Annotated in this window: 44 protein-coding genes, 4 pseudogenes and 1 riboswitch (2 of these 49 running past the window's edge); of the genes and pseudogenes, 27 read left to right on the top strand and 21 right to left on the bottom strand. The window is 52.2% G+C overall.

Annotated elements, in window-relative coordinates; genetic code table 11:
- Positions 1 to 156: pseudogene (gene thiC, locus IPK30_04435) on the bottom strand (phosphomethylpyrimidine synthase ThiC) (it extends 1,724 nt beyond the left edge of the window).
- Positions 157 to 179: 23 nt separating this feature from the next.
- Positions 180 to 1,019 (bottom strand): bifunctional hydroxymethylpyrimidine kinase/phosphomethylpyrimidine kinase, encoded by an 840-nt coding sequence (gene thiD, locus IPK30_04430; protein ID MBK8102535.1) that lies wholly within the window; start codon positions 1,017 to 1,019, stop codon positions 180 to 182.
- Positions 1,013 to 1,105: riboswitch (TPP riboswitch) on the bottom strand. It overlaps the preceding gene by 7 nt.
- A gap of 138 nt (positions 1,106 to 1,243) precedes the next feature.
- Between thiD and IPK30_04425 the strand changes: the two genes are divergently transcribed.
- Entirely contained in the window at positions 1,244 to 2,665 is a 1,422-nt protein-coding gene (locus tag IPK30_04425; protein ID MBK8102534.1) for a TolC family outer membrane protein, read from the top strand.
- Positions 2,666 to 2,668: 3 nt separating this feature from the next.
- On the opposite strand, the gene ruvX is transcribed toward IPK30_04425, so the two are convergent.
- From ruvX to gshB, 4 genes are read right to left on the bottom strand one after another with little or no spacing between them, the layout of a single operon-like run.
- Positions 2,669 to 3,103 (bottom strand): Holliday junction resolvase RuvX, encoded by a 435-nt coding sequence (gene ruvX, locus IPK30_04420; GenBank protein MBK8102533.1) that lies wholly within the window; start codon positions 3,101 to 3,103, stop codon positions 2,669 to 2,671.
- Positions 3,100 to 4,563, bottom strand: a complete 1,464-nt coding sequence (locus IPK30_04415) for a hypothetical protein (GenBank protein MBK8102532.1) — start codon at positions 4,561 to 4,563, stop codon at positions 3,100 to 3,102. The genes ruvX and IPK30_04415 overlap by 4 nt, the downstream gene beginning before the upstream one ends.
- A gap of 21 nt (positions 4,564 to 4,584) precedes the next feature.
- Positions 4,585 to 5,520, bottom strand: coding sequence for an energy transducer TonB (locus IPK30_04410; protein ID MBK8102531.1), 936 nt, complete (start codon positions 5,518 to 5,520; stop codon positions 4,585 to 4,587).
- Entirely contained in the window at positions 5,520 to 6,491 is a 972-nt protein-coding gene (gene gshB / locus IPK30_04405) for a glutathione synthase (protein MBK8102530.1), read from the bottom strand. Before gshB ends, IPK30_04410 begins: the two co-directional genes overlap by 1 nt.
- Positions 6,492 to 6,692: 201 nt before the next feature.
- Between gshB and pilG the strand changes: the two genes are divergently transcribed.
- The 11 genes and pseudogenes from pilG (at position 6,693) to mutL (ending at position 23,814) form a co-directional block, all read left to right on the top strand.
- On the top strand, positions 6,693 to 7,094 hold the full coding sequence (gene pilG / locus IPK30_04400) for a twitching motility response regulator PilG (GenBank protein ID MBK8102529.1): 402 nt from the start codon (positions 6,693 to 6,695) through the stop codon (positions 7,092 to 7,094).
- A 52-nt stretch (positions 7,095 to 7,146) separates the two neighbouring features.
- A complete protein-coding gene (locus IPK30_04395; GenBank protein ID MBK8102528.1) occupies positions 7,147 to 7,524 on the top strand; it encodes a response regulator in 378 nt (125 codons plus the stop codon).
- A gap of 22 nt (positions 7,525 to 7,546) precedes the next feature.
- Positions 7,547 to 8,098, top strand: a complete 552-nt coding sequence (locus tag IPK30_04390; GenBank protein ID MBK8102527.1) for a chemotaxis protein CheW — start codon at positions 7,547 to 7,549, stop codon at positions 8,096 to 8,098.
- Between the two features lie 92 nt (positions 8,099 to 8,190).
- A pseudogene (locus IPK30_04385) lies at positions 8,191 to 10,248 on the top strand (methyl-accepting chemotaxis protein).
- A 28-nt stretch (positions 10,249 to 10,276) separates the two neighbouring features.
- Positions 10,277 to 11,197, top strand: coding sequence for a protein-glutamate O-methyltransferase CheR (locus IPK30_04380; protein ID MBK8102526.1), 921 nt, complete (start codon positions 10,277 to 10,279; stop codon positions 11,195 to 11,197).
- Positions 11,198 to 11,246: 49 nt separating this feature from the next.
- A complete protein-coding gene (locus tag IPK30_04375) occupies positions 11,247 to 18,413 on the top strand; it encodes an Hpt domain-containing protein (GenBank protein MBK8102525.1) in 7,167 nt (2,388 codons plus the stop codon).
- Positions 18,414 to 18,421: 8 nt separating this feature from the next.
- Complete coding sequence (locus IPK30_04370; protein ID MBK8102524.1) at positions 18,422 to 19,375, top strand: chemotaxis protein CheB; 954 nt, start codon at positions 18,422 to 18,424, stop codon at positions 19,373 to 19,375.
- A gap of 30 nt (positions 19,376 to 19,405) precedes the next feature.
- Entirely contained in the window at positions 19,406 to 19,918 is a 513-nt protein-coding gene (locus IPK30_04365) for a chemotaxis protein CheW (GenBank protein ID MBK8102523.1), read from the top strand.
- A 24-nt stretch (positions 19,919 to 19,942) separates the two neighbouring features.
- Positions 19,943 to 20,416 (top strand): tRNA (adenosine(37)-N6)-threonylcarbamoyltransferase complex ATPase subunit type 1 TsaE, encoded by a 474-nt coding sequence (gene tsaE / locus IPK30_04360; GenBank protein MBK8102522.1) that lies wholly within the window; start codon positions 19,943 to 19,945, stop codon positions 20,414 to 20,416.
- The gene (locus IPK30_04355; protein ID MBK8102521.1) at positions 20,403 to 21,956 is read left to right on the top strand and encodes an N-acetylmuramoyl-L-alanine amidase; all 1,554 of its coding nucleotides are present in this window, start codon (positions 20,403 to 20,405) and stop codon (positions 21,954 to 21,956) included. Before tsaE ends, IPK30_04355 begins: the two co-directional genes overlap by 14 nt.
- 31 nt (positions 21,957 to 21,987) lie before the next feature.
- A complete protein-coding gene (gene mutL / locus IPK30_04350; protein ID MBK8102520.1) occupies positions 21,988 to 23,814 on the top strand; it encodes a DNA mismatch repair endonuclease MutL in 1,827 nt (608 codons plus the stop codon).
- Here the strand turns inward: mutL and IPK30_04345 are convergent.
- Entirely contained in the window at positions 23,808 to 25,088 is a 1,281-nt protein-coding gene (locus IPK30_04345; protein ID MBK8102519.1) for a hypothetical protein, read from the bottom strand. The two genes, mutL and IPK30_04345, sit on opposite strands and share 7 nt — an antisense overlap.
- 36 nt (positions 25,089 to 25,124) lie before the next feature.
- Positions 25,125 to 26,651 carry an MBOAT family protein gene (locus IPK30_04340; GenBank protein ID MBK8102518.1) on the bottom strand — a complete coding sequence of 509 codons (1,527 nt, stop codon included), beginning with the start codon at positions 26,649 to 26,651 and terminating at the stop codon, positions 25,125 to 25,127.
- Positions 26,652 to 26,767: 116 nt separating this feature from the next.
- On the opposite strand from IPK30_04340, the gene IPK30_04335 reads away from it, so the two are divergent.
- Positions 26,768 to 27,049 (top strand): hypothetical protein, encoded by a 282-nt coding sequence (locus IPK30_04335; protein ID MBK8102517.1) that lies wholly within the window; start codon positions 26,768 to 26,770, stop codon positions 27,047 to 27,049.
- 3 nt (positions 27,050 to 27,052) lie between these two features.
- On the opposite strand, the gene IPK30_04330 is transcribed toward IPK30_04335, so the two are convergent.
- The 4 genes from IPK30_04330 to rsmI are packed head-to-tail and all read right to left on the bottom strand — an operon-like array spanning position 27,053 to position 30,321.
- Positions 27,053 to 27,724, bottom strand: a complete 672-nt coding sequence (locus tag IPK30_04330) for a class I SAM-dependent methyltransferase (GenBank protein MBK8102516.1) — start codon at positions 27,722 to 27,724, stop codon at positions 27,053 to 27,055.
- A 1-nt stretch (position 27,725) separates the two neighbouring features.
- The gene (locus IPK30_04325; protein MBK8102515.1) at positions 27,726 to 28,988 is read right to left on the bottom strand and encodes a sulfatase-like hydrolase/transferase; all 1,263 of its coding nucleotides are present in this window, start codon (positions 28,986 to 28,988) and stop codon (positions 27,726 to 27,728) included.
- Positions 28,989 to 29,477 (bottom strand): sulfatase-like hydrolase/transferase, encoded by a 489-nt coding sequence (locus tag IPK30_04320; GenBank protein ID MBK8102514.1) that lies wholly within the window; start codon positions 29,475 to 29,477, stop codon positions 28,989 to 28,991.
- Complete coding sequence (gene rsmI, locus IPK30_04315; protein MBK8102513.1) at positions 29,470 to 30,321, bottom strand: 16S rRNA (cytidine(1402)-2'-O)-methyltransferase; 852 nt, start codon at positions 30,319 to 30,321, stop codon at positions 29,470 to 29,472. Before rsmI ends, IPK30_04320 begins: the two co-directional genes overlap by 8 nt.
- A 21-nt stretch (positions 30,322 to 30,342) precedes the next feature.
- On the opposite strand from rsmI, the gene IPK30_04310 reads away from it, so the two are divergent.
- Genes IPK30_04310 through aroE form a run of 6 tightly spaced genes read left to right on the top strand, consistent with a single transcriptional unit; the run spans position 30,343 to position 34,925 of the window.
- Positions 30,343 to 31,461 carry a penicillin-binding protein activator gene (locus tag IPK30_04310; protein ID MBK8102512.1) on the top strand — a complete coding sequence of 373 codons (1,119 nt, stop codon included), beginning with the start codon at positions 30,343 to 30,345 and terminating at the stop codon, positions 31,459 to 31,461.
- Positions 31,419 to 32,192 carry a penicillin-binding protein activator gene (locus IPK30_04305; protein ID MBK8102511.1) on the top strand — a complete coding sequence of 258 codons (774 nt, stop codon included), beginning with the start codon at positions 31,419 to 31,421 and terminating at the stop codon, positions 32,190 to 32,192. The genes IPK30_04310 and IPK30_04305 overlap by 43 nt, the downstream gene beginning before the upstream one ends.
- Positions 32,192 to 32,569, top strand: a complete 378-nt coding sequence (locus IPK30_04300; GenBank protein MBK8102510.1) for a YraN family protein — start codon at positions 32,192 to 32,194, stop codon at positions 32,567 to 32,569. The genes IPK30_04305 and IPK30_04300 overlap by 1 nt, the downstream gene beginning before the upstream one ends.
- A gap of 13 nt (positions 32,570 to 32,582) precedes the next feature.
- Positions 32,583 to 33,140 (top strand): Sua5/YciO/YrdC/YwlC family protein, encoded by a 558-nt coding sequence (locus tag IPK30_04295; protein ID MBK8102509.1) that lies wholly within the window; start codon positions 32,583 to 32,585, stop codon positions 33,138 to 33,140.
- A gap of 18 nt (positions 33,141 to 33,158) precedes the next feature.
- Positions 33,159 to 34,067: an oxygen-dependent coproporphyrinogen oxidase gene (gene hemF, locus IPK30_04290; GenBank protein ID MBK8102508.1), complete on the top strand. Its 909-nt coding sequence runs from the start codon at positions 33,159 to 33,161 to the stop codon at positions 34,065 to 34,067.
- Positions 34,068 to 34,085: 18 nt separating this feature from the next.
- Positions 34,086 to 34,925: a shikimate dehydrogenase gene (aroE, locus tag IPK30_04285; GenBank protein MBK8102507.1), complete on the top strand. Its 840-nt coding sequence runs from the start codon at positions 34,086 to 34,088 to the stop codon at positions 34,923 to 34,925.
- 7 nt (positions 34,926 to 34,932) lie between these two features.
- Here aroE and IPK30_04280 read toward each other — a convergent pair whose 3' ends face one another.
- The 4 genes and pseudogenes from IPK30_04280 to IPK30_04265 form a co-directional block, all read right to left on the bottom strand.
- Positions 34,933 to 36,108 (bottom strand): acyltransferase, encoded by a 1,176-nt coding sequence (locus tag IPK30_04280; protein ID MBK8102506.1) that lies wholly within the window; start codon positions 36,106 to 36,108, stop codon positions 34,933 to 34,935.
- Between the two features lie 43 nt (positions 36,109 to 36,151).
- Positions 36,152 to 36,804, bottom strand: a pseudogene (locus IPK30_04275) (HAD family hydrolase).
- A 12-nt stretch (positions 36,805 to 36,816) separates the two neighbouring features.
- Complete coding sequence (locus IPK30_04270) at positions 36,817 to 37,410, bottom strand: YggT family protein (GenBank protein MBK8102505.1); 594 nt, start codon at positions 37,408 to 37,410, stop codon at positions 36,817 to 36,819.
- Between the two features lie 21 nt (positions 37,411 to 37,431).
- Positions 37,432 to 38,250, bottom strand: coding sequence for a pyrroline-5-carboxylate reductase (locus tag IPK30_04265; GenBank protein ID MBK8102504.1), 819 nt, complete (start codon positions 38,248 to 38,250; stop codon positions 37,432 to 37,434).
- 208 nt (positions 38,251 to 38,458) lie between these two features.
- Here IPK30_04265 and IPK30_04260 point away from each other — a divergent pair, with 208 nt between their 5' ends.
- The 3 genes from IPK30_04260 to htpX all read left to right on the top strand — a co-directional run bounded on the left by IPK30_04260 (position 38,459) and on the right by htpX (position 41,672).
- Positions 38,459 to 39,493 (top strand): type IV pilus twitching motility protein PilT, encoded by a 1,035-nt coding sequence (locus IPK30_04260; protein MBK8102503.1) that lies wholly within the window; start codon positions 38,459 to 38,461, stop codon positions 39,491 to 39,493.
- A 51-nt stretch (positions 39,494 to 39,544) separates the two neighbouring features.
- On the top strand, positions 39,545 to 40,705 hold the full coding sequence (locus IPK30_04255) for a PilT/PilU family type 4a pilus ATPase (GenBank protein ID MBK8102502.1): 1,161 nt from the start codon (positions 39,545 to 39,547) through the stop codon (positions 40,703 to 40,705).
- 109 nt (positions 40,706 to 40,814) lie between these two features.
- The gene (htpX, locus tag IPK30_04250; protein MBK8102501.1) at positions 40,815 to 41,672 is read left to right on the top strand and encodes a protease HtpX; all 858 of its coding nucleotides are present in this window, start codon (positions 40,815 to 40,817) and stop codon (positions 41,670 to 41,672) included.
- 317 nt (positions 41,673 to 41,989) lie between these two features.
- On the opposite strand, the pseudogene IPK30_04245 reads toward htpX, so the two are convergent.
- Positions 41,990 to 42,854, bottom strand: a pseudogene (locus IPK30_04245) (DMT family transporter).
- A 122-nt stretch (positions 42,855 to 42,976) separates the two neighbouring features.
- On the opposite strand from IPK30_04245, the gene coq7 reads away from it, so the two are divergent.
- Genes coq7 through IPK30_04230 form a run of 3 tightly spaced genes read left to right on the top strand, consistent with a single transcriptional unit; the run spans position 42,977 to position 44,800 of the window.
- Positions 42,977 to 43,633: a 2-polyprenyl-3-methyl-6-methoxy-1,4-benzoquinone monooxygenase gene (gene coq7, locus IPK30_04240; GenBank protein ID MBK8102500.1), complete on the top strand. Its 657-nt coding sequence runs from the start codon at positions 42,977 to 42,979 to the stop codon at positions 43,631 to 43,633.
- A 22-nt stretch (positions 43,634 to 43,655) separates the two neighbouring features.
- Positions 43,656 to 43,850 (top strand): hypothetical protein, encoded by a 195-nt coding sequence (locus IPK30_04235; protein MBK8102499.1) that lies wholly within the window; start codon positions 43,656 to 43,658, stop codon positions 43,848 to 43,850.
- A gap of 14 nt (positions 43,851 to 43,864) precedes the next feature.
- Positions 43,865 to 44,800: a GGDEF domain-containing protein gene (locus tag IPK30_04230; protein MBK8102498.1), complete on the top strand. Its 936-nt coding sequence runs from the start codon at positions 43,865 to 43,867 to the stop codon at positions 44,798 to 44,800.
- Positions 44,801 to 44,816: 16 nt separating this feature from the next.
- Here IPK30_04230 and IPK30_04225 read toward each other — a convergent pair whose 3' ends face one another.
- The 3 genes from IPK30_04225 to IPK30_04215 are packed head-to-tail and all read right to left on the bottom strand — an operon-like array spanning position 44,817 to position 54,455.
- Complete coding sequence (locus tag IPK30_04225; GenBank protein MBK8102497.1) at positions 44,817 to 45,011, bottom strand: DUF465 domain-containing protein; 195 nt, start codon at positions 45,009 to 45,011, stop codon at positions 44,817 to 44,819.
- A 16-nt stretch (positions 45,012 to 45,027) separates the two neighbouring features.
- Positions 45,028 to 51,948: an FG-GAP repeat protein gene (locus tag IPK30_04220; GenBank protein MBK8102496.1), complete on the bottom strand. Its 6,921-nt coding sequence runs from the start codon at positions 51,946 to 51,948 to the stop codon at positions 45,028 to 45,030.
- A 5-nt stretch (positions 51,949 to 51,953) separates the two neighbouring features.
- Positions 51,954 to 54,455 carry a hypothetical protein gene (locus IPK30_04215; GenBank protein MBK8102495.1) on the bottom strand — a complete coding sequence of 834 codons (2,502 nt, stop codon included), beginning with the start codon at positions 54,453 to 54,455 and terminating at the stop codon, positions 51,954 to 51,956.
- 161 nt (positions 54,456 to 54,616) lie between these two features.
- Here IPK30_04215 and IPK30_04210 point away from each other — a divergent pair, with 161 nt between their 5' ends.
- On the top strand, positions 54,617 to 55,570 hold the full coding sequence (locus IPK30_04210; GenBank protein MBK8102494.1) for an NAD(P)-dependent oxidoreductase: 954 nt from the start codon (positions 54,617 to 54,619) through the stop codon (positions 55,568 to 55,570).
- Complete coding sequence (locus IPK30_04205) at positions 55,567 to 57,084, top strand: radical SAM protein (protein ID MBK8102493.1); 1,518 nt, start codon at positions 55,567 to 55,569, stop codon at positions 57,082 to 57,084. Before IPK30_04210 ends, IPK30_04205 begins: the two co-directional genes overlap by 4 nt.
- A 34-nt stretch (positions 57,085 to 57,118) precedes the next feature.
- Here IPK30_04205 and IPK30_04200 read toward each other — a convergent pair whose 3' ends face one another.
- On the bottom strand, positions 57,119 to 57,671 hold the 3' portion of the coding sequence (locus tag IPK30_04200; protein MBK8102492.1) for an NAD(P)H-hydrate dehydratase. It continues 932 nt past the right edge of the window; 553 of the gene's 1,485 nt are visible here — the last part of the coding sequence; the start codon falls outside the window, past its right edge; its stop codon occupies positions 57,119 to 57,121.

Genomic DNA, 57,671 nt, shown 5'->3' with positions numbered 1-57,671 from the left:
ATTTTTTTCTACGCCGTTGGCGAGTTGCGTATCCGTCAGTGAAATTTCGCGCATCGGCACGCGAATATCGGGGCGGCTGCCGGTGAGATAAATTTTGCGCGAGCCGGATAAAGGCGCAACGGATGCGGAATCCACTTGTGCGGTATCCGACAGCATTTTTTCAGCGGCGATAGGTGGTGTCATGGTGCAGTCTCCGAAACGGCGCGTTGGCCGAAAGCAAAAAAGTGATGCAGTGGTCCGTGGCCGGGCCAGCGTTGTGTTGCACTAGCGCGCAACGCCTGTTGCACAAACTGGCGCGCGTATTGCACAGCTTCCACTACTGAAAAACCGTGCGCGATAAAACTCGCCAAGGCTGCACTCAGCGTGCAACCGGTGCCGTGATGATTGGCTGTGTCGATGCGCGGCGCAGTGAGGTGTTCGATAGTGTCCGCCGTAATCAACACATCGGTGCAGAAGCGCGGCTCGTCAGCGATACTCAAACCGCTGTCGCCACCGGTCAGCAACAGCGGCACTCGGTGTTGTCGTACCCAAGTTTGCAGTGTGCGCTCATCGTCATCGCCAAATAATGCGCGCGCTTCTTGACGATTGGGGGTGATGAGCTGGGTGCGCGGCAGCAAGTGGTCGCGCAGCAGTTGTACGCCGGCATCATCCAACAGCGCAGCACCGCTGCTGGCGCGGATCACGGTGTCGGCAATCACGGGGATGTGCGGCTGCGCGGCTAAACAGTCGCACACCACCTGCACCAAGGCGGCGTTGCCGAGCATGCCCAGCTTGATGGCGGCGGGGGTGTAGCGCAGCGCGCAGTCGATCTGCTGGCGCAGTTGTTCTTCGCTGACAGGCCACACGGCTTGCACACCATCAGGATCTTGTGCCGTGATGGCGGTGATGGCGGTGAGTGCGTAAGCACCGCAGGCGCTGATAGTTTTGAGGTCGGCTTGAATGCCCGCGCCGCCGCTGCTGTCTGAACCGGCGATGCTCAGTACGCGGGGCGGGGTGGTTTGTTCAGAGGGCTGCGACATGGTTTCTGCTTTCCTACGCCGGCATTATCCGGATCAGGTGGACGGGTTTCTCTCAGCCGCAAATTGCAGCACCCCGAGCAATGGTGAGGCAGTGTAGCACTGGCTCAAGAGGTGTTCACGAGCGAATGCTCTCACGGTTATCCCTTAAAACAGCCTGCACCTATAGGGAGCGGTCCTTTGCTAGACTGACCGACTCACACCAATGGCTCTCACGAGAAATAGATATGCTGCGTAATGTGCAAAAATTGGGCTGGCAAAAAAAGATTTTACAAGCGAGTGCGCTGGCGCTGTTGTGCGTTTCTATGAGTGGTGCGTTGCACGCCGAAACGCTGGAACAGGTTTTTCAAAGTGCGCGACAAAATGATGCGCGTTTGAAATCGCAGGCAGCACAGGCGGCAGCGGGACGCGAGACGGGCAATATCTATAAAGCGCCGTTATTACCACAAGCAGAACTGGGCGCAACAAAGTCGAAATCCAAAAATCACATTCAGGGCTATCGCTGTTCCGGAGCAAGTACAGGCGTTAGCGATTGTGACAATGTGCGCTCCAACATCACCAGCAGCAATCTTACGGTTACACAAACGCTGTTCAATATGGAGCAGTGGTACGACTTCCAAAAAGGGAAAAAAATAGGTGAACAAGCCGATGCCCAGTATCGCGTCGATGAAATGGAATTTATGGTGCGTGTGGTCGATGTCTACATTGGTGTGCTGCATGCAATCGACACATATCAAACCGCATTGGCGCAAGAAAAAGCGATAGAACGCCAATTGGAGCAAGCAAAACAGCGATTTGATGTTGGCCTAATAGCCATTACCGATGTACAGGAATCGCAAGCAACTTTCGACAGCACACATGTTGAGACCTTGAGCGCGCTCGGTAATATCGGTATAGCGTTTGAAGCAGTTGAACAACTCACCGGTCAACGCGTCGAAAAAATTGCACCTTTGTCAGCAGACCTTCCGGTAAAAATGTTACAGCCAGAAGCGCAAGCTGAATGGGAAAAATTGGCGTTAGAAAACAACCCTAGGTTGAGTGTGGCAACGCTCGCAGTGGATGCTTCGCGTGAAAATGCTAAAGCACGCCGCTCAGCGCATTTGCCGACTTTGTATGGCTCTTTCCAACACAGCAATAGCGATGGCGACATCAATTACGGCAATGGTTTTGGCTCTATGAATGACGACATGAATGGCAACACTGTTGCATTGAATTTGCGCATTCCTTTGTACAGTGGCGGCGGTGTCAGTGCTGCGCGTCGCCAAGCGTATCAACAACAAATTGCCGCGGAAGAACAATTAACGGACAGTCAGCGTTCTGTGGTACAGGGCGCGCGTTCGTACCATTTGGCAGTCACAACAGATATTCAACGCGTGGCTGCGCAGAAGCAGGCCATTGTGTCAGCGCAAAGTGCATTGGATGCCACGCAAGCCGGTTATGAGGTTGGCACACGCAATATTGTTGATTTGCTGGATGCAGAGCAGCGCTTGTATCGCGTGAAGCTTTCTTACTCCACGGCACGCTATCAGTTTATTTTGGACACACTGCGTTTGCTGCAAACTGCCGGTACGCTGACTGATGCCAATGTGCTGACGCTAAATCAGTGGATGGAACCGGAAAAAAGTTACGACCGAAATCATTTTAAATAACCACTACTGTTGTGGCGTAGCCGGAGTGCGGTTGTAGTAATCCTGCAGGATAATACAAGCGGCTTCGGCGTCTACAGTATCTCTACCAAAATCTATACTACTCTGCGTTTCTTTGCGCGTTTGTTTGGCGGCAAAACTGCTTAAGCGTTCGTCGACCAACTCCACCGCAACTTTGTGTTTTTCTTGCAGTTGACGCGAAAACTTGCGCGCACGCAGCGACATCGGACTGTCTGTGCCATCCATGTTCAGTGGCAAACCCACCAGTAACAACTGCGGCTGCCACTCCTTGATCAGTTTTGCGACGGCGTTCCAGTCCGGCACGCCGTCGCGCGCGCGCACAATGCCAGCAGGATTGCTACTGGAGATTAATGTTTGCCCCACTGCAACACCGATATGGCGTAAGCCGTAATCAAATGCAAGGAGAGTCAGCGCGCTCATTGGTCGAGCGGGCTTTGTGCGAGAGTGCGCTGCAAAAAAGCAGACCGCATACAGCGCCATGCCATAAAGGGCAGTAGCCAAACCAGCGCTTCAACATCAACACGGTAGCGGGTATTTTCGGTGTATTCACCCAGTGAAGAGATTGTGGCCACATATACATACCCTAAAAAAGCATAGAGAAAAGCCACTCGCTGATTATTGGTTTTTCCTCTTAAAACACAGTAGACGATAAATAGAAAAACAGGAATACCAATCAGATGGATGCCGAGAATATTGAGCCATTTGTATTTCTCAAAGGCCGCATTAACGCCGAGTATGACGGAGTCAGTATCCAATCCTTTGATATAGCCAATCCGCCAGTAAATATCCCCCCAAAATAGCAGGTATGACTGCCGTAAGATATTAAGTGCAGCTATGGGGTTGTGCAGCAAATAATCGGCATAGAGGGGTTTTACTTTTTGAGATAGTGCATGCTGGTAATAGGTTTCGCCGTACAAAGGTTCTTTACTGGGTAATTTTTCTCTTAGCGCATCATCCAAGTGCTGAACATCAGGCAATTGTTGTTTTAAGCACTTTTCGTCATAGGCCAATAAACACGGAATGCCATACAAGGTAAATGTATCGTTGGGATTTTTTTGTTTACTGTATTCTAAAAAGCCATTGATGTGGCCCGTGTTGAGTACAGCGCTAAAAATATTTTGCCCTACATCGGATGATGTTTCTAAATGAAACTGCCCATAAACAGAATAATTTTTTAATGACCATAGCAACTGAAAAATAATGGCAAGGCAACCAGCCAAAATCCGTGCTTTATTGCCTGGCAGTAAAAAAGAAATGAGGAGTGGTAGTATGAATATCCACGATAAAGTGGAGCGAGACATCGATAGCATCGCGCCAGCCAAACCAAAGAGCCAGATGTTTGACATCCGTGGATTAGAAAAACATCGCAGGCACAGCCATAGCGATAATACAAAAATAAAACTGGGTAATGCCTCGTAGAGAGCGGTAGGGAATGCGTACACTTCTACGCTGAGGTTGGCGGGGTACATGCACCACGCTGCTGCCAGTATAGTAGAAAGCGCGGGCAAAAAATGGTAGCGCACCAGAACGGCATACATCATCCATGCAGTGAGAAGAGTGAGAGCTGACAAGAAAAAGGAATCCACTGGAATTAAAAAGGGCCAACCAAAGCCTTTCATCAATAAACCAAGAATAAATTGTGGTAGTGGCGGTTCGCCACGCAGATACACCATAGAATCTAAAAATCGATGCTGAATAATATCGGTGGGCAGATACCACATGTAGAACGAAGAATAATCTGCGTTATCTTCTAGAAAATAAGGCCAGTTGTAGTAGTACACATAGCTGCGCGCGATTGCCCATACAGAAAAAATGATTAAGAAGGGCAAAAATTTTTCTAATGACCTTTGTTCTTGAGTATCTGGAGAAAGCAGTTTCATGCAAATAGCAACCCGTGTTGATTATTCACTCGTCAATCTGTCGCCTTTTTCAAATTTCCAAGTGCGAATAATTTCCAGTCGGTCGACATCTTTGCGCAACTCGGGAGGGAAAGGTGCAAAAGGTGCAGCCATACGCACGATGCGAATAGCGGCATCGTCCAGTATGCGTTGACCGGATGATTGCAGTATTTCGATATTGTGTATTGAGCCATCTGGCAGCAGTGAAACCACCAGTCGCAACTGGCCGTAAATTTTTTTGCGCCGCGCTTCCTGTGGGTAGTTGAGGTTGCCGATCAGTTCAATTTTTTCTTGCCACAAATTTAAATATTCAGCATCAACGCTGGCGCGCGTTGCTACGGAGGTTAGCGTTTTTACACGCGGGCGTTTGGCGTAGGCTTGGCGTTGTTGTGCCAGCTTGGCTTGCAGGCTGGCAATTTCGCTGTTGGAAAGGGTTTCTTCAGTATCTTCACCTGGATTTTCTACAATAGGCTCGTCTTTTTTCTTTTTCTCATCTTGAGAGATTTTGTTGTTAGTTTCGCGCCGTGTGGTGATGACCTGCGTGTTTTTATTGGGCTGGGTAATGGCTTTTTCTTTGGGTTTTTCTGGCGTAACTTCGCGTATGACGGTGTCAGAAAAGTCGGCGCGTTGATCGGTGGTCAGCTCTGCTTTTTTGTCCAGTGTGCCGCTGGCTTGCTGATTGAATTGTGCTTGGTAATCGGCTTGGTCCGGTGCGGTTCTGTCGATGTGTTGCGCCAGCGTGACTTCAATAGTGGGGCGCGCATGAAAGCGACCATAGGCAGAGAAGCTGATGCCGAGGATTACAACGGCGTGTACCATCAAAGCCACAAATACAGTGAAAACCAATTTGTCGCGTGTGTTAATAGCAGTGCTGCTGCTCGTGTTGGTTTCTAGACTGTTTGTGTCTAGATCGAGTTTGCGTTGGCGATTTTTTTTCATTAGCGCGCGCTGGCTTCGAGTTTTTGTTGCAGGCAATGGATGTAGCGCGTGGCAATTGCTTCGCCGGTAGCAGCTTCTATTTCGCGCAGGCAAGTGGGGCTGGTGACATTGATTTCTGTTAAGTAATCGCCGATGACATCTAAACCGACAAAATGTAGGTGGCGGCGTTTTAATTCTGGAGCAACTTGTGCGGCGATGAAGCGATCTCTGTCGGTGAGTGGACGCACTTCGCCACTGCCGCCTGCCGCTAAGTTGCCGCGATGCTCGCCGCTGCTGGGGATGCGCGCTAAACAATGTGAAATCGGTACGCCGTCTATCATCAAAATGCGTTTATCACCTGCGGCAATTTCAGGCAAAAAGCGTTGCGCCATGATCGGATGCTGGCCGCTATTGGTCAGGGTTTCGATAATTACGCCGAGATTTTGTCCGTCATTTTTGATGTGAAATACGGAGCGACCGCCCATGCCGTCCAACGGTTTTAACACGATGTCGCCGTGCTCTTGTTGAAACGCGCGCAGTGCATCGGCGCGACTGCTGACCAATAGCGGCGGTGTACATTGGGAAAATTCTGTCGCAAACAGTTTTTCGTTACAGTTGCGCAAATCGGCAGGATTGTTGCTAACCAAAACGCCTTCTTTGGCGGCGCGTTCAAGAATATAAGTGGCGTAGATGTAATCCATATCAAATGGAGGATCTTTGCGCATCAAAATAACATCTAGGTCGGCAAGCGGTTTGATGCTGCCCTCCTGTAGTGTGAACCAGCACTGGGGGTCGCGCTGCACAGTGAATGGGCGCATCATGCCGTAGGCATGCGCTCCTTGAAGGAGCAGGTCACCCAACTCCATGTAGTACAGCGCGAAGCCCGCGTCTTGCGCTGCCCACAACATGGCTAAGGTTGTGTCTTTCTTGTAGTGAATAGCATGGATGGGATCCATGACGACAGCCAGTGTGCGGTGTTTTTTTGTTTGCATCGTCAGCGTGCTATGCATGAGTGTGAGAGTGATTAAAAAGATCGGCACACTGTAGCAAACCTATCCGACAGACTGAACCGCTGCCGAGGAGTGGCTATTGTTCAATTAGATAAAAGTAGGTCGCTGATATCGCGGGAGCGTGTGGATTGCCGTGGGAAACTGTGTTAGAAATGCCGAACAATAATGTAAGGGCTAAAAAGCATGGCTGATAAGTTTGAAGATCTCACCATCATGATCATTGATGACAGCAAGACAATTCGGCGCACCGCTGAAACGCTGCTGGAGAAGGCAGGTTGTAAAGTTGTCACTGCGACAGATGGCTTCGATGCACTGGCTAAGATTGCCGATACCCGCCCAGACCTGATTTTTGTGGACATTATGATGCCGCGCCTAGACGGCTATCAGACTTGCGCCCTGATCAAGAATAACAGCGAGTTCAAGTCCACACCGGTCATTATGTTGTCATCCAAGGATGGTTTGTTTGATAAAGCCAAAGGACGGATTGTTGGGTCGGATCAGTACCTCACCAAGCTCTTCAGCAAAAACGAGTTGTTGGCTGCTATCGAGCAGCACACACACCTTAGTGCCCCTGTTGCTGACTAAGTGGTTACCCAAGTTTTGGGTTGTATTGCATTGGAAATAAATGAGGAAGCGCATGGCTAGTGTATTGATTGTCGATGATTCGCCGACCGAAACTTACAAAATGGAAACCGTATTACAAAAAAATGGCTTTGTCGTGTTCAAAGCGGATAACGGCATGGACGGTGTCGCGGCCGCCAAAAAGCATCTGCCCGACTTGGTGTTGATGGATGTGGTTATGCCTGGCCTTAATGGCTTTCAGGCTACCCGTCAGTTGACCCAGGCGCCTGAGACTGCGCATATTCCCGTGATTATCGTCACCACCAAAGACCAACAGACCGACAAACTGTGGGGTAAACGACAGGGAGCCAAGGGCTACCTAGTGAAGCCAGTGGATGAGAAGAAGTTAGTGGATTCCGTGCGCCAAGTTATGGGCGGCGCGATACTTTTCTAGCCATTAGCTGAGAGCCATAGGGATGAGCGGGTCGACACAAGCGTTTAACAAACTACTGGATGTAGCGCTCAACGCGCGGCGCACCGCCAAGGGTTTGCCTTCGCAGTTGGATATCAAGCCGCATTGGAGTGGTATTGGCTTTACTTTGTTTGGGCAGAAGTTTGTCGCGCCCATGAGTGAAGTGACTGAGATGTTGGAATTACCTTCCTATACGGAGCTGCCCGGTGTGCAGAACTGGGTGCGTGGCTTGGCCAATGTGCGTGGTCGTTTGCTGCCACTGACGGATCTCGCAGCGTACTTGGGTGGAAAATTGGAGGCGCCGCGCCGTAACCGTCGCGTGCTGGTAGTTGAAAATGGCGACACCTATTGTGGCTTGATTGTGGACGGCATCCTCGGGATGCAGCATTTTCCTGTCGATAGCTATGTATCTGAAATGGCAGGCATCGATTTCCCTGCCATGGTGCCGTATCTACAGGGTAGTTTTCAGGAGGATGGGGCGCGGGGCTGGGTGGTTTTTAGCCCGTGGCAGATGGTGCAGGACGAGAGATTCTTTCAGGTCGCACAAGCGGGTTGACGAAAGAGAAGTGGTAAATCAGACAAACAAGAAATTAAATTTTTGAATCAGTTAAACAGGGCAATAGTCTTACAAGGGGTTGGAGTCTAACTATGAATAAAAATACCAATATTGTTGCCAACTTGCGGGCGAATCCGATGCTATCGGTGTTGTCCGTTATTTTGGTGTTGTCGCTGGTTGCGTTAGGGTTATCAGCCTTCAAGATTCAAGAAACCAATAAAAATATTCAAGGGTTTCTCAAAACGAGTGACGATCTGCGATCGGCGAACTATCGCTTTGTTGAGGCGCTGCGCTTTGCTGTTGCGGGTGCGGAACTCAGCTTTGATGAAGCCAATGAAACACTGAGCGACATGGCGCAGTTGTGGGGTGAGCTAGAGGGTGCGAAAAACAAAGCCGTGATGGGGGCGATTGCAGATCAAACTGCGCCGGCCCGTGATGCATGGAGTCGCCTCAAACTGGATGGTGAAACGGTATACAAAAACAAAGCCATTCTGTTGCAAGTACACGATATTTCTGAGCGTTTAAAGCAAACTATTCCGCAAATTCAGGAGCAGTATGAGGCTGTAGGTGAGCGCATGTTGCAAAGTGGCGCTTCTGCACAAGAGATAGCAAATGCACAGTCACAGTCGTGGTTGGCAGAGCGCATTGCACGCAATATTGATAAATTAAGTGCAGGCACGGAAGATGCGGAGGTCGCTGCGGATCAATTGGGTGAAGACGCCGCCAAGTTTGGGCAAGTACTGAGTGCTTCCTTGCAAATGGCGCACCAAGCAAGCGTAACGCAATCGTTGAATGAAGTGGCTGCGCTGTTTAAGGTAATTTCAGAATCGTCTAATTCGATTGCGGCGGCAAAACAAGTGTTCTTGGAGAGTAGCCAAGCCTCTGCTAATGCGCTGCAGGCTGACACTGCTGCATTGCTGCAGGAGCTGTCTAACATGAATGATGCGGCAACAAACTTGCCCGATGCCAAGCGCTGGAACGGGATCTTTATATTTTCTGCCGCTTTGTAGTTGATTGTCATGGTGTTGATGGCGGTAATGTTATTGCGTTCGGGTAGTAGCCGTTTGCATGTGCAAGAGTCTGAAAATGAAAGAAACCAAACAGCGATTTTGCGTTTATTGGATGAGCTGGCCGATTTGGCTGATGGTGACTTAACTACCACGGCAACGGTATCGGAAGATTTTACGGGCGCGATTGCCGACTCTATCAACTTCACTATCGACAACCTGCGTGTACTGGTATCGCGAATCAATGACACAGCGGTGCGTGTATCGTCAGCGGCGCAAGAAACACAGGGTACTGCGCTGCACTTGGCAGAAGCGTCTGATCACCAAGCACAAGAAATTGCCGGCGCCTCGGCGGCGGTGAATGAAATGGCAGTAACCATCGACCAAGTATCGGCCAACGCCGCAGAATCAGCGGCGGTAGCGGAGCGGTCGGTATCTATCGCCAACAAAGGCGCAGAAGTGGTACAGAACACCATTCAAGGCATGGACAATATCCGTGATCAGATTCAAGAAACTTCAAAACGGATTAAGCGTCTCGGTGAATCATCACAAGAAATTGGTGATATCGTATCGTTGATTAACGATATTGCCGACCAAACCAACATTCTTGCGTTAAACGCCGCGATTCAAGCGTCGATGGCGGGTGATGCGGGTCGAGGCTTCGCGGTGGTAGCGGATGAGGTACAGCGCCTCGCGGAGCGTTCATCAGCAGCAACCAAACAGATTGAAGCGCTGGTAAAAACCATCCAGACGGATACCAACGAAGCGGTAGCGTCGATGGAACAAACCACAGCAGAAGTAGTGCGTGGTGCACGCCTGGCGCAAGACGCGGGTGTAGCACTGGAGGAAATCGAAAACGTATCGACCACACTCGCGGAATTGATTCAAAACATCTCCAACGCGGCGCGTCAGCAGGCTTCATCTGCGGGTCACATCTCCAACACGATGAATGTTATCCAAGAGATTACTTCGCAAACTTCTGCGGGTACTAACGCAACGGCGCGCGCGATTGGACACTTGGCCGAAATGGCTGTTGATTTGCGCGACTCCGTACAAGGCTTTAAGTTGCCAGACGAGGTGGCGCGTGCGATGGGCGGTGCCACTGGCGCGGGCGCTGAAAGTGGACATCTCTCGTTTGCGTAATGAGGTGCTCGCAGCGCGTTAAAACACCATGACCATCGTGCGCCCACCAGCTTCCGCCACGCCTGTGCGTGCCACACGCAAAAACGGTGCAGGCGCAGGCGGTTGGTCGATGCAGGCGCAGGGTGAGCTGAGCGAAGAGAGTTTCGCCAGTTGGCGTAAATTATTAGAAGAGCGCACGGGCATCCATCTCGTTCCGCAGCAAAAAACTTTTTTGCAATCGCAGCTGACGATTCGTGTGCGCGAGCTGGGCAATATCAGTTTTGAAGAATATTTCCGTAGCTTGCATGAAGGCGTAAGTAGCGTGATGGAGTGGTCAACATTGATTGATCGCTTAGTAGTAAAAGAGACAAGTTTTTTTCGCCATCAACCAACTTTTGACTTTCTGCGCAACTACATCAACCAACGCATTGCTAATGGGCAAGTTAGTGACTCTTTTGATGTGTGGAGCGTAGGCTGCGCCACAGGCGAAGAGCCGTATACCTTGGCAATGATTTTGGACGAGTGTTTTGAGTCTGCGGGCCTGGAGAATTACTGGGGTGTGACGGGGATGGATATTTCCATGCCGGCGCAAACATTTGCCAGACAGGGCATTTATTCCAAACGCAAACTCGATATGGTTCCACCGCCTTTGCGTGAAAAATATTTTTCTGATTACGATCAACTGCGTTGTCGCATTTCAGAAGAGATGCGTGAGCGCGTCTGCTTTACCAATGGCAATGTGATTGAATTGAAAAAGATGCCCATGGTGAAGATGGACATCATTTCGTGCAATAACATGCTGATTTATTTTCGCCGTTGGCGGCGCAGAAAAATTTTGAATAATCTTGCTGAGCGCTTAAAAAAAGGCGGCATTTTGATTATTGGTTTGGGTGAGATTGTGGATTGGGAGCATCCGTTGCTAGAACCCGTGGCGGATGACGGTGTGCAGGCGTATGTCTGCGTAAAATAGTTTTGATAAGCCGGACAGAATAAAAACCGGCAGCGACAGGAGCTAGGCCATGGCCGATAAAAGAAATTTCACCGCACTGGATTGGGTGGCTGGTGAAATCGGCGAAACACTGAATGAGGCGGGAGGCGCACTGGAGGCCTATGTCTCCAATACAGATGATGTTCCTCGTCTGCGCTTTTGTCTTAATCATTTGCACCAAGTGCTTAATATTTTGCAGATGGTGGAATTGCACGGTGGTGCTCTGCTGGCAGAGGAAATGGAGAAACTGACGCAGGCTCTGGTGGACAAGAAAATCGCAAACACCAAAGATGCGCACGAAGTTTTAATGCGCGCCATTTTGCAGTTGCCGGTTTATTTGGAGCGCGTGAAGAATTTTCGATCAGATGATCCGGCATCCTTGATCAGCTTGCTGAACGATTTGCGGGCGATCCGCGGTGAAAATCTATTTACTGAGTCACAGCTATTTGCGCCGGATATGCGCGCTGCACGGCAGGCGAGTGGGCCTCGTGTGCGTTTTGATGACGAGAAATTTCATGATGTGATGAAGAAGTTGCGCCACATGTATGAGGCCGTGATGGTCAATATCATGCGAGATCGCAATTATGACGCGCAGCTGCCTGCGTTGCGTAAGGTGTTTGAGAACTTCCGCAAGGTGTGTCAGGGAACGGTGCGCTCAGCGCTGTGGGATGTCGGCCTTGCTTTGGTGGAAGGTATTGAAAGCGATGTTATTTCTGGCAGTGTGACGCTGAATAGTTTGTTGCGTGACATGGACAAAGAAATTCGTCATATGGCAACGGCAGGCGTGACGACATTGGACGAGCCGGCATCGGAAGAGCTGCTGAAAAACCTGCTGTATTACATTGCGCGCAGCCAAGGAACAACGCCAGAAATTTTGTCGATACGCCAGCGTTACCGTTTAGATAATTCGCTGCCTGGTTTGAGCAGTAGTGATGCGGACGGCGCGTTTGGTGCGATTGATCCTGAAGCCATGCGCTCAGTAGTTTTGGCATTGAACGAAGAATTTCAGCGCGCCAAAGAAATTTTTAACAGCTATGTCAGTGGCGAAGAAAATAGCAACGAGGCATTGGCACCAGCAGTGGTGGTGTTTAAGCAGGCTGGCGACACGCTGGCAATGTTGGGCTTGACAGAACAGCGCAAAAAAGTTGAATCCATCATCCGTGATTTACAAGCGCGCATTGGTAGCGGCACAAAGGCTTCCGCCGATGCATTGTTGGATATGGCGTCACGCTTGGTTGAAGTTGAAATTAATCTCAATGCGCGTTTTAACAGTGGTGCGCAAGCGGCTGTTGATGGCGCGCCATTGAATATGCAGAGCGCAGTTGTGTCTGCGCATGACACTGTGTTGCATGAATGCAGCAACGGCTTGGAGCAAATAAAAGAAGCGATTGTGGATTACATCGGCTCGCAATGGGACGGTGCGCATTTACAGGCGTTACCTGAATTATTGCAGTCCGTGCGTGGCGGCTTGGAAATTGTTGGTCAGCGTCGTGCCGCGCGTATTTTAGGTGCCTGTGATCGCTATATTCGAGAAAAGTTAATTGGAAGCCAGAATAAGCCTGAGTTTTCGGCAATGGATGCGCTAGCGGATGCAATTGCCAGTATTGAGTACTACCTTGAATGTTTGGACGAAGATGTTATTGAAGAACAAGATGAAACTTTGGCTGTAGCCGAGAGCAGTGTCGCGACCTTGGGTTACGCCGTTGCTGTATATCACCGTGCGCCACAAGCGTACTTGGATGAAGCGCCGGTCATCGAGCCATTAGATACAGAGGCTCCTGTAGAAGTGCCAATGTTGGCTGAAACGATTGTCACAGAGGTCGATGCAGCGGAAAGCGAATTAACACAGGAGATGATGGAAGGATCTGTTGAGTCTGCTGTAGAAGCAGATATTCCTATGTTGGAAACCGTGGAGTTGTTGACGGAGGAGCCCGTGCCGGTTGTCGCCGCTCCTGTTGTTACTGCCTCCGCTGCTGCTTCCGTTGCTGCTGCCTCCGTCGCGGCACCAGTTGGTGATGCCAGCGTAAAGCCGGAATCTATCGACGCGCCCTTGGTGATCGAAGATTACGACGAAGAAATTGCAGAAATTTTCATTGAAGAAGCCGGTGAAGTTTTAGAGGCGATACATGAGTACTACCCAAAATGGCGCGAAGACTTTAGTGACAACGCTTCGCTGACAGAATTCCGCCGCGCCTTTCATACTTTGAAGGGCAGTGGTCGTATGGCCAAGGCCATTGAGTTGGGTGAGCTGTCGTGGTCTGTTGAGAACATGTTGAACAGAATCATCGACGGAACGATTCAGCCAAGCAAAGATCTCTGCACAGTTATTGATGCGGTTGTAGAAAAAATTCCTTCCATGATTGAGGCGTTTAGCCAATTAAAAGTGGATCCGCAGCCGGCGTTGTCTGAGCGCTTGAGTAAAGCCGCATCTGCAATTGCTAACGGCCAGCCCTTGCCGTCGCTGGCAGCGCCTGATGTTTCAGACGCTGTGCCAGTATTGGAGTCTGCAGCTGAAGAAATTGTTGTTGATGAAATCGCACCGGCTGAAGAATTCTTTGCGGCAGAAGATGCATTGGTTGTTGATGAATTAACTGCAGAAGAAGTGGAATGGCCCGCTCTACCTGATGTGCAAGAAATACAACAAGCTCCTGTTGCAGCTGCATTTGAAGAAGCTGTTGTCGAAATGTCTGTGCCAGAAGAGATGGCGGACATATCAACAGCCGAGCCAGATATTGGCTTCAAGCCGGTTGTAGAAATGGAAGACATGGATGCTGATTTTGATCCTGTCTTGTGGGAGATTTTTGCCAGCGAAGCGGAAACGCATTTACAAGTCGCCGATGAATGGTTGGCGTATGCGCGTGAACGCGCGCCGTTGCCAGTAGAAACTTCTGATCCACTGCAACGCGCTTTGCACACGCTGAAAGGTAGCGCGCATATGGCGGAAGTTACGCCGATTGCGGAATTGGCTACGCCATTTGAAAAATTGGTGAAAGAACTGCGTGCGTATCAAATCGCGGTGGGTGAAGAATTCAGCTCGCTGTTGTCAGAAGTGGTGGATGAGATTCGCTACGGATTACAGTTAATTGACCAACACAAGAAAGTGGTATTGCCACACTGTGCTAGTTTGTTGGCGCGCACCGATGCCCTGCGCGCTGTATTAACGGGCGGCGGTGAAGTCGAAGCCACTGCGAAATCGGAAGCCCCGATTTCTGCCACAGTAGACCCAACACGCTTTAACAATTTCTTGTTGACGGATATGGACGCGTTGATGGATGTGGCGCCGCGTTTGGCGCAGTGGCGCGCGCAACAAGATCACAGCGGCTTGGATCGCATTTTGTTTGAATTGGCAGAAATGGCCGCGGGTGCTGATGAAGCGGGTCTCGCGCCAATTGCTTCTTTGGCGCGGGCAATTGCGCCGGCTTATGCGCACGCAATACAAAGCAATAGTGCTTTTGCTGCATGGGAAACATTGGCAATTGAAGCGCACAATCATTTGATTGATTTTATGGATCGTCTTGCCGCCAGTGAAGATTTAGCGCAAGACACAGCAATGGAAGACAACATCGCGCAATTCTGCGCAACAGAATTTGTAGACACAGAAGTTGTGGCGGCAGAGTATGTAGAGGCGAGCGTTGAAGATGTTGTAGCAGAAACTTCTGCTGAAGAAGAGCTTGTTGTGGATGCTGCGATTTCTGAGCCTGCGTCTACGGTGACAGATGACGCGGCAGTGTTGGCCGAGTTGGACGCTGACTTGCTCGACATTTTCCTCGAAGAAGCGGATGAAATTCTTGAGCAGTTGGATGAAGAGATTCATCAGTGGAGCGAAGATCCACAAACGAGCATGGCTGATGCGGTGCGCCGTTCGCTGCATACATTCAAAGGCGGCGCACGCATGTGTGGTTTGATGCTGCTCGGTACTTGGGCGCACGATCTAGAAACGCAACTGGAGTTTTTTACTGGCGATGCGGATGCGTCGTTGTTCGCGCTGCTGAATGAGTGCCAAGACCGGTTATTCCGCGGTGTGGCGATGGTGAGAGCGTGGCGCAATGGTGAGACTGCAACGGTTAACTTTGCTGCGTTGGCTGGCGATGCGGAGCCTGCATTCGTTTCTGCGCCCGTTATTGATGAGCATGTTGTTGCAAGCGCTGAAGAAAATATTGAAGAAATTGTTATCGAACCTATTGCTATTGATGAAGTGTTGCCTGTTGAAGAAGCATCGACAATAGAAGCGTCGGTTCCAGAAATATCTGTTGTAGAAGAAGTTGCAATTGATACTAAGGAGCCTGTGGCAATAGCAGGCGCTGATATATTGGAATACAGCGATGATATCGATGAAGAGTTGCTGGGTATTTTCTTGGAAGAGGCCGACGAACTGACGGAAGAGTTGGAGCAGTTAATTGGTGATTGGCAGGCTGCGCCGGAAGACAGCAGTTTTGCCGACGCACTGCGCAGAAATTTGCACACCTTGAAAGGCGGTGCGCGTATGGCGGGGCTGACGGGCCTTGGCTCACTTGCACACGATTTGGAAACACAATTAGAAACATTCAGCGGCGCAGCGGATCACGCTTTGTTTGCGCAAATTCTGCAATGCCAAGACGCAATCCTCACCGGTGTAAAGCAAGGCCGTATGTTAGCGGCTGGTGAGCGACCACAGGCAGCTGTTGTTCCTCTTGTTGCTCCTGTTCCTGCGCCTGTTGTGGAAGAGCCGGTTGTTGCGGCGGTGGTTGAAGAAGAACCTATCGCACAAGAAATTATTGAAGAAGTGGCTGCGTCTGCGATAGAGGTGATGGATCTCGGTATCAGTGAAGATGCAGATCCAGAAATGTTTGCGCTGTTCTTGGAAGAGGCGAGCGAACTGGTCGAAGATTTAGAAACGCAAATTGATGCGTGGCGCAATGCGCCAGAAGATAAATCGTTCTGCGATTCTTTGAAGCGTATTTTGCACACCTTCAAAGGTGGTGCGCGCATGACAGGCATTATGGCGCTCGGTGAATTAGCGCACGATTTAGAAACGCAGCTAGAGCAGTTCTCAGGTGTGGCTGATGATGCTTTGTTTGCTACCATCAACGATTACTACGAAAAAATGTTGAAAGGCGTGGCGCAAGTGAAACGCATCGTGGCCGGTGAGTCGGTAGCGATTGCGCCTGTTGCTCCTGTCGTCGCTGAAAAAACCGCAGTGTCGCCACAGCCTGCTGCCAAAAAACCAACAGACACGCCAGCGCCGCAATCCGCGACGATTATTCCTTTCCGCGGTGGTCAATTGCCGCGCGGTTTGGAAGACGCCATTGCCGGCAGAAAAGCTACACATGCTGCTGTTGATGCAAAAGCCGCGCAAGCACAGCAGGAAATGGTGAAAGTATCCGCCGACTTGTTGGAAAACTTGGTTAACCTCGCAGGTGAAACCTCCATCAGTCGTGCGCGTGTTGAACAGCAGATGATTGATATTGAGCGCACTGCTGAGGAGATGGACGCGACAATAACCCGTTTACAAGATCAGTTGCGTCGTTTGGAAGCAGAGACGGACGCGCAAATTCAATCGCGCATGACAGAAATTCAAGAACGCAGCGATGATTTTGATCCGCTGGAAATGGATCGTTACTCCACTGTGCAACAGTTGACCAGTTCTCTGACGGAATCGGCATCGGATTTGTTGGACATTCGCAGCTCTTTAACCAATAAATTGCGTGACACAGAAACGCTGTTGGTGCAGCAGGCGCGTATTAATACAGGTTTGCAAGAAGGCTTGATGCGTTCGCGCATGGTACCGTTTTCGCGTTTGGAGCCGCGCTTGCGCCGTATCGTGCGCCAAGTAGCGGGCGAGTTGAAAAAAGATATCGCATTTGATTTGGAAAATGTGCAGGGCGAGTTGGATAGAACCATGCTGGAACGCATGGTCGCGCCGTTGGAACACATGTTGCGTAACGCTTGTGACCACGGTGTGGAAACGCCAGAAAAACGCTTGGCAGCAGGTAAATCAAAACAAGGCCGCATTGTTTTGAGTTTGGGGCGCGACGGCGGCGATATTTTGATTTCACTGCGCGATGACGGCGGCGGTATCAATGTGGATGCCGTGCGCAAAAAAGCAATTGAACGCGGTTTGCTGACGCCTGATTCACCGATCACTGACAACGAAGCGCTGCAATTTATTTTGCAAGCCGGTTTTAGTACAGCAGAAAAAGTGACGCAAATTTCCGGTCGTGGTGTCGGCATGGATGTGGTGCACAGCGAAATCAAAGCCATGGGTGGCTCGATGACCATTCAGTCCGCTGTGGGTAAAGGCACAGAGTTTATTGTGCGCTTGCCGTTCACGGTGTCGGTGAACCGCGCTTTGATGGTGCGCGTGGGTGAAGATACTTTTGCGATTCCATTAACATCTATCGAAGGTTTGGTGCGCGTCAGCCCTTACGAATTGGAAAGTTATTACGAAGATCCAACGGCGCGTTTCGAGTACGCGGGTCGTCAATACGAAGTGCGCTATCTCGGTGCCATGTTGCGCACAAAAATGCATGCGAATGTTGAAACTTCGACGCTGCCAGAGCCGGTGATTTTGGTGCGCAGCGCAGAACACACTGTTGCGCTGCATGTGGATCAGTTGATTGGTAGCCGTGAGATTGTTGTAAAAGCTTTGGGGCCGCAGTTTGCCGCTGTGCCGGGTTTGTCGGGCGCAACACTACTCGGTGACGGCAGCGTGGTAGTGATTCTCGATCTGCTCGCTCTCGTGCGTGCCAATTTGGCGCATGAAGGCGCTTCTACTAGCTCTGCACAGAGCGTTGCACCGACGATGGAAGAAAACATCACGGTGATGGTGTGCGACGACTCGGTGACGGTGCGCAAAGTAACTTCGCGTTTACTGGAGCGGGAAGGGTTCAATGTGATGTTGGCAAAAGATGGTGCTGACGCGCTGCTGCAAATGCAGGATCGTCTGCCCGATGTGCTGCTGTTGGATATCGAAATGCCGCGCATGGACGGCTTTGAAGTGGCGAGTACGATGAAAAACAGCCACCGCATGCAAGATATCCCGATCATCATGATCACCTCGCGCACCGGTGAGAAGCACCGTGAACGCGCCGTGGCGATGGGCGTGGAGCGCTACATGGGCAAGCCCTATGTTGAAGAGGAGCTGCTGCTGAACATCAATGATTTGGTGGGAGAACGCTTGGCAAATCGCATGGCGCGTTACGAGCGCGACGGTAGCTGAGATTGCCGATGAATGTCCTGCGTATTGGTGTGATAGTCGATGACCCTGCGCAGGTGCCTACCTTGCGGGCGGCTGTGTCGTCCGCAGGGCAGGAAATCGCTGTAGCGCTGGAGTTTTCACGCAGCGCGGGCCGTGTGGCGGATGCCGGTGTAGACGCGTGGATTATCAATCTGGATGTAGAAGCCTTGGAGGCAGAACATCCAGAGCCGCTGGATGTGTTATTGGACAGTATCCGTGTGCCGATGATTTTGTGCGAAGGCAAAATACCCAATCATGTCAGCCCAGAGTTTGCCAATTGGCAGCGTCGTCTCAATGAAAAATTGAACGGTTTGACAGGGCTGATTAATCGCACGCGACAAGATGCACCGCGCCTGCCGCGCCGTGTGTGGGTGCTGGCGGGTTCCATTGGTGGCCCTGATGCAGTGAAGCAGTTTTTAGATGCCGTGCCACCTGATATCGGCGTAGCATTTATTTATGCCAATCATATTGAGCGTGATTTTCAAGGCTTACTTACGCAAGTGATGGGGCGCAACAGCCATTACGAAGCGTTCGCCGTGCGCCACGGTGATTTACTGCGCGAAAATTCCGTAGCGGTGATTTCTCCTGAGCACACCACCAATGTCACGCGCAACGGCAGTTTCCATGTGCGCAATAACGGCTGGGTGGGGCAGTATCAGCCTAATTTAGATCAGGTGGTTGCTTCCACAGCGATGCATTTTGGGCGCACAGGTGGCGTGATAGTATTCAGTGGCATGTGCGATGACGCGGCGGCAGCCAGTCGATTGATGAAACGCTGCGGCGGTCAAGTGTGGACACAAAGTCGAGACAGTTGTGTGAATTGGGCGATGCCAGAAGCGACAGAACGCGCATTAGGTAAAGCAGATTTTTCTGGAACACCGGCACAGTTAGCCGCGCGCTTAGCCACTTGGGTGCAAACCGACAGAAGACAATTACAAAGATAAAAAACACAAAATAGAAAAACAGGTACTGAAATGATGAATGCGACAGAGACGGAAACGAGCAATACACAAACAGCTAATGCACAGGCCGTGCGCGATATTCCTAGCATGTTGTTGCCTGTGCAGGATAAACAGTTATTGCTGCCCGGTGTGTCGGTGGCAGAAATTGTGAATTTCAGTTATCCCGAGTGTCCAGAAAATGCGCCCGCATGGTTTTTGGGATACATCCAGTGGCGGCAAATGGCTGTGCCTTTACTGTCATTTGAAATGCTCAATCAACAAACGCCAGAGCATTACAGTGGTGTGCGCCGTATCGCGGTGCTGAACAACACGGGGTTGGATGAAAGCATTCCGTTTATCGCGATTGTGTTGCAAGGCATTCCGCGGTTGTTACGCATCTTGCCGCAAGATCTCTCCGAAGTAACCGATATGGAATTGGGTGCTGCTGAAATGGCGGCCATGAATACTTCCATGGGAGAAACGGTGTTGTTGCCTGATATCAGTGTGCTGGAGCAGGCGTACAGTGATTATGTGCGTACGCGTTGAGAGTGCCGGTATCGTTGCCTAATAATGCAGTTGTCTCAAAAAGAAATACAGTGGCATTTGCCCGATGAGCAAGCTACTTTGCATGCAGGTGCAAAGTTAGCTGCTGTGTGCAAGCCGAGTGCAGTGATTTGGTTGCACGGCACATTAGGCGCGGGAAAAACTACACTGTCGCGTGGCTGGCTGCGTGCATTGGGACACCAAGGCGCGGTAAAAAGTCCGACTTACACCTTGGTAGAGCCGTACACTTTAGCGGGCAGTGTGTTGTATCACTTTGACCTCTACCGCGTGAATGATCCGGAAGAATTGGAATTGATGGGCATACGCGAATATTTTTCACCAGTTAGTATTTGCTTGATTGAATGGCCGGAAAAAGCCATCGATTTATTGCCAGCGCCAGATTTGTCCATCACGCTTGTACCAGATAATGAAGCAGGGCGCGTGATGACCATGCAGGCAGTGTCGGTGCGCGCACAGGAATGGTTACATGCGCTGCAATAAAAATATTCTGCTGCTTGTGTTATTGAGTATTTGCTCTGCTTGGGTGAGCGCAGCAAATATAGAAAATGTGCGCGTGTGGCGCGCGCCTGATAACACGCGCTTAGTGTTCGATCTCTCCAGCGCTACCGAGCATAAACTGTTGAACATGCCAGGCGAGCAGGGTAATGCACAGCGAATTGTAGTAATTTTGCCCAAAGCACAATTTTCAGTTGATGAGAAAAAAATTAATTTAAAGAACACGCCTGTCTCTGCATTGCATGCAGAGAAAATGGGAGATGGCATTCAGCTGGTGTTGGACTTGTCTGCCAAAGTAAAGCCTAAAAGTTTTTTGCTGCCTGCAAATAATCAGTATGGCGATCGTTTGGTATTGGATTTGTTTGACGAGACTGCCGTTAGTGAAGTGAAAACAGTAAAGCCTGCCGCGAATGGTATGCGCGATATTGTGATTGCTGTGGATGCGGGTCACGGTGGTGAAGATCCTGGCGCGCGCAGTGCAAAGGGAATTTTTGAGAAAGATGTGACGCTGGCGATTGCGCGTGAGCTGGCAAATAAAATTAACAGCACACCTGGGTACTCCGCTATCCTCACCCGCTCTGGAGATTACTATGTCAGTTTGCGTGGGCGCACACAAATTGCGCGCAACAAAGGCGCTGATTTGTTTGTGGCAATTCATGCCGATGCTTTCAAAGATCCTAGCGCGCAAGGTGCTGGTGTATTTGCTTTGTCCCAGCGTGGTGCCACATCAGAGACCGCACGCTGGTTGGCACAAACAGAAAACGATGCTGACTTGGTGGGCGGCGTAAATTTGGCAGACAAAGATCCGGTATTGCAAGGCGTGCTATTGGATCTTTCGATGACAGCTACCGTGGCGACTAGTCTGGATATGGGCAGCAGTGTTCTAAAACAAATGAAAAAAATTGCCAAAATGCATCGCGGTTTTGTGGAGCAGGCTGGCTTTGTCGTGTTAAAAAATCCTGACATTCCATCGCTGTTGATAGAAACCGGATTTATCACCAATGCAGAAGAAGCGCGAAAATTATCTACGCCTGCGTATCGCTCACAAATGGCACAGGCTATTTTTTCCGGTGTCGACAGTCACTTTCGCGCCAAGCCCCCCATGGATACCGCTTTGGCTGCAGCGCGTGGAGGGAAAGTAAAGCGCGTGATAGACAAAACACCACTGCTAGACGCTGTTGGTAATGAAGAGAGTGAGGCTGCGCGTCAGGTTTCTGCTAAGTCGGTGCCAGCTTTCAGCGAGGGTAATCGCGCGAAGAAAAAACTTGAGCCACAAGCCGATGCAATGGCAGCGCTACTGGCTGAGAAAAAAGAGATTAAGAAAACAGTCGCTAAGAAAAAAATTGCCGTCCTAAAGGAATCAACAATAAAAACAAAGCCATCTGTAACGCATGTGGTTAAAAAAGGCGAGACACTGAGCGGTATCGCTGCGCGCTACAAAGTCAGTGCGAGTGCGGTAAGTGAAGCCAATAAACTACGCAACCAAAATGTTATGCTTGGCCAGAAACTGAAAATCCCCCAATAGTTTTTTAGCTAAGAATTAGAGACTCTCCGCCGTGCCGCGCATTCATCAACTCAGTCAACGCCTTGCTAACCAGATTGCTGCTGGCGAAGTGGTGGAGCGTCCAGCGTCCATAGTGAAAGAGCTGCTGGAAAATAGTATTGATGCCGGTGCAACACGCATTGATGTGGATGTTGAGCAGGGCGGTGTAAAAATTATTCGCGTGCGTGATGATGGTTGTGGCATAGAGCAGGAAGACATGCCCTTGGCGTTATCGCGCCATGCCACCAGCAAAATTATAGAGTTGGATGATTTGGAAGCGGTGGCAACACTGGGGTTTCGCGGCGAAGCCTTGGCGAGTATGGCTTCGGTATCGCGTTTGACACTGACTTCCAATACACAAAACGACAGCGCTGGATGGCAAGCGCAGGCGGAAGGACAGGAGATGATTGCCGCGGTATTGCCGGCGGCACATCAGTGTGGCACGACCGTGGAAGTGCGCGACTTGTTTTTTAATACACCAGCGCGTCGTAAATTTCTGCGCAGTGAGAAAACAGAATTTCAACGCATTGATGAGACGCTAAAAAAATTGGCGCTCTCGCGATTCGATGTGGCGTTTCACTGGCGACACAATCAACGCACGGTGCAACAATTGCGCGAGGCGCTGACACTGGCTGAGCAAGAACGGCGGGTGGCAACGCTGTGCGGTTCTGCGTTTATGCAACAGGCGTTTCGTGTGGATGTGCAGCACGACGATTTACATCTGTGTGGTTGGTTGGCGCAGCCAGCGTTTTCGCGCAGTCAGCCTGATTTGCAATACTTTTATGTCAATGGCCGCGCTATCCGCGACAAGTTGATTTCGCATGCCGTGCGTTTGGCGTTTCAAGATGTGTTGCATCACAGCCGTCACCCTGCGTATGTATTGTATTTGACGGTTGACCCTGCCTCTGTTGATGTCAATGTGCATCCGACCAAACATGAAGTGCGGTTTCGCGATTCGCGCCGCATACACGATTTTGTGTTTCGCTCGCTAGCGCGTGCGTTGGCAGAATTGCGCCCCGATAGCGAGCTGCGCGACCGCACAGCGACAGCAGATTTTTCATCCACTGCACAGCAACAGCCATTTCAAAACCGTATGCCATTGTTGGATGCCGCGCGCGATGTGCGCCAAAGTTTGCCGCAGTACGCCGCTTTGTATACGCCGCAAGCTGTGCCTGCTGCACAGTTGGATTCCGCAGCAGGTGTGTTGAAAACGCCGCCGAATTTTTTGCAAGCCAATACAGAAAATGCAGAGGAAGTGCCGCTGTTGGGTTATGCCATCGCGCAGCTAAAAGGTATTTATATTTTGGCGGAGAATGCACAAGGCTTGGTGTTGGTGGATACGCACGCTGCACACGAGCGCATCACTTATGAGCGCTTAAAAAATGCGTATGACGCACAGAAAATTGCCTGTCAGCCATTATTGGTGCCACAGCAGGTTTCAGTGAGTGAGCGCGAAGCTGATTGCGCCGAAGAGCAGCGTGCATTTTTTGCGGAACTGGGCGTACAAGTGGATCGTGTAGGGCCTGAGTCTTTGTTGATTCGACAAATTCCGGTGCTGTTGCTGCAGGGCAATAGTGAACAATTATTGCGCGATATTTTGTCAGATTTGCTGCAACACGGCACCACCACGCGTATTCGTGAATCGGTGAACGAAGTGCTGTCGACCATGGCCTGTCACGGCTCTGTGCGTGCGAATCGCCGTATGACGCTGCCAGAAATGAATGCCTTGTTGCGCGATATGGAAATCACCGAGCGCAGCGGCCAATGCAACCACGGCCGCCCAACATGGATACAAGTGAGTCTCGCTGAACTCGATAAATGGTTTATGCGCGGTCAGTGAATATCGGCTGAAATATGCTGCCACACATTGAGTGACTGCAATTTCTTTTTGATGTGTTCGCGCACGGCGGCATCTTCCCGCTGGGCTTGTGCCAGCGCAGCAGTTTGTTGTTGCAAATGTTGTGCGATGTTTTGTTGCGTGAGCATGGTGCCTATGTCTTGTTGCTGAGTAACAAAGACGCGCTGCTGCATTTCATCGCCAAAACTGGGTTTGACATGCGCAGGATCCCAAAACCAGTGCATGCCATTTTTCGGGGTCGTTAGGCGCGGATCTTCCGGCAGCCATTCGCGCGTCATGGCATTCACCACCGCAAAATCCCACAGCGGTCTGGGCGTTTGTTGATACTGCGCTGCCACTTCTTCATTGAGAGTGGTAATTTTTTGTTTCCACTGCAGATAGGCGGGCCATAAACCGATGCCATCCAAGCCAAACAACATGTATTCGTGCAGTGGCGGAATTACAAAACTGGCGGGAATATTGTTGCGGTACACAGTGTCGAGTAGGGCGCGGTAGTCATCGTAAGTGGAGTGACCATTTTTGCCTTCGGTGGTGAAGGTGGCATTGGGGCCGTTGAGCCAAAATCCGTTTTTACGAAAATAACTTTTCTCAAACGAATCGAACACTTTGTAGAGGTCGGCATTGTTTTTTACTGCGGCCGTGTGCGCGGCAATCGAAGTCATGCCATTGTCTTCATGGGACGGGGTAATACTCTTTTTGCTGTCTCTGATAGTTTTTTTACTTTTTGTTAATGCATCGGAAGACAGCAGAATATTGGTGTAGGTACGCAACACATAGAGATCAGATTTTTTCTTGTCGGTTTCGTCTACGGAAAAGTAGCTCTCTGAAAAGTCTCCCGCCGATTCCATAAACGCTGAGAACATAAAAAAATCGAGGCCGATCAACACTTGTTTCAGTGGTGTGATGGCGTTGGCGTGTTGCAGATTGCGCTGAATTTCATGGATAGAAGCGCCAGGCATGGCCATGTTGTAGGTTTGCATTTTTGGCCATGCGGCGGGCAGCGGGCGCATGCTCTCTTCAATGCGCGAACTGCCAAGCAAGAGGCCGTCAATTTTCTGGTTTTTGATCAAAAAGGTTTTATAGATACGCGTATTCTCAACAAAGCGCACATCGTTGTAACCCTTGATGCTCGGCATCGAGAAAACCCCAAAGGCATTGACGCTGTAATTGAATGCGGCCATGCCCAGTATCGTGATCAGAAAGAGACTGACAAAACAACGATTAAAAGTTTTTTCTTTGATGGCCAGCAGTGACATGTCAGCACCTAGATCGTAAGCAGCAAAAAAAATGTTTCAGAAGCGGAAATACAGGAATTCACTGAGTTCGGTCAGGCGTGAAAAACTGTAAATCAACACCAGTAACACCATCGCCAGTGTTGCCCAGTTGGGTCGAAAAGCAATGCGCGAAGTTTCTGTAATGGGTGTGGTGCAAACATCATAGTGCCGCAAGAGAACTTGCGAGTTGGGTAGTAACCAAATGATCAGCAATGCCCAAAAAATCTGGCCTAATTGTTTGCCACCTTTGAATAAACTGTCGTCAAACACCAAACCTTGTTGTGTCAGCCACACGCCCACTGCGCCCCAGTCGTCGGCGTATTTCAACGGCAGTGAAACGCCGTTTACACCGGCCATGCCTTGTAAGATTTGCCACGCGCCGTGTTCAGTTTCTGCGCGAAAAAATACCCAAGCCACAACGACAGCCAAAAATGTAATGCTGCCATAGAGTGCAGTGCGCAGTGGTGCTGGCAGTATTGGCGTGCGATTGCCGCACAGCGCACGCCACGCGTGGTTGATGCAGAGATACAGGCCGTGCAAGCCGCCCCAGATCACAAAAGTCCAACCTGCGCCGTGCCACAAACCGCCCAGCAACATGGTGAGCAATAAATTGATATAGCGTCGCGCTTTGCCTTTGCGGTTGCCGCCTAAACCAATGTAGAGATAATCGCGCAAAAAACGCGACAGCGTCATGTGCCAGCGTCGCCAGAAATCAATGATATTGGTGGCTTTATATGGCGAATCGAAATTGAGTGGCAGGCGTATGCCAAACAGCAACGAGATGCCGAGTGCCATATCGACATAGCCGCTGAAATCAAAATATAACTGAATGGTGTACGCCAACGCACCGCCCCACGCTTCAAAAAAGGTGAGCGTCGCGCCATTTTCTGCCGCAGAAAAAACAGGCGAGACATACACCATCACGCGATCGGCAATCAGAATTTTTTTCGCCATGCCAATCGTGAATAGCACTAAGCCAGCAGTGATATTGCGCGCGGTGATGGTCTCGGTGGCGGGTAATTTAAATTGCGGCATCATTTCTTTGTGATGAATGATGGGACCGGCAATTAAGTGCGGGAAATAAGTGACAAACAAAAAGTAATCCGTGATGCGGTACTCTTTCACTTCACCGCGATACACATCAACTAAATAGGCAATTTGCGTAAAAGTAAAAAAAGAAATACCGAGAGGGAGAATGATGTGGTGCAGCGCCCAAGCGGTTCCTGCGAATTCATTGATGTTGCTGATGAAAAAATCCGTGTATTTGTAATAGCACAACAGCAACAGGTTGAGAGCAACCCCGAGCGCGAGTGTGAGCCGCGAGCGGTAGCGGCTCGACAACGCCACCCCAAAGCCGTAGTTACACAGGATAGAGGCTGTCATCAAGCCGATATAAGCGGGGTTCCACCAGCCGTAAAAGAACATGGAGCACAGCGCCAGCCAAGTAATAGCGCTGTTTTGACCAAAGCTGCGGCTGATGGTGTAGTAGCCGCCGAGCGCAAGTGGGAGAAAAAGCAGCAGAAATTCGTAGGAGTTAAATAACACGCGATACCTTGTTTGCCTGCCAAATCAGAGCCGCATTATAGGGTATGGTCAAGGGCTAGAGTCGTTGTAAAGTGAAAACGCCCAAGGAGAAAAACAACTGATAAGAGGCGAATTTTATGAGCAAGAAGCAGCACGCAGACAGTCGGCGCAAAGGGGAAAATAGTGCGCCCCCAGAGCGCCGTTCACGCACTTTCTTTAGCGGGGACGGTTGGTATTTTATGACGCGCGAGCGTGTCGATGTCGGCCCGTTCGATACGCAGGAGTTGGCCGAAATTGGCGTACAAGACTACATTGGTTTTTCACAGGATGTCGATCATATGCCTGCTGAGCCTATGCTATCTGCACCCGATGAAAGTGAAGAGAGCGAAGAAAGCCTAGAGCAAGATGAGTTGCCTTGAGTGCTATCGCCTAGGTGAGCAGATGTAGTAGTTGCGAATAAAATCGCGCGGATCATTTTTATAAAAATGATCAATGGTCCAGCCACTTTCTATAATCATCTTTTCCATCAGTGTTTGAGAAAACACCGCCCGCAGCAGGGGTTGCTCTGGGATGCGGTCCACAAAGCCATCGACTGTGTTGTTGATGCGACAAGTAAAAATCAATTTTCCGTGAGAGGCGATGTGTTGGCGCAAAATGCGCAACATGGCTGCCGCATCATCTGGGTCTAAATGCGTAAAAACAGAAAACAGCCAAATCACATCAAACGATCCGGCAACAGGCAAATGCGTTTGCAATGACAGCGGCGCGCCTGCTGGGTTGTAAAGTGCGTTGCGAACCGGCCAGTGTGCATAATGAAAACGCGCATCAACAGGGCTTGCAGCTGTTTGCAAAAAATCAATAATTTCTTCGTCGACATCAATGCCGGTGTAGCTTTTGACAGGCACCTCGTTGTTGATCATGTAAGCAGAAAAACGCGTGCCGCAACCCACATCAAGAATATTCGTGTCGCGGAAGTCAGCAAGCCCTAAACGCTCAGCCATCAATGCAATAATTTCTTTGGCGGATTCATCGTAGCCAGCTTCTTTCACCATGTGTGAATTGCGGCGAAATTTTTGTGGGATTTGCAGGCGCATATTATTTGGGTGTCGTTGCGCAAATACGCTTTTCGGTATCTTGCCCGCGATCAAAGGCAGCACTGTTGTTGTCAGATAACAGTGCGTTAAAGAATTGTGGTTGTGATAACAAGCCCTGCCAAGCGTGTTGCCCTTGTGCATCGCGCCCTATCCAGGTGGGTTCAGAAAAATCGCCATCAATTTCTGCAGGATTTTCTTGCCGCCAATCCAAGAGTTTTTCGCCGCCGACATACAGTGCCATTTGTGCGCTGTTGTGTCCGGCGTGTAGGCGTGATCGTGTGTAAAAGCTGGTGAGTGAAATGGCGGTGCAGGTTTTATTGCGTGCGGCGTTTTTCCAAGGCTGACTTACAACGGTGTCGTTGCCAATGCGCACGGAAAATGTGTTGTCGCTGTTGTAGATTAAAGACCAAAGACCTTTTTGTTCGGCGATGGTTTGAGGTCCGTTAGGCGATGAAGGAGATAGCGTTGCTCCAATCACAAAACTGAATGCGCCGTAGCCAGGCGCACGGCGAAAGTCGTCACCTGTAATGCGCGCTTGGCCATTGTTAGCGAGTGCGTGGTACTGCAGTTGCAGCGGCGTTTTTTTATCGCGCCACTGACGGTAAATGTTATCTGCTGTGCCTAGCGCTCCATCGGCTTGGAGGATGCTGTGGTTAAACAAACCCAGACTGCCGATTTCAAAAACCAAGTTGCGCGGTTTGAGTTTTTGGTTGTCCAGCAACGGCTGCAGGTTTTCACCGTCCAGCGCGGTGGTGGGTGTAATGCCGGCTGCAGCGAGCACAGTGGGATAAATATCCTGTATTGCCACAATGTCGTCGATAGCTTTGCCTGCGCTGCGTTTGTCGGGCCAGCGAATTATCAATGGCGTGCGCAAACTGCCTTCTAAGAATTCACCTTTTACGCCAGCGTAAGGAAAATTGTTGTTCATCATTTGGTTGGTGCCGCCGTTGTCGGAAGCCAGCACAATCAAGGTGTTATCGAGTTGTTGTGTATCGCGCAGCGCTTGCAGCGCTTTACCAATTTCCGCATCGGCTTGCGCGAGCAATGCGCGGTATTTTCCTTCTGGTGTATCGGGAAATTTTTTTAAATATTCTTCAGAGGCTGTGCTGGGATGATGTGGTGCAAACAGCCAATAGTTGATAAACCACGGCGCGTTTTGTTTGCCTTTTTTAATTTGTGCGACCACGCGTTCAGCCAGAATATCTTCCAGGTGACCTCGGTATTGTTGTAAGGGTGTGTGATCGCTTTGCAGCCATGGATCGATCTAAGTGGGACGCTTGGTAAATTGACCTTCTGCATCTGGGCCTTTCAATTGAAATTGATTGAGAAAACCAAACCATTCGTCGAAGCCTTGTTGATCTGGCCATGCGCCACGCACGGCATCACCCAAATGCCATTTACCAATGTGCGCCGTGTGGTAGCCATTAGTTTTCAATGCATCTGCAAGAGTGACGATATCAGGAGACATGCCGCGAAAGTCTGGGCTCTGCGCCACGCGTGCGGATTCACGCCCCGTCAGCAGCGCCAAGCGCGCGGGTTTGCAAGTGCTGTCGGCATAGTGACGCGTAAAACGCACACCTTCCTGCGCGATGCTTTGAATATTGGGCGTAGGCGCATCGTTGCGCCCAAAACCGGCAACATCGCTGTAGCCGGCATCATCGAGCAAAATTAATAGCACATTCGGTTTTTGCAGCGTGGCAGCGTGCAAAAAGTTGCTCACCAACAACAGCGCAAAAAACACGCACCTACGCATCGTCATACTCTTGTGTTTTCCACTGCACAGCGCGTTGATACAACTCGCGTTTGGATGTGCCGGTGATTTGCGCCGTCAACGCAGACGCTTGTTTCACGGGCAACTCAGCTAACAGAATTTTTAAGATGCGATCGTCTTCGCCTTGGTCGTTATTTTTTTGCGTGTTGCCAGCCACGATCAACACGATTTCGCCGCGCTCCTCCACGCGCTTTTCATCCAGCGCTTGTGCCAGTTCGGCCAGCGTCGTCAGCCACAGGGTTTCATACTGCTTGGACAATTCGCGCGCCAAACAAATTTCGCGCGCGCCGCCAAATGTATCTGCCAAATCGCGCACGGTGTCGGCGAGGCGGTGCGGCGCTTCGTAAAAAATTAGCGTGGCGGATTCATCAGCCAGCACCTGCAAAGCCGTGCAACGCGCTTGCTGCTTGGCGGGCAGAAATCCACAAAATAAAAAACGGTCGGAAGGCAAGCCGGAACCAGCCAGCGCGGTGATGGCCGCGCAGGGCCCTGGCAGGCTCTCCACGCGCACGCCATTCTGATGTGCCAAACGCACCAAGCGGTAGCCGGGGTCGGCAATGGCGGGCGTACCGGCATCGGAAATCAGCGCCACGCGTTTGCCCTGCTGCAATAAATGCAGAATGCGCTCGGCGGCATCGCGCTCGTTGTGGTCGTGGTAGGGAATCAGCGGCTTGCTGATGTTGAAGTGCTGCAACAATTTGCCGCTGTGGCGCGAATCCTCCACCGCGATGGCATCAACGGATTGGAGAACCGCAAGGGCGCGGGGTACCATGTCGGCCAGATTGCCTATGGGCGTTGCGACCAGATACAGGGTTGCCGTGGACATGCCATAAACCGGAATTCAAAGATGTCTTTCATTCTACCTTGTCGTTTGCGCCTGCGCGGCGCAGCTGTCTTGATGTTGTTGATAAGTATGGGTTTGGCGAGCTGTGCTGCGCCCAAGCCAGATAGCGGTGCGATACCCGAGATCGCAGAGCAATCGTCTTCTTCTGAGGGCAGCGCCAAGCCGAAGGCGGTCAACACCAACTTGGTATTTGAATTGCTCAAGCGCGCAGAAGCCGCGCAATCGCCCGAGCGCGAAACCCTCTTTCTGCAAGCCTCGGCCTACTATCAACAAATGGGTGATTATGTGCGCATGGGGCGCGTGTTTGAGGTACTGCGTCCCGAGTCGCTTACGCCGCCACAGCGCATCGAGTACAGCCTGCAATACGGCGATTGGGCACTGTACCAGCGCCATGTAGACGATGCGGCGCGTGTGCTGCTTGCCCCTGAATTGAACCAAGGGCTGAGCGAGAGTCAGACGGCCACGCTGCACAGTCTGCGTGCGCGTTTGTTTGAGCGCCAAGGCAAAATGCTGGACGCACTGCATGAGCGCATTAGCCAGAGTGCGCACACGCCGGAGGCAGAGCAAGCGGAATTGTCGGCCAGCATTTGGCGGCTGTTGTTGGCGATGTCGATGGCGGATCTGCAATTCTTAGAGAACGCCGACAGCCGCAACTCTAAAGAAGATCAGCTATTAGCAGGATGGTTAGCACTTGCTCACATTCAGCGTGAAGACGCAGGCAACAGCGAGCGCATGGCCGCCGATGTGCAGAGCTGGCGCAACCGTTACGCCACACACCCTGCCAATCGCAGTATGCCCGCCGAGTTGGTGGTCGCTGCCAGTGAAACTTCCAACGGCGCTCGCCCACAACGCATCGCCTTGTTACTGCCCTTGACTGGCAAGTGGGGGGCGGCGGGGCAGGCATTCCGCGATGGCTTCATGAGCATGCACTACCAGCAGATGAGTGGCGGTGGCGGCGCGCCGCAGGTGGATTTGGTGGATACCAGCGCCTCGCCCGATATCCTCAATACTTACCAGCAAGCTGTGGCGCAGGGTGCGCAACTGGTGATCGGCCCGCTGGAAAAGAACAGGTACAAGTATTGGCCAATCAAGCCAATTTGCCGGTACCGACGCTGGCGTTGAACCACACCGCGCCGGAGCAGCGCAGCGCCGATGTTTTGTATCAATTCAGCCTCAACCCCGATGACGATGTGGCGCAGGTGGCAACCACAGCGGCCGCCAATCGCTACCGCCGTGCCTTGGTGATTGCACCGCAGGGCGAGCGCGGCGAACGCTTGGCACAGGCATTCACACAGGCTTGGCAGCGCACGGGTGGTGAAGCGGTGCAAATGCGCTACGCGGCTGGCACTGGCAATTACAGCGCGGCGATCGCCGATGCGCTCGGCGTGGATTTGGCGAGCGGGCAGATGCGCGCCGGCAAAACCCTGCCGGAGATGGTGTATTTCAGTGGCAACGGCGCAGATGCAGCAGCCGTGATGGATGCTCTGCAACGCAACGGCGGCAAAGATCTGCCGGTGTACGCGACGGCGGAAGTGTTGGACGGTCGCGTTGATGTGCGCACCAATGGTCTGCGCGTGTGCCTGTCGCCTTGGCAGGTGAGCAGCGGGCCGCTGCAAGAAGCCAAAATTCCCGTGCCGAATAATGCCAACGGACGCCTGTTCGCGATGGGTGCCGATGCCGAGCAACTGTTCTCACAACTGTCACCGCTGGCGGGCAACGCCTCGTTGCGTGTGTCGGGCAATACCGGCTACTTGAGCATGAGCAATCGTCGCGTGCAGCGCAGTTTGGTGTGGGCGGTGATGCAAGACGGCAAACCCATCGCTCAGCCCGCCACGGCTGACGGGCGTTTCTGATGCCTCGCGGTGCCGCTGCGCCGCGCGCACGGGGTGAAGTGGTAGAGCGCGCTGCAGAACACTATTTGCAGCAGCAAGGCCTGCAATCCATTGCGCAGAATTTTCAACGGCGCGGCGGTGAAATTGATTTGATTATGCGCGAAGGTGCAACACTGGTGTTTGTCGAAGTGCGCTTTCGCAAAAGTGATAACTTTGGTTCGCCGGTAGAAAGTGTGACGGCGAGTAAACAGCGCAAATTACTGCAAACCGCGCAGTTGTTTTTATTGGCGCATCCGCAGTGGCGCAATGCGCCGTGTCGCTTCGATATTGTCGCGGCAAGGCCGACAGAAAATAATGCACTGCAATTTGAGTGGATACAAAATGCTTTCGGTGCCTGAACGAAAACTTTCAATGAACACTTTTCAGCTGCAGCGTACGGTGTCGGTATTGCGCAGCGGCGGCGTGATTGCCTATCCCACGGAAGCGGTATGGGGTTTGGGTTGTGATCCGCACAATGAAGAAGCTGTTGCACAATTGCTTGCGCTAAAACAACGAAGCTGGCGCAAGGGCGTGATACTTATTGCAGCCGATGTTGAACAACTGATGCCCTACCTGCGCGGTTTGCCAGAAGAAAAACTGGCGCTGCTGCACGCAAGTTGGCCTGGCCCTAATACTTGGCTGGTGCCTAACAATGGCGCAGCGCCGGCGTGGATTACTGGCGGGCGCAGCACACTGGCGGTGCGCGTTACGGCGCACCCGTTAGCAGCTGCGTTGTGCAAACAGTTTGGTAGAGCTTTGGTGTCAACATCAGCAAATCGTGCGGGTAAAAAACCGGCGCGTACGGTGTTTGATGTGCGCTGCAATTTTGGCGACACCTTGGATGCTGTGCTGCCCGGTGCACTCGGCGGTTTGCAAAACCCCACGCAGATTCGCGATGTAATGACGGGCGACATCTGCCGCATGGCTTAATGAATTGGAGAGAGTGTGATGACTGTTGATGTAGCTGCGGTAAAAAATTATTTGTTGGATGTGCAAAATCGTATTTGCGCAGGTTTAGAAGCGGAAGATGGTCGTGCGAAATTTGTCGAAGACGCGTGGCAGCGCGAAGGGGGCGGCGGTGGCGGCATCACGCGCGTGATTACCAACGGCGCAGTATTTGAAAAAGGCGGCGTCAATTTCTCACATGTGCAAGGCGATTCCATGCCAGCTTCTGCCACCGCGCATCGCCCAGAATTGGCGGGGCGTGCCTTTGAAGCGATGGGCGTTTCTCTTGTTATCCATCCAGAAAATCCTTATGTGCCTACCTCGCATGCCAATGTGAGATTTTTTATCGCACGCAAAGACGGTGAGCCGGATGTGTGGTGGTTTGGCGGCGGTTACGATCTCACGCCTTATTACGGTTTTGATGAAGACTGTGTGCATTGGCACCGCACGGCAAAAAAAGCGTGTGAGCCATTTGGTGCCAATGTGTATGCCGATTACAAAAAATGGTGCGATGAGTATTTTTTTCTGAAGCATCGCAATGAGCAGCGCGGTATTGGCGGTTTGTTTTTTGATGATTTGAATGCTTGGGGTTTTGAAAAAAGTTTTGCATTTTTGCGAGCCGTAGGTGACAGCTATATTGAAGCGTATTGCCCTGTGGTGGCGCGTTGTAAAAACATGAAATACGGTGAGCGCGAACGCAATTTTCAGTTGTATCGTCGCGGGCGCTATGTGGAATACAACTTGGTGTACGATCGCGGCACGCTGTTCGGTCTGCAAACTGGCGGGCGCACCGAATCTATTTTGATGTCGTTGCCACCGCTGGTGAGCTGGCATTACAACTGGCAACCGGAAGCGGGTTCACCAGAAGCCAAACTCTACAGCGATTACATCGTGCGCCGCGAGTGGGTGTAAATCATTACAGGAAAAAACATGACTGATCGTTACGCGGTATTTGGCAACCCCATAGCACACAGCAAATCACCGCAGATTCACGCTGCGTTTGCCGCACAGACGCAGCAGGATTTGATCTACGATCGTCAATTGGTTGCCGCCGATCAATTTATTGCCACGGCAAAAAACTTTTTTGCCAGCGGCGGCAGCGGCCTCAATATCACCGTGCCGTTCAAGTTAGAAGCATTTGAACTGGCCGATGTGGTGAGCGAGCGCGCCGAAGCCGCCGGCGCGGTAAATACGCTGAAAAAAATGCCGGATGGAAAAATTTATGGTGATAACACCGACGGTGCCGGTTTGCTGCGCGACATCACACAAAACCTCGGCTGGACGATAAAAAACAAACGCGTGTTGTTGCTCGGTGCGGGCGGTGCGGTGCGCGGCGTGATTGCGCCTTTGTTGGCGGAGCAGCCCTCGCGCGTGGTCATTGCCAATCGCACCTTGGAAAAAGCAGAAGCACTGGTGAAAGATTTTTCTGTGGGCAAATCTGCACAAGAAATAAAATTACTGCGCGCCAGCAGTTTGCAAATTCACGCGCGCCCGTTTGACATCGTTATCAATGGCACCTCTGCCAGCTTGGGTGGCGAAATGCCCGATCTCGACCCCGCCATCCTCAACCCCAACGCCTGCTGTTACGACATGATGTACGGCACACAACTCACGCCATTTTTGCAGTGGGCGCAGCGCAACGGTGCGCAAGTCGCCGACGGTTTGGGTATGTTGGTAGAGCAAGCCGCCGAAAGTTTTTATTTGTGGCGCGGGGTAAGACCGGAGACAAAGACCGTGATGGAACGGTTGCGGGAGGAATCATTAGCCTGACTGCGCATTAAGCGCGAGTAGGTTTAAATTCGGCACGAATGATCATGTTTTTTATGCCAAACAATCCTTTCTGGAAAATGCGCTGAGCTGGACGTTCAAATAAGAAAAAGAGCGCTAGGCTCAAGATCACGCTGATACCCAAGTGGATGCACACAGCGTACTCTGGGTGCTCTGTCATATAGAACCATTCAAGTAGGGTATCGTTGTACCTCACCAATCGATGGCCAATCTGATACAGCTCTAGCTGATGGATCATGTAAAAAGCAAAGCTGGCTTCGCCGAGTATCAGCATGGGGCGATTGGATATCATTCTTGCAAAAACCCCATTGGAGTAAGCAAAAACAAAAATCAGAAAAGCCATGGGAGTGGCGTAGTAAAAATCGAAACGCAGAGTTTCATCGACGCTGGCATGGTGGGCATAAAATAAAACCAGTAAAACAATGGACGCTCCTTGCAGGAGACTAGCTAGCAGTGATGGGATTGTTTTGTAGGTAATCCATGCGCGGTAGAGAATAATGCCTGCTAGAAAGTCACCAATACGGAATGCAGGAAACCAGTAGGCATAATATTTCGTGAGATCGGTGAAGCGTGGTAGATGAAAAGGCGCGAAGGGCAGCGTTATCGGCAGCCAGGTGAGTATGCAGGTGATGAGTAGAATGAAAATGAGGATAAGTGCTTTGGTGTTGAGTCGGATAAGCAATGGAAACATGGCATAGAAGAACATTTCATCTGACAAGCTCCATGATACCAAGTTGTAGGAAAATGCCGTGCTTGTGTCGCTAAACCAAGCCTGTAATAAGAGTGCGTTGGTCAGAAAGCTGCTAGTGGAGAAAAAATCATAATTACCGTTGGATGTGCGCAATAAAAATATGGCTAGTAAAAGTGTTAGCCAGTGTAGTGGCATGATTCTCGCGATGCGATAAATAAAAAAATCTGCAGTGGTCGTTGTGCGGTTTGCCAGTCTATCTTGATACGAGTGAGCCAAGATAAATCCGGATAAAATGAAGAAAAAAGTTACGCCAGAATATCCCTCATAAAACCAGGTGTTATAGATGTCTTGGTATTTGTCTGGGTTTCCCGCTGTATCTGTGTGTATGCGCAGAAAATCAAGGTGACTAAAAAAAACCATCAGAGCGGCAAAGAAGCGTAGAGAAGTTAACGAATGCAACTGTATATTTTTCATGAGGCCCTGTTATTTATTAGATTATTTTTATTGAAATGTTTTCTCACCGCAAACCCAGTACCTGCCAGCCATTTTTTCTGCAAACACTTTAAGTTTGTCATCGGGATCAACCGCTACGGGCTTATCCACTTTTTGTAGCAGCGGCAAATCATTGTGCGAATCGCTGTAGAAAAAACTGCCGTGCAGGGTTTCATTATTGTTGTTTAGCCAAGCGTTGAGGCGCTCGACTTTGCCTTCGCGGTAGCAGGGTGTGCCGCTGATGTCGCCGGTGTAAACGCCGTTGCGTATCTCCGGCTCGGTGGCGAGCCAAATATCAATGCCTAAGCGCTGCGCGATAGGGGCAGTAATGAAAGCGTTGGTGGCGGTGATAATCATCAAAGTGTGATTTTGTGCGCGATGGCTTTCAATGAGGTCGACAGCTTTGGGCAGAATCATGCCGGCAATTTTGTCGCGCATAAATTGCGCATGCCAGCGCGATAATTCATCCATGCTTTTGCCCGCCAATACGCCCAGTACAAAACGCTGGTAGGCGTAGATATCCAATTCGCCGCGACAGTAATCGTCATAAAACGCGTCATTTTTTGCGCGGTATTCTGTTGCATCGACCACGCCGAGATCGGCAATAAATTCACCCCAAGCGTGATCGGAGTCACCGTTGAGCAGCGTGTTATCGAGATCAAAAATAGCGAGTGTCATAATGGGCTTTTATCAAAACATACCAGGAACTAACATGCTGGCACCGCCCATTAAGCCGGTGCTGGCTGCGGCGCTGTTGATCAACACGCGCGCGGCATTCAGTAATAAAAAAACAAAAATCGGTGAAATATCTAAACCGCCCAGTGAGGGAATAAAACGCTGGATAGGCGCACACAGCGGCCGCACCAATTGCACGCACAATACTGCAGCGGGGTGGCGTGTGTAGGGCGCAACCCAACTGAGGATGATCATCACGATCATGCAAATTAAATAAATGTAGACCACCATGGATGCGATGCCGATCAAACTCCACAGCAACACAATCAGTGGATTAAAAATACCCACCAATAAACAACTCAAAGTGACGGTGAGGTATTGCACGGCAATCGCCAAGACAACACAGGCGAGATCCAGGCCAAACAAGCCGGGAATGAGGCGGCGCAGCGGCATCAAAACAGGTGTAGTGATTTTTGCGATCGCTTGCGAGAGTGGATTGTAAAAATCGGCGCGGGCGGCCTGCAATAAAAAACGCAATACCACCGCCAGCAAATACAAACCGCCGATGGTTTGCAGGGTGAGGATGCCAATTTGTGCGAATGCATTCATGTGTGCGAACTCGATAGTTGTTTAGCTCAATTGTTGCGCCAGTTCTTGCGAGCGCGTGCTGGCCGCTTGCAAGGCATCATCAACAATCGTGCGCAAATGTTGTTGTTCAAAATGCGCAATGGCGCGTTCGGTGGTTCCGCCTGGCGAAGTGACGCGGCGCCGCAATTCGGCGGGATCAAACTCGCTGCTGCACGCCATCTGCGCGGCACCGAGTGCGGTTTGTAGCGTGAGCGCGCGAGCAGCTTCTGTGCTGAGCCCCAATTTTTCACCGGCGGCAATCATCGCTTCCATCAACAGAAAAAAGTACGCGGGGCCGCTGCCGGAAACGGCGGTCACGGCATCAATTTGTGTCTCGTTATCCAGCCACAACGCAATGCCGACAGCTTTCAGAATCGCTTCTGCTTGCTCGCGCTGCACGGCACTGACGCGCGCGTTGGCGACCAAGCCACTCGCGCCCTGCTGCACCAGCGCGGGGGTGTTGGGCATGCAGCGCACGATGGCGGGCGCGCCACCGAGCCACTGCTCCATGCTGGCCATGCTGATACCGGCGGCGATGGAGAGGATCAGGTGCTTGCTCTGCACAGATGGCGCGAGATCGGTCAACACCGCTTTCATCACCTGCGGCTTCACGGCCAGCACCAGAATATCGGCGCGTTGCGCGACCTCCGCATTGCTCGTGCAAGCGTGGATGCCGTGTTGTGCGGCGAGTGCCTGCAAGCCAGCGGCGTTGGGGTCTGCGGCGCAGAGTTGCTGTGGCGTAAAACCGCGCGCGACCAAGCCGCCGATCAAGCTGGCCGCCATATTGCCGGCGCCGATAAATCCAATAGTGGGTTGAGTCATGCCGTGCCTCCCAAAGAGCGCAGCATTATAAGCGAGCGCTAATTGCCCAGGTCAGTCATGTGACGGCGTTCACATCGCGCCCGCATTTCTGCGCGGTGTGTTGTATACGGTCGTGCACCTTGGCTATATTGGCAGCGATTGTCGTCATGGATGCAGGTGTTGTACCGGTGTCCCGTGGGTTAACTCTCAACACAAGGTTGTTTTCATTATGGATATTACTGAACTGCTGGCTTTCAGCGCAAAACAAGGCGCTTCGGATCTTCACTTGTCGGCCGGTTTGCCACCGATGATTCGTGTGGACGGCGATGTGCGCCGCATCAACTTGCCGGCGCTGGAGCACAAGCAAGTGCACGCGCTGATTTATGACATCATGAACGATAAGCAGCGCAAAGATTTCGAAGAGTTTTGGGAAACTGACTTCTCGTTTGAAGTGCCAGGTGTGGCGCGTTTCCGCGTCAACGCCTTCAACCAAAACCGCGGCGCCGGTGCGGTATTCAGAACCATTCCTTCCAAAGTATTGACGATGGAAGAGTTGGGCATGGGGCAAGTGTTTAAAGATTTGTGTCACATTCCGCGCGGTTTAATTTTGGTGACGGGACCAACCGGTTCGGGTAAATCCACCACGCTCGCGGCGATGATTGACTACATCAACGACAACAAATACGAACACATTTTGACCATCGAAGATCCAATCGAATTCGTACATCAAAGTAAAAAATGTTTGGTGAACCAGCGGGAAGTGCACCGCGACACTTTGGGCTTCGCCGAAGCATTGCGTTCAGCTTTGCGGGAAGATCCAGATATTATTCTCGTGGGTGAGATGCGTGACTTGGAAACCATTCGTTTGGCATTGACTGCTGCAGAAACCGGCCACTTGGTGTTCGGTACGCTGCACACCACTTCAGCCGCAAAAACGATCGACCGTGTGGTGGATGTATTCCCTGCGGAAGAAAAAGCCATGGTGCGTTCGATGTTGTCGGAATCACTGCAAGGCGTAATTTCACAAACGCTGTTGAAGAAAAATGGCGGCGGTCGTGTGGCGGCACACGAAATCATGCGCGGCACCGCGGCGATTCGTAACTTGATTCGTGAAGACAAAATTGCACAGATGTATTCCGCTATTCAAACGGGCGGTCAGTTGGGCATGCAGACGCTGGATCAGTGTTTGACGAACTTGGTGTCAAAAGGTTTGATTTCGCGCGATGCAGCGCGTGAAAAAGCGAAAATTCCAGAAAACTTTTAATCGATAACAAATCATTATTCTGGCAATAACCCTTATTCAGGTAAGAACAATATGGATATCAGCAAACTGTTGGCATTGATGGTAGAAAAAGGTGCTTCCGATCTTTTTCTCACCGCAGGCGTTCCACCTTCAATCAAGCTGAACGGCAAAGTGGTGCCAGTGACCAACACGCCGTTGACGCCGGAATTGACGCGTGAAGTCGTGCTCGGTTTGATGAACGAAAAGCAGCGCGAAGAGTTCATGCAGAATTTGGAGTTGAATTTTGCGGTATCGGCGCGCGGTATCGGTCGTTTTCGTGCCAATGCGTTTTATCAGCGCAACCTGGCGGGTGCGGTGTTGCGTCGTATCGAAACCAAGATTCCGCAAATTGACGATTTGATGTTGCCAGAAGTAATCAAAGAATTGGCGATGACCAAACGTGGTTTGATTATTTTTGTGGGCGCGACCGGCACAGGTAAATCCACTTCGTTGGCATCGATGATCGGCCATCGCAATCGCAATTCCAAAGGTCACATCATTACCATCGAAGATCCGATCGAATTTATTCACCAACACGCAGGCTGTATTGTTACGCAGCGCGAAGTGGGCATTGATACCGAGTCGTTTGAAGTGGCGCTGAAAAATACTTTGCGTCAAGCGCCCGATGTTATTTTGATCGGTGAGGTACGCTCACGCGAAACCATGGATCACGCGATTGCGTTTGCAGAAACCGGTCACTTGTGTTTGTGCACCCTGCACGCCAACAACGCTAACCAAGCCTTGGATCGTATCATTCACTTTTTCCCCGCCGATAGGCACTCGCAGTTGTGGATGGATTTGTCGCTGAACTTAAAAGCAATCATCGCGCAGCAATTGGTGCCGACACCGGATGGCAACGGTCGCCGTGCAGCTATCGAAGTGCTGCTCAATACGCCGCTTGCTTCCGACATGATTCGTAAAGGTGAAGTGCACGGCTTGAAAGAGTTGATGAAAAAATCCACGGAATTGGGTATGCAGACTTTCGACCAAGCGCTGTTCAATTTCTACGATGCCGGAGAGATCACTTACGAAGATGCACTGTTGCACGCGGATTCGCCCAACGATCTGCGCTTGATGATCAAACTGGCGCAAGAAAATTCGGGCGGTGGCGGTTTTGGTGGGCTGGCTGGTCTCAGCTTGGAACAGACTGAAGACGACAAGAAAAACAGCGGCGGCATTGTGCGACGCCGTTAAACAGCGTATTGGGAACTATTCTTATTGTTTCTTGTCCTAACGCTGCCAGTCGCTTGAAAAGCGCTCGGCAGCACCCATCTTCGGGTTACGCATCCACTTTGAGGTTTTCATGAAGCGCATTGTTTTATTTCTAGCGACCAACTTGGCCATTATGTTGGTGCTCGGCATCGTGTTGAGCGTGTTGCAGTCGTATCTGGGGCTGTCGCGCAACAGCATGGGCGGCCTGCTGTTGTTGGCTTTTGTGTTTGGTATGGGTGGCTCGGTTATCTCTTTAATGCTGTCCAAGTGGATGGCGCTGCGCACCACGGGGGCGCAAGTGATCGAGCAGCCGCGCACACAGGTAGAAACTTGGCTGCTAGAGACGGTGAAGCGTCAAGCACAGGCGGCAGGTATCGGCATGCCGGATGTGGCGATTTACGACTCACCCGATATCAATGCATTTGCCACCGGTATGAAGCGCGATAGCGCCTTGGTGGCTGTCTCCTCCGGTCTGCTGCACAACATGAGCCGTGAAGAAGCGGAAGCGGTGTTGGGGCATGAAGTTTCACACATCGCCAATGGCGACATGGTGACCCTGACTTTGATTCAAGGCGTGGTAAACACCTTTGTGATTTTCTTGGCGCGTGTCGTGGCGCAATTCATTGGTGATCGCGATCGCGGCGCTTTCGCCTACATGATGACCGTGTTCGTGTTGGAAATGGTGTTTGGCATAGTGGCCAGCACCATCGTGGCGTGGTTCTCCCGTCAGCGTGAATTCCGTGCCGATATTGGCGGTGCCAAGCTGGCAGGCAAAGAAAAAATGATTGCTGCCTTGGAACGCCTCAAGGTTTCACACGAGAGTACGCTGGATGGGCAATTGGTGGCCTTCGGCATCAACGGCAAAAGCAAAACTTTGGGCGAATTATTTATGAGCCACCCGCCGTTGGAAAAACGCATCGCGGCATTGCGCGAGAGTGCAAGCTTTTAATAGCTGTGTGTGGTGCAATAAAAAAAGCGGGCATGCCCGCTTTTTTTATGCTCGCAATTCTTACGGTAATCAGTAGACCATCCGCGTTTCGGATTCCTGATCGTATGCTACCCAGAACACGAGTGCAGCCAACAGCATGGCGCTAACAATGCCTGAGGGCGCAGCTAAGGTGGCGAAAAATAATGCGGGAATAATGGCTTTCATTGCTCGATCCTCTTTCTGATTACTACGCTGCGTATAATCGAAAAGAAAATTGGAATGCGCTAACTAATTTACAAAAAAACACAAAAAACTGCGGGAAATACGGTGTTTTTTGCCTAGCCTTTGGAGCCTAACCATGCGCCGCCGCAAGTGAGCAGCAAGCCCAGCACCAACAGCCACGAAAAAGGTTCGCCCAAAAAAACCACTGCGCCAATACCGGCAAAGGCAGGTACGGTTGCCATCACTGCGCCCAAGCGTGTGGGGCCGAGTTGTTCCATGGCTTTCATAAAAGTCAGCATGGCCACTACAACAACTAACACGCCTTGAAAAAATGCCTGCAGCAGAATGGCGCTCCACGCGGCATCGTGTATGCCTTTTCGGTAACAGCAACCAATAGCAGGGCAGATAAATAAGCGCGGATAACAAACCGACGCCGATGGTGATTTCCTTCGGCGTTTTGCCCCAGCGTTTGGCCAGCACACTGTAGATCGCCCACAAACAAGAGGATGCCAGCAACAATAAATCGCCGGGCCAACTGTTTTGTAAATCACCCAAGCTGTAAAACGCCAAACACAGCACGCCGCCGCCGATCACACTCAAAGCCAACCAGCGCTGCGCACTGGGTTTTTCGCCGAGTAATAACCACGCCACCAGCGTGACAAAAAAAGGCAGCACGCCCGACAGCAGCACCGCGCCGTGTGAGGCTGGTGCGAAATGAAACGCCGAGTAGGCACACAGCGCATAGCCAATGCCGCCGATCAGGGCTAGCAGCAAGGTTTGTAGTGTGAATAGCGGCACGCGCTGCCAGAACAGCCACGCGGGGAATAGCAGTAGTGACGCGGTGCCAAAGCGCAGGGCGGTCATATCAAAGCTGTTTAAACCGCTGGCCTGTGCCATACGCGATAACAGCACGAAGCCTGCCCACATACACACCGTAATAAAGCCGTACAAATAGCCTTTGCGCATGGAGGCGGAGGACATGAGAAACCTTGACTGAGTTTGCCTGTGCGGGCGGGAAGGGCGCGAATTATACGCCCCCCCAATTTTTTATTTTGGGCAAAAAAGCATAGACTGGAACACAAGAGATTTTTGTGGAAATTCACATGCTGCCACCTATTGCCGAACGCCAACTCACCGGTTTGGATCATTTGCTGGTTTCGGCGGATCGCGCCCTGCGCACGCTGACGGGTGACACGCGCCCCGCGCTGCGCGCCACGCCGGCCTTGCAAGTGGCGGAGTGCTCGCTGACTAAAGAAGAAACAGCGCGTTCGATTGGCTTGATGCGCGTTAATCACACCGGCGAAGTGTGTGCGCAGGCGCTGTATCAAGGTCAGGCGCTGACTGCCAAACTGCCTGTCGTGCGCGAGGAAATGGAACGCGCGGCCGATGAAGAAATTGATCACCTGGCGTGGTGTGAAGAGCGCGTCAAACAACTGGGCGGACACCTCTCGGTTTTGAATCCACTGTGGTATGGCATGTCGTTTGGTTTAGGTGCGGCAGCCGGTTTGATTGGCGATAAAACCAGTTTGGGTTTTGTGTCGGCGATTGAAGATCAAGTGTGCGAACACTTGGAAGAACATCTGCAAACGCTGCCACCTTGCGATGAAAAAAGTCGCGCCATTGTTGAAACGATGTTGGAAGACGAAGCACGCCACAGCCATGCGGCATTGGCGGCGGGCGGTACGCAATTTCCAGCACCGATTAAAAAAGGGATGACCTTGGTATCGCGTTTGATGACGCGCACCAGTCGCTATGTGTAAGTAAACGCAGTAGGAGAATGGCATGTTGTTTGGCAGGGATTTTGCCAAGTTGTTTGATCGTTTGATCAGCCCCGAGTATCTCAGCAACCATGAAGTGTTGTATCGCGCCCGCATTTTGGCGGGCATTGCCTCGTTGTATATTCTGCTGATTGCCTTGACATCGGTGTATGTCATTTTTTTGCGCCATTTTCTGAAAATAATATTGCTATCACGATAACCTTATTGATCTTTATGGTCTGCGGTTATTTATTGGTGCTGTACTGGTTGCGCAACGGTGAGCGCTATCAACACTGCGCAGAAATTACCGTGTTATGTACCTATGTGGGTGTGATTGTCGGTGTGGCAACTTCTGGCGGACCGCTGGAGTCGCCGGCCATGCCGCTGTTGGTCATTCCGATTGTATTGGCGTTCACCTTAGGCGAGAAATACAGCGGCTTGTTGTGGTCTAGTATCGTTTTTCTCAGCCACATTGCGATGATTGGAATAGATCGCTGGCTGTTTAAATTTCCCCAACTGCTCGATCTTTCTAAATTTCTGACGCTGCATTTGACGCATTGGTTGGTGAATTACTTCGCTATTATTTTTTTGATGTTGGTGTTTGAAGCGATTACGCAGCGCTTGAAGCAGGAGCGTGATGCCGAGCGTGATCGCTACGCATTTCTTGCGGCGCACGATCCTTTGACGGGCTTGGCTAACCGTTCGATGTTTGACAGCCAGCTCACGCGCGCACTCGCAAGCAGTGATCGCAATAAAAACATAGCCGGCTTAGTAATGATTGATTTGGACGGCTTTAAGCCCGTCAATGACACGCTTGGCCACGATATGGGCGATAAAATTTTGTGCGAGATTGCTGATCGCCTAACTAACTTATTGCGCAAAGCTGACACCATTGCGCGTGTCGGTGGCGATGAATTTGCGGTGATTTTAGAAAATGTGGCTTCGCCGCCGGGGATTGATATTGTGGCGCAGCGTATTGTCGATGAAATTGGCAAGCCGTATGACATCTTGCCCAAGGGCATGCAGGTAACGGCGAGTGTGGGTGTGGCGATGTATCCCGATCACACGCGCGACGACAATCAATTGCGCGTGTTTGCCGATCGCGCGATGTATGCAGCAAAAAGAGAACGCGGGGGCTACAAAATTTATTCGTCCGGCATGCATCAATAGAGCATTGATGCGGTGCTCAAGCGTCCAAATCCGGAATCAGTTTGCTTTCTACGCGCGTGATCGTATCTTTTAGCCACAGCTTGCGTTTTTTCAGGCGCTGCATCAGCAGTTGATCGAAGTACGGCCTCTCCAGCAGCACCAGAATTTCATCGTCCAGCATGCGATGTTCTTCGCGCAGGCGGTTTAAGGTGAGGAGAAGATCGTCTTCCATTACAAGTCTCCTCCGCTCATTTAGCCAATGCCCTGCCGGACAATATATCAATGTGACCGACATCCTTCAGTAGGACGGTCTTGCCCTTGGCGTTAGTGCCGAGTGCATCAGCACTGGGTGTGCCGATAATGATGTCAGCCACGCCATCGCCGTTGATGTCACCGCTGGCATCCAGCGCCGCGCCGTAGTTATCTTTGGCGACTGCGCCGGTGCGGTCGAACAACACTGCGCCATTGGCTCCGCTGTAACCGACCACTCGGCCGACATCTTTCAGCAGGATAGTCTTGCCCTTGGCATTGATGCTGGATTTGTCTGAACGCGGGCTGCCCACGACGAGATCGGCGCGGGTGTCGCCGTTCAGGTCACCGGGCAGTGCTACAACCGCACCAAACCAGTCGCCTGCGGCAGCGCCATCGCGGGTACGGATCGGTCCGCTGCCACTGCCGCTGTACAGGTAGGCGCGGCCAACATCCTTGCGTAGGGCAGATTTGCCATTGACCTCCATCACCACATCCACGCGCGGCGCGCCGATGGCGATGTCAGGTATACCATCGTTGTTGGCATCGTGTCCGCCGGATACCGATGTGCCGAAGCCGTCGCCTGTTTTTTCACCTTCCTCTATCAGCAGTGTGTCGCTGCCGCCAGTGTGCAGAACCTGCCCCGACAGCAGTTGTACATGCCCGACATCCTTGACCAGCTTGCCTAACACCTGCTTGTCTGCCAGTGGTGCGCCCACCAATAGGTCGTCTTTATCGTCGTTATTGATATCGCCTGCCGCTGCCACCGCACTGCCGAAGCGATCACCTTTTGCCAGCCCGAACCGCTCGGCAATCAGGTTGCCCCCGATACCGGTGTAAACACGAATGCTGCCGAGATCCTTGGTGATTACACCGGCCACATTGCGATCAGCAAAAGGAGCTCCGGCTGCAATATCGGGGATACTGTCATTGTTGATGTCACCCGCCAATGCCACAGCTGTGCCGAGGCGATCGCCGGCAAAGGCACCACACTCGGTATAGATCGGTGTGCCTGTAGCGCCGGACAGCACGGTCAGACTGCCAGCATCCTTACGCCCGCTACAGTCGGCGGTGGGTGCGCCAACGGCGATGTCGGGGATGTTGTCACCGTTGATGTCGCCGACGCCGGCCACACTGAAACCAAAACCATCACCCGGCAGCGTACCAGGCACATTCAGCGCTGGTATCAAGGTGCCGGTTTTGCCAGAAATGACGCGAATCGATCCTGCGCCTTTGCGAACAACCCCTGACACGACGGGGCTAGCTTTGTAGGAACCGACGACAACATCACCAAAGCCATCACCGTCCACATCACCCACATAGGCTACAGCATGGCCCAGCCCTAACTTGGCCACATCGCCGTCCCGCATGCTAATCAGCACGCCATCCAGCGGGTAAGGATCTTCTGCATCGGGAATGCCGTCACCGTCATCGTCGTCGTCTGCATTATTGCCAATGCCGTCGCCATCTGTGTCCACTGTTTCAGTCGGATCTTTGGGGAATGCATCGCGCTCGTCGGGGATGCCATCGTTGTCATCATCGGGATCGTCAAAGTCCATGATGCCATCGCCGTCTGTATCGCCGGCATCCTCACCTTGCGTGTAACGGATGTTGTCGAGCCATGCTGTGTCACCGCCAGCGCTGTTGGCTGCGTCCTTGGTATAGCTCCAGGTCAGTGTATGCACGCCAGGTGTCACGGTGGCAGACAGCGTTGCCCAGCCGAATGATCCCGATTTGCGTGTGGCATTCACGACCACTCCATCAACCGCGAGCGCGAAAATGTCCTTGTTCTGTTCGGATGACACTTTCACATCGAACTGCACTGGTCCACCAGCGAAGCTCTCGCGCCAGGTGATGGCAGCGGTCTGTCCATCGGTGATGGCAGCAGCGCGCAGGCTTTGCTGCAAATGCGATGCCTCATCCGTTGTTGACTGCCAGCCTGCTGGAATACCCGTCTCGAATGAAATCACTGCTGTTTGGCAGGCGTTGCCCACGCCGTCGCCATCGGTATCCGCTTGATAGGGGTTGGCAATGTAAGGACAGTTGTCAATCAAGTCGGGCACATTATCGTTGTCGTCATCGAGGTCAGTGTTGTCACCGATGCCGTCTTTGTCGAAGTCTGCATTTTCTGTGGGATCCAGTCGTACTGCACCCAATCCAGCCCTCACGCCATCGCCATCGGTATCGGGATTGCTTGGGTCGGTACCGGCTTCCAGTTCCTTCAGATTGCTCAGGCCGTCGCCGTCACTGTCCTGTGCCGGTGATTTACTGATGTCTCCGAAATGCTCTATCTCCCAGTTATCCGGTAGCCCGTCATTGTCAGCGTCCGATTCACTGAGGTACTTGCCGGTCATCGTCAGGGAGAAGTTCTTTGCATCTGCCGTCGGGTTTTTCACCAGAATGTAGTAAGAGGTACCGGCCAGCCACGGTGCGCGCAGGGCAATGGTCGCCGCTCGGTAGAACGACATGCTCATGCTGGCGCTGGTGCTGGTTACGGTGCTGGTGCTGCCGTTGGCGGCGATGGCTACATTGCCCGCCTTGCCGAAACCGTCCACTGAAGACCAGTCATTGAAGTCCTTGTTGGCGGTGTTGGCAGCCGGTGATACCGTGCCTTGTTGCACGAACATCTGTACACCGGATTCGTAGGTGGCGCTGTGTTGCCACTGGCCTGCCAGCGGCGGAACATCGACACGGAACAGGCGCTGGCTATTGGCCGGAATGCTAGTGTTGGCAGTGCCTGTAAAGAAATCCACCACGCCGTCGAGAACCAGCCGTGAGGCGGACAGCGATGAGGTAATCGTGAACGGATCACCCACCGGAATATCATCGGATGCCCTGACAGCCACATAGTAGGTCGCACCCGGTTTCAGTTCGGGAATCTGCAATACCCGTGTACCACTGCCGGTGTAGTAGTTGTGGGAAGTGCTGGCGGTCTGTTCGTTTTCATCGCGCCAGTCCTGCCAGTTGGCATCATCGGCGAGCGAGCCCACCGTCTTGTTGCGCATGCCGGGTGGTGCCGTGTCGCGCAGGCGTATACCCAGCGTATTTTTGCCCGACAGTGTGATCGTCCAGTTCAACGGTGTGCTGTTGGCATTGATCGTCGCTGCCGCTGGCAGTTTGAGTCGGTAATAGCGGACGTCGCCTTTTAGCAGTGTCTGGTTGGCGTGGGTTGTCGAGACTGACGGGCTTGCCGACAGATCCTGCACATAACCTGTTGCATCCGCCAGTGTGCCATCGTTGTTCTCGACAGCACCTGCAGACAAGCGCAGCCGGTAACGCACATTACCGTCCTTAGCAAAGATGCCTATCCACCACACGCCTGTCTCCAATTGCGTGCTCTCTCGCGCATCAACGGGCACCCAGTGGCCGTAACTGCTGTTGGCATCTTCGTCGGCCTTGTCATAAATAACTTTTGTCAGGGAAGTGTTGGAATCCCCGGCCAGATCATGATCCAGTGTCGGCATGCCGTTACGGCGGATGTACAACTGCGGGTTGCCGCTCAATGCCTGCAATTCGGTCTTCAGTAGACCAGCGTTTCCGGCAGGTACCGTCACGCGATAGAAGTGCATGCGTCCCACCTTGAGATCAGTACCCTGGTCCAGCGAGTTGGGGTTGATGATGGCTGAACCGTCTGCTGCAACACCGCTGTCGCCAAACATTGGTGAAGCCAATCCCGGATGGTTGAAATCAGCCGCCTGTGTCGGCAGAGTCCATTGGCGCTGTGCTCGACCAGGCACGCTGTTGACGGTGTAACTGGTGCCATCAGCCATTGCCTTCACTTCGACATACCAAATACCCGGTGTCAGCAAGGGTTGGGTAATCACGGCCTCGTTGTGCAGGCTTTTCACCACGGGTTTCGTGGTGGTGTCCGCTGGCGGCAGGAAGTCCTTGCGTACTCTCAGTTCAACACTGCCGCTCAACAAATCAGTGTTGACACGCCACGCAGGGACGGCAAGACCGTCCAGTGTTTCCGGCACTTCTACTCGGTAATAGCGCACTTGGTTCTTAACCAGCACTTGGCTGTCCTGACCGCCATCAAAGGCCAGTGGTATCGGTGCGTTGACCGATACAGTGATGTCACCGCCAGCAGGCAACGGGCTGGAGGCTGTATCGTTTGAACCCATGGCCAGCCAGTAATCGCCGGCGGGTGGGTAAGGAATGTTGATGACCTGTGTATCGGTGTAATCACGCTCGTAACCGCCATCAGCCGCCATGGCGTATAGCATTTCGTTGTCGATTTTTTCATTGGGATAACGGAAAGCATCCACTGCCGCACGCTCCAGCAGCATCGACGGTTTGCCAAAGCGGTTGCTCAGCGTCACTTCAATGGCCTGCGGCAAATTGGCTGGCAGGCGGAAGCGATAGAGATTCATGGCACCCGGTTGCACCGATTGGCTGGTCCAGTTGACGGGCGTGCCATCGTCAACAGGGGTGGAAGTCTTGTCACTGAACGGCATCTCACCATAGCTGGTCAGTGTGTATGAGGTAGTACCGGTACCCAGCTTATTTTCATTGGCAGGGTTCTGCCCTTCAGCCACCACCACCACATAATGTGTTCCCGGTGTGAGTGTCTGCCGGTCTTCCTGTGCCACTGGATCACGGCTGGCAAACTGATAGAAATACTCTTTGCCAGCCCGTTCGCGTGTAATGCCTTGCAGTTTCGTCAGATTTTCTACCAATCCTGCTGGACTACTATTGCCAGCCTTGATGTTTGGCAGCGACCCTCGGCGCACGGCTAGCATTGCTTCGTGCCCTGCATTGGGTGTCAGTTCAACACGCCAGCCGTGGACATTGGCTGGTACCGTAACCCGGTATACGGCGAGATCACGCACATCGTCCACGCTGTCGCTGTTGCCCTGAGGCACAGGTGCAATACTGCTGCTGACGGTATTGCTGCCGAGCGGATCACTGCCATCGAAGCCCAGCACCTGCACCGGAATTTGCCAAGGGTTACCTTCAGCATCGAGTTCTGTCGGTTCGCCGATGCCGCGACTTAGCAGGCGGTAGCTTGCCGGATTCTGTGTGCTGCTGTTGTAAACACCGATGTAGTAACTGCCGGGCTCCAGCGGCGCTCCCATGCCAACCGTGAAGAAACGCCCAGTGACAGCCTCACTGACTCCAGCCTCGGTATCGCCACCTGTGAAATCACTGCCCATCGCCCACTGTGCGCCGGAAGGCCAAGTGGTGGCACTGTCAGGTAGGCTGCCGGAAGATGTCACAGGTTTTGAATCACGGCGAACCACCAGTCTTGGCGTACCGCCACCAGAGACATTCACCAATCGCAGATCCCAGCCGGTGGCGTTGGCAGGTACTTCTATCCGGTACCAGTCAAAGAAAATACTGCCACCACCGGGTGACGGGCCAACGGCTGCATCAGCAAAACCACCATTGAATGAGATCTCAGGGATAGGGTCACAATCGAACCGGATGGTGTAGTTCACCGTAGACATGGGCGTACCATTCTCGCGCTGACCCACGGTCAGGAAATAGTCCGTATTCGCTTCAGGTGTGATGATGATGGCTGTGCCCGGTGGGTAGTAACCAATCCTGCCCGCCCCACCTTCTATCGTTTTTGCATAGGGCATCTCGTCATCGGCGTTGTCTCCGCCCAGCGCAACTGAATCTGCAGTCGCTTTCGACAGCACAAACCCTGCTCCGTAGCTGCCAATACACATCTGGCTCAGGCCATTCGGTACTGTGACGCGGTGTGTTTTCACTTCGGCGTAGCGCAGCGGGATGTTTGACCAAGGTACGGTGCCATCGGCGTATTCGGCAGAGGAGATATCCAGTGCTCCCTTGCTGGTGATTACATAATCTGCCACACCGATACCGGTGCGGTTTTCGGCTGCAGGCGATTGTCCTTCGCCGATCACCACGAGGTAGTAAGTGCCTGCGTCAATACTGTCATTGGCTGTCGTATGAAACTTGTAAAAGTACTCGTCGCCCACCTGCTCGCGCACGGTACCGCCCACAGTGCTGACACTGTTACCGCTCTCTGTGGCGCTGTTATTCGGCAATCGCCCCTTCGACACGGTCAACATCACTTCGCCATCAGGCACCGTATCCAGTGACACTTCCCAACTGGCCGTGTCAACAGGTACATCAACCTTGTAGACGGCGATGTCGCGCACATCCAAACTGCCCGAATGGTTGCCACCGGCAAAATCCAGCGACTGGATGGGAATGAGCCAATCATCGCCGTTGGCATCTTTTTCAGTCGGTTCACCGATACCCTGACTTTCGATGGTGTAGGCCATGGGGTCTGTACCGGACGGGTTGCTCACCCCGACGATATATGTTCCCGGCACCAGTGGCGCGTTCATGCCAACGGTAAAGTAACGCCCAGTCATATCCACATTGCCGGCGTCCTTGTCATTGGTGAAGTCTGAGCCGACGGCCACCTGCGACAAGCTCGGCCAGTTGGTTTGGGACAGTGACAGGGAACTGGGTACGGTAAAGCTGGTGGGTGATTGGTCGCGACGGATCACCATGCGCGGGTTGCCGGCTGTGACATCCCGCAGCCGGATATTCCAGCCCACGGCGTTGCTTGGTACGGTCACGCGGTAGTAGCGCCAGGTATTCGCATTTTGTGTCGCTTCTAAGGGTACCGTCAGGCTGCCACCGTTGAACGGCAGATCGGGAATGGCTTGGCCAGTGATATCGAGGTCATACTGGCCATCCACCTGCGAGGCTTCAGTTTGATCCTGATTGCCCACTAACACCCAGTAATCGCCGGTAGGCATCGGCACCGTCACTAGATCGGTATGGTAGAAATCGCGGCTATAGCCACTTTTGGTTCTGTCTTGACCTAGGGACAACTCGGCGCTCGTTTTGGCGTTGGGCAGGCGAAACTCACCTTCCTCAGCTCTTTCCACTAGCAGTATTGGCTTGCCTGTCTTGTTCTTTAAGCGAATGTCCATCGCCGCTAGACCGGGGCGACACGCACGCGGTACAGATGGTATTCACCGTAGGGCAGTGCCTGTGCCGTCCAACTGCGGGTTTCGCCCTCACCCAGTACATTGTCGGTAATATCGACATAGGGCATGGCTGCGCTAGTCAGCGTGAAGCTGGCCGACCCAGTTCCGAGGTGATCCAGTGGTGTGCGGCTGTTACCCTCACTTTGCACTACAGCGTAATAGGTTCCCGGTGTGAGGAACTGGCCGCTATCGGCAAAGCGGTAGAAGTAGTCGGTGCCGCTGCGCTCCCGTTTTATTCCCGTGTAGCGGTTGGTATCTGCCACAGAGGTGGTTTCGGTGGCATCGATATTCGGAATACTGCCCTGCCGCACGGCCAGCATGGCTTCTTGTTCGGCATCGGGTGTCAGCTTCAGTATCCAGCCGGGCTGGGTGTCAGGTACTTCGATGCGATACACGGCAATCTCGCGTGCGGGCAGTGTGGCGGATACGCTGCCGTTGAAGGGCAGATCATGCACTTGGATGGCATAGGGTTTGTTGCCGCCGTCATTGCCAATACCGATAGCGCGGCTGGTAATGCTGTAACAGAAAGTGCCACTGGCTGGTGGGTTGGAAAGCCCCACGGCAATGTAGTAATTGCCCGGTTCGAGTGGGCTGCCCATACCGACGGTGAAAATCTGGCCACTGGCATCAGTGCCGTCAGCCTCTTTGTCGTCGGTGTAATCGCCAATCACCTTGAAGGAATTGCCGGATGCCCAAGCCGCGCTGTTATTGGCGCCGCTGCCGCCGCCAGACGACAGGCTGGCTGGCAGTAGGTCGCGGCGCACCATCATGACAGGCTTGCCGCCCGATATATTGCTCAACCGCACATCCCAGCCCAGTGCTCCTGCTGGCACCGTGACTTTGAAATAGCGAGTGGACATCACATCCTGCCCTGCCGTGCAATTGCCATCCACATCTGTCAGCCCAACATCCTGTGAAAAACCGTTGAAATCGAGATCGCTGCGCTGCGGCGCACGAGTTGTCAGTTCAAAGGCTCCCAGTGCGCTGGTTGGGTTGTAGACACCGATATACCAGACATCAGCTTCGTGATTGGGGTTTTGTAGCAGACCGTTGGTGCTCGACTGATGCGCTTGCATCGTGCTGGATTTCTTCTGACCTGTCTGACGGTAGTCGCTTTTGGCCGGAATGGCATTGCGACGGGTGGCCAGTGTTGTGTTGGCGGGCGCATTGGACAACAGCAATTCCCAGCCCATGTAATTGAGCTGTTCGGCAAGGTTGTCCACGCGGTAGTACATCCAGCCTCCGGTATTCTGGTTCGCGGGACCGTTGACGATCTGGTTTGGTGCTTCATTGATGTAGGGAACAGCCGTAACTTGTGGATCACCGCTGCGCAGGGTGAAGCTGAAATCAGCATCGTCCGGACTGTAGACCGTGATGTAGGAGGGACCAGTCCCCAGATCGGGTGGCACAATAACGGCGTTATCGGTGATCTGCTCATCCAGTTCAGACATCGCATTGTTGTCGTTGGGTGTGGCTGCAATGGCGTAACGCAGGTAGAGATTGGCGGTATCACCGGTGTTTGGTGTCATCTTCACTTGCCAGCCGAGGCCGTTGGCTGGCACATCAACCTTGTAGGTTACAAAGCGGAAGCCGGCGCGGTCGCCGGTGTTGACCGCAGTGCTGGATTGTCCGGTCAGGCTGAACTCGAAATTGTCGATACCTTCGTCCGTGTACTGTCCGCCCGGCAGCGTGGAGGGCGTGGTGATCAGATGTTTGAAAGCTTTGAGGTTGATGTTGGCTCCCGGGGTGCCAGCTACCCCGAGGTAGATGGAGCCAGAGGCCGAGCCGGGAGTGGCGATCATTTGTCCGGCGGTTTTTTCAATCTGATCGGCAACAGTAGTGGTGCTGAACGCCATCGGTGCCTTATCCAGCGACACATAAAGAGCTTTGGGTGTGACGCTGTTTTCCATCAGCCCCCAGGCAGGGGTTGTGGTCGGGTTTATCTGCGCTTTGAACCAAATCATGCCCTCAGGACCGATGGTGGCGGTGGATGTTTTGGTGTTGTCGTCAACCGAACCCCAGTCAGTGACTTCAATGTCGCCCGAACGCAGTGTCCATGTTGCTCCTGCTGTGGCGTTGACACGGATGTACCACGCTTCGCCTACGTTGTACTTCGAGCGATCAACCAACACTGCATCGTCACCTACCCGGGCGGAGGAGAGAACGCCTGATCCCGTGACGGTGGGGTCGCCTTTCTTGACATAGAGTTGTGCCTCACCGCTGGTTACAGTCAGCACTGTGCGCCAGACACCATGTTGTGCGTATTCTGGGCTGATCCAGAAGATGTAGTCGCCGCCATTTGTATCAGGCTGGCTCTGGATTTCCGAGCCGTCACCATCGTTGTTGTTGTCCCACAGCAACTGCGTGCCGGTCTGTGACCAAGCTGGTGCCCCGAACAGTAACGAGGCGAGCAGCAGGGCGGAACCAAACCAGCGTCTACGGATATTCACGGTGTACTCCTGACTCCACTCTGGGAGTGTCTTGTGTTTTTTTACAGGCGAGTTGTTCTTTATGTACGGGAGCCTAGCGAAATACCATATTCCGCCTTGCAATCAAGCCACAAGCTCTCCATTCTTTTGCGCAGATAAAAAATGAACAGGGGGTTTCAAGCATGATAGTTTCTCGCACGGTGCTGGTAACTGGCGCGTTTGGCAATTTAGGGCAGATGGTGCTGGCTGAGCTCAAGCGGCAGAATTTTCGTGTGCTGGCCATGGATCTCGACAACCCCGCCAACCGCAAGGTGGCGGCGCGTATAGAAACGCTGTACGACGAGTTGGTGTGGGGTGATTTACGCACCGTGGATTTCAAACCCTTGCTGCAAGGCTGTGTGGCGGTGATACACCTCGCAGCGGTACTGCCGCCGGTGACGGATCGCGCGCCTGAGCTCGCGCATGACATCAATGTCAACGCCACGCTGCGTTTGATTGCGGATATTGAACAGCGCGTTAAACAACCTCTGCTGATTTACCCCTCCTCTGTAACGGTATTTGGATTCCCTGAGCCAGCCACGCGTTTGATGCGGGCGGACGATGCTGTGGCGCCAAGCGACAACTACACGCGGCACAAAGTGGAGGTAGAGCAAGCGCTAGCGGCCAGTGCAATTCCGTGGTGTGTGCTGCGCGTGGGGGTGTCGGTAGATTCGCGCACCTTGGGTGCGGATCGTTCCATGATGCGTAAATTGTTTGCCGTATCGCCAGACAATCCCTTGCATTATGTGCATCCACAAGATGTTGCGCTGGCAATGGTCAATGCGATCAATAACGCGCGCGCCTTGCATAAGGTTTTGTTATTGGGAGGTGGTGAAGACAGCCGTGTCACGCAACACCAATTCTTAAGTGCGGCACTGAATGCCATGGGGATTACTCTGCCGCGAGATATGCTCGGCAGCGACCGCTACTACACCAGTTGGATGGATACCGCTGAGTCGCAAGACATTCTGCAATTTCAGCAGCACAGTTTTGCAGACTATCAAGCAGATTTGCGCCAGCGCTTGCGTTGGTCGCGGCTGATCATGAAGCCACTCGCGCCGCTGGTGCTGTGGAGTATGCGCAGAGTTTTGAAATGAAATTGCCTCCTGATACGGAAGTATTTATTCCCTCTGCGTTAAATAGTGAGGTGATTGCATCCAGTGTGGATTTTCAGTCGTTGCCTCGTTTGAAAGTTTTGTTGTTAAAACCCTATCAAAAAATTGTTGGAGCAGTGCAGTCTCCGCAGATGGGTATCCTCTATTTAACATCAGCTATTCGCGCGCGCTTTCAACAGCATGTTGATGTGAAAATTCTGGATATGAAGTTGGAGCAAATGCCAGCATCAGAGCTGTTGCCTCTGTTGCAGGAGTTTAAGCCGGATGTGGTGGGTATGTCGGCGTTAAACTTTGAAGCACAAGCAAGTTATCGCATTGCAAAAACTGTAAAACAGTTTGATGAATCCATTGTTACGGTGATTGGTGGGCCGTTTGCGCTCAACGCGTCTGAAAAGATTTTGCGTGAAGAAGAAAGCATTGATTGGGTTTTTGAGGGTCCTGCGGATAATGTATTTCCAGAAGCGTTGATGCGCTTAACTCTGAGTCAGGATTTGGGAATCGATTTGCCTGGTTTCTCAAGGCGACTGGCAGATGGGAAAATTCATGTAGCAAAAACAAGAGATTTTGTTCAAGACTTAGATACTTTGCCTATGCCTGCTTGGGATTTGGTAGATTTTGATCGCTATGCAAAACATCCCAATCATGCAGCTAACTTGAAAGGTAAGCGTTACTCGCCGCTGTTTACTTCAAGAGGGTGTCCTTATCTTTGCACCTATTGTCACGACATCTTTACAAAAAGATTTGTTTACCATAGTGCAGAGCGAGTGATTGCAGAGATTGAGTATTTATATAACAACTATGGTGTTGATGAATTTCATATAGAGGATGATATTTTTAATCTGCACAAGCCTAGGGTGCATGCAATCATGGGGGAAGTGGCTAGGCGATGGCCTGGGAAAATGAAATTTGCATTTCCTAATGGATTGCGCGGCGACATTATTGACCAAGAAATTGTGGATGTAATGTGTGAAGCAGGTGCTTATGCAGCTTCAATTGCCATTGAGACGGTAACTCCGCGGTTACAGCTTTTGGTTGAAAAGAATCTAGATGTTGATAAAGCAAACAATGCAATAAAAATGTTTACAGACAAAGGATTGCAAGTAACCGCTGCTTTTATGTTGGGGTTTCCAACGGAAACAAAAGAAGAAATCAAAGCCAGTATTGATTTCGCTTTAAAAAGTGATTTGACCTTGGCGTTTTTCTTTACGGTTATTCCACAGCCGGGAACGCCGCTCTTTGATTTGGCGCTGAGTGAACATGAATCAATAACGAGAGATGCAGCAAAAGTTGACAGTGGTAGCTACCGTGCGCATACATCTTGGTATGAAAGGGTTTACGGGTATCCATTGAGTAACGCTGTCCGCATGGCTAATTTGCGTTTTTATTCTAGCCCGCGGCGTGTGCTCAGAATTCTGCGTTTTTGGTCGCTCGGACGACTGTGGCAGACATTTAAAGTGTTTCTACAAATTTTGCTAAACGCACCGGCAAACGCCTAACTATTCAGATGTGATGTTGAAACAGTAGGGGCATTCAGGGATTCACCAAACCCTGCAACTGCGCACTGAGATCGCTCGCCAACAAGCCGCGCTCGCCCTGTTCTTCGGCGGCAGCATCCGCCGCTTCAGCGTGCAGGCAAACACCCAATTGCGCGGCGATTTCAGGCGCTATGTCTTGCGCGAGCAAGCTGCCGATGATGCCGGCTAGCACATCCCCCATGCCGCCGGAGGCCATGCCGGGGTTGCCGCTGCTGCAAACTCCAATCATGCCGCTCGCTCCGCACACCAAGCTGCCCGCGCCTTTCAACACGACAGTGCCGCCATAGCGTTGTTGCAGGGCGCGCACGGCCGCAAAACGGTCGCGCTGTACATCGGCGGTGCTGATACCCAGCAGGCGCGCGGCCTCGGCGGGGTGTGGGGTCAGCACCCAATCGCTGCGATGGGGTTCGCGCACCACGCGCCCCTCGGCCAGCATGTTGAGTGCGTCGGCATCCAGCACCAGTGGCAGCTCACTCAAGGTGGCCTGCTGCAACATCTGCTCGGACCACGCGCTGCGCCCCAAGCCAGGACCGACAACCAGCACCGTG

The organism is Cellvibrionales bacterium (assembly GCA_016713115.1).
Taxonomy (GTDB): domain Bacteria; phylum Pseudomonadota; class Gammaproteobacteria; order Pseudomonadales; family UBA7239; genus UBA7239.
This window is presented reverse-complemented; position numbering and strand designations above follow the sequence as displayed.

Coding starts and splice junctions, on each gene's coding strand:
- thiD (MBK8102535.1), bottom strand. CDS start 1,019: ATGTCGCAGCCCTCTGAACAAACCACCCCGCCCCGCGTACTGAGCATC.
- IPK30_04425 (MBK8102534.1), top strand. CDS start 1,244: ATGCTGCGTAATGTGCAAAAATTGGGCTGGCAAAAAAAGATTTTACAA.
- ruvX (MBK8102533.1), bottom strand. CDS start 3,103: ATGAGCGCGCTGACTCTCCTTGCATTTGATTACGGCTTACGCCATATC.
- IPK30_04415 (MBK8102532.1), bottom strand. CDS start 4,563: ATGAAACTGCTTTCTCCAGATACTCAAGAACAAAGGTCATTAGAAAAA.
- IPK30_04410 (MBK8102531.1), bottom strand. CDS start 5,520: ATGAAAAAAAATCGCCAACGCAAACTCGATCTAGACACAAACAGTCTA.
- gshB (MBK8102530.1), bottom strand. CDS start 6,491: ATGCAAACAAAAAAACACCGCACACTGGCTGTCGTCATGGATCCCATC.
- pilG (MBK8102529.1), top strand. CDS start 6,693: ATGGCTGATAAGTTTGAAGATCTCACCATCATGATCATTGATGACAGC.
- IPK30_04395 (MBK8102528.1), top strand. CDS start 7,147: ATGGCTAGTGTATTGATTGTCGATGATTCGCCGACCGAAACTTACAAA.
- IPK30_04390 (MBK8102527.1), top strand. CDS start 7,547: ATGAGCGGGTCGACACAAGCGTTTAACAAACTACTGGATGTAGCGCTC.
- IPK30_04380 (MBK8102526.1), top strand. CDS start 10,277: ATGACCATCGTGCGCCCACCAGCTTCCGCCACGCCTGTGCGTGCCACA.
- IPK30_04375 (MBK8102525.1), top strand. CDS start 11,247: ATGGCCGATAAAAGAAATTTCACCGCACTGGATTGGGTGGCTGGTGAA.
- IPK30_04370 (MBK8102524.1), top strand. CDS start 18,422: ATGAATGTCCTGCGTATTGGTGTGATAGTCGATGACCCTGCGCAGGTG.
- IPK30_04365 (MBK8102523.1), top strand. CDS start 19,406: ATGATGAATGCGACAGAGACGGAAACGAGCAATACACAAACAGCTAAT.
- tsaE (MBK8102522.1), top strand. CDS start 19,943: ATGCAGTTGTCTCAAAAAGAAATACAGTGGCATTTGCCCGATGAGCAA.
- IPK30_04355 (MBK8102521.1), top strand. CDS start 20,403: ATGCGCTGCAATAAAAATATTCTGCTGCTTGTGTTATTGAGTATTTGC.
- IPK30_04345 (MBK8102519.1), bottom strand. CDS start 25,088: ATGTCACTGCTGGCCATCAAAGAAAAAACTTTTAATCGTTGTTTTGTC.
- IPK30_04335 (MBK8102517.1), top strand. CDS start 26,768: ATGAGCAAGAAGCAGCACGCAGACAGTCGGCGCAAAGGGGAAAATAGT.
- IPK30_04330 (MBK8102516.1), bottom strand. CDS start 27,724: ATGCGCCTGCAAATCCCACAAAAATTTCGCCGCAATTCACACATGGTG.
- IPK30_04320 (MBK8102514.1), bottom strand. CDS start 29,477: ATGCGTAGGTGCGTGTTTTTTGCGCTGTTGTTGGTGAGCAACTTTTTG.
- rsmI (MBK8102513.1), bottom strand. CDS start 30,321: ATGTCCACGGCAACCCTGTATCTGGTCGCAACGCCCATAGGCAATCTG.
- IPK30_04310 (MBK8102512.1), top strand. CDS start 30,343: ATGTCTTTCATTCTACCTTGTCGTTTGCGCCTGCGCGGCGCAGCTGTC.
- IPK30_04300 (MBK8102510.1), top strand. CDS start 32,192: ATGCCTCGCGGTGCCGCTGCGCCGCGCGCACGGGGTGAAGTGGTAGAG.
- IPK30_04295 (MBK8102509.1), top strand. CDS start 32,583: ATGAACACTTTTCAGCTGCAGCGTACGGTGTCGGTATTGCGCAGCGGC.
- hemF (MBK8102508.1), top strand. CDS start 33,159: ATGACTGTTGATGTAGCTGCGGTAAAAAATTATTTGTTGGATGTGCAA.
- aroE (MBK8102507.1), top strand. CDS start 34,086: ATGACTGATCGTTACGCGGTATTTGGCAACCCCATAGCACACAGCAAA.
- IPK30_04280 (MBK8102506.1), bottom strand. CDS start 36,108: ATGAAAAATATACAGTTGCATTCGTTAACTTCTCTACGCTTCTTTGCC.
- IPK30_04270 (MBK8102505.1), bottom strand. CDS start 37,410: ATGAATGCATTCGCACAAATTGGCATCCTCACCCTGCAAACCATCGGC.
- IPK30_04265 (MBK8102504.1), bottom strand. CDS start 38,250: ATGACTCAACCCACTATTGGATTTATCGGCGCCGGCAATATGGCGGCC.
- IPK30_04260 (MBK8102503.1), top strand. CDS start 38,459: ATGGATATTACTGAACTGCTGGCTTTCAGCGCAAAACAAGGCGCTTCG.
- IPK30_04255 (MBK8102502.1), top strand. CDS start 39,545: ATGGATATCAGCAAACTGTTGGCATTGATGGTAGAAAAAGGTGCTTCC.
- htpX (MBK8102501.1), top strand. CDS start 40,815: ATGAAGCGCATTGTTTTATTTCTAGCGACCAACTTGGCCATTATGTTG.
- coq7 (MBK8102500.1), top strand. CDS start 42,977: ATGCTGCCACCTATTGCCGAACGCCAACTCACCGGTTTGGATCATTTG.
- IPK30_04235 (MBK8102499.1), top strand. CDS start 43,656: ATGTTGTTTGGCAGGGATTTTGCCAAGTTGTTTGATCGTTTGATCAGC.
- IPK30_04230 (MBK8102498.1), top strand. CDS start 43,865: ATGGTCTGCGGTTATTTATTGGTGCTGTACTGGTTGCGCAACGGTGAG.
- IPK30_04225 (MBK8102497.1), bottom strand. CDS start 45,011: ATGGAAGACGATCTTCTCCTCACCTTAAACCGCCTGCGCGAAGAACAT.
- IPK30_04220 (MBK8102496.1), bottom strand. CDS start 51,948: ATGGACATTCGCTTAAAGAACAAGACAGGCAAGCCAATACTGCTAGTG.
- IPK30_04210 (MBK8102494.1), top strand. CDS start 54,617: ATGATAGTTTCTCGCACGGTGCTGGTAACTGGCGCGTTTGGCAATTTA.
- IPK30_04205 (MBK8102493.1), top strand. CDS start 55,567: ATGAAATTGCCTCCTGATACGGAAGTATTTATTCCCTCTGCGTTAAAT.